Source organism: Nocardioides ureilyticus, assembly GCF_051280745.1.
In the GTDB taxonomy this organism is placed as follows: Bacteria; Actinomycetota; Actinomycetes; order Propionibacteriales; family Nocardioidaceae; genus Nocardioides.
Map to the genome: position 1 here is coordinate 222,740 of NZ_JBNCOG010000001.1, position 52,424 is coordinate 275,163.

At 72.4% G+C, this 52,424-nt stretch carries 50 protein-coding genes and 1 tRNA gene (1 of these 51 cut by a window edge); 10 read left to right on the forward strand and 41 right to left on the reverse strand.

Features of this window, described 5'->3' with window-relative positions; genetic code table 11:
* Nucleotides 1–887 carry the 5' portion of an MmpA family trehalose lipid delivery protein gene (locus ACSMHG_RS01085; protein WP_435741483.1) on the reverse strand. The gene continues 808 nt to the left of window position 1, outside the view, so only the first 887 of its 1,695 coding nucleotides appear in the window; it begins with the start codon at nt 885–887; its stop codon lies off the left edge, out of view.
* A 34-nt stretch (nt 888–921) separates the two neighbouring features.
* Here ACSMHG_RS01085 and ACSMHG_RS01090 point away from each other — a divergent pair, with 34 nt between their 5' ends.
* Nucleotides 922–2,187: a lipopolysaccharide biosynthesis protein gene (locus ACSMHG_RS01090; RefSeq protein ID WP_435741484.1), complete on the forward strand. Its 1,266-nt coding sequence runs from the start codon at nt 922–924 to the stop codon at nt 2,185–2,187.
* A 31-nt stretch (nt 2,188–2,218) separates the two neighbouring features.
* Here ACSMHG_RS01090 and polA read toward each other — a convergent pair whose 3' ends face one another.
* A complete protein-coding gene (gene polA / locus ACSMHG_RS01095; protein ID WP_435741485.1) occupies nt 2,219–4,930 on the reverse strand; it encodes a DNA polymerase I in 2,712 nt (903 codons plus the stop codon).
* 54 nt (nt 4,931–4,984) lie between these two features.
* On the opposite strand from polA, the gene ACSMHG_RS01100 reads away from it, so the two are divergent.
* Nucleotides 4,985–5,404 carry a hotdog fold thioesterase gene (locus ACSMHG_RS01100; protein ID WP_435741486.1) on the forward strand — a complete coding sequence of 140 codons (420 nt, stop codon included), beginning with the start codon at nt 4,985–4,987 and terminating at the stop codon, nt 5,402–5,404.
* Between the two features lie 47 nt (nt 5,405–5,451).
* Here the strand turns inward: ACSMHG_RS01100 and ACSMHG_RS01105 are convergent, their stop codons facing one another.
* Nucleotides 5,452–6,018: a GNAT family N-acetyltransferase gene (locus tag ACSMHG_RS01105; protein WP_435741487.1), complete on the reverse strand. Its 567-nt coding sequence runs from the start codon at nt 6,016–6,018 to the stop codon at nt 5,452–5,454.
* Between the two features lie 134 nt (nt 6,019–6,152).
* Between ACSMHG_RS01105 and ACSMHG_RS01110 the strand changes: the two genes are divergently transcribed.
* Entirely contained in the window at nt 6,153–6,902 is a 750-nt protein-coding gene (locus ACSMHG_RS01110; RefSeq protein ID WP_435741488.1) for a DUF554 domain-containing protein, read from the forward strand.
* Between the two features lie 159 nt (nt 6,903–7,061).
* Entirely contained in the window at nt 7,062–8,420 is a 1,359-nt protein-coding gene (locus ACSMHG_RS01115) for an ABC transporter substrate-binding protein (protein WP_435741489.1), read from the forward strand.
* Nucleotides 8,421–8,630: 210 nt separating this feature from the next.
* Here ACSMHG_RS01115 and ACSMHG_RS01120 read toward each other — a convergent pair whose 3' ends face one another.
* The 5 genes from ACSMHG_RS01120 to ACSMHG_RS01140 all read right to left on the reverse strand — a co-directional run bounded on the left by ACSMHG_RS01120 (nt 8,631) and on the right by ACSMHG_RS01140 (nt 13,786).
* Entirely contained in the window at nt 8,631–9,425 is a 795-nt protein-coding gene (locus ACSMHG_RS01120; RefSeq protein ID WP_435741490.1) for an ABC transporter ATP-binding protein, read from the reverse strand.
* On the reverse strand, nt 9,422–10,441 hold the full coding sequence (locus ACSMHG_RS01125; protein ID WP_435741491.1) for an ABC transporter ATP-binding protein: 1,020 nt from the start codon (nt 10,439–10,441) through the stop codon (nt 9,422–9,424). The genes ACSMHG_RS01120 and ACSMHG_RS01125 overlap by 4 nt, the downstream gene beginning before the upstream one ends.
* Nucleotides 10,434–11,645, reverse strand: coding sequence for a branched-chain amino acid ABC transporter permease (locus tag ACSMHG_RS01130; protein ID WP_435741493.1), 1,212 nt, complete (start codon nt 11,643–11,645; stop codon nt 10,434–10,436). The genes ACSMHG_RS01125 and ACSMHG_RS01130 overlap by 8 nt, the downstream gene beginning before the upstream one ends.
* 20 nt (nt 11,646–11,665) lie before the next feature.
* On the reverse strand, nt 11,666–12,988 hold the full coding sequence (locus tag ACSMHG_RS01135; RefSeq protein WP_435741494.1) for an ABC transporter permease subunit: 1,323 nt from the start codon (nt 12,986–12,988) through the stop codon (nt 11,666–11,668).
* Nucleotides 12,989–13,177: 189 nt separating this feature from the next.
* Nucleotides 13,178–13,786 carry an ANTAR domain-containing response regulator gene (locus ACSMHG_RS01140; protein WP_435741495.1) on the reverse strand — a complete coding sequence of 203 codons (609 nt, stop codon included), beginning with the start codon at nt 13,784–13,786 and terminating at the stop codon, nt 13,178–13,180.
* A 38-nt stretch (nt 13,787–13,824) separates the two neighbouring features.
* On the opposite strand from ACSMHG_RS01140, the gene ACSMHG_RS01145 reads away from it, so the two are divergent.
* A tRNA-Leu gene (locus tag ACSMHG_RS01145) sits at nt 13,825–13,897 on the forward strand.
* Between the two features lie 152 nt (nt 13,898–14,049).
* Complete coding sequence (locus tag ACSMHG_RS01150; RefSeq protein WP_435741497.1) at nt 14,050–14,298, forward strand: hypothetical protein; 249 nt, start codon at nt 14,050–14,052, stop codon at nt 14,296–14,298.
* 297 nt (nt 14,299–14,595) lie between these two features.
* Here ACSMHG_RS01150 and pyk read toward each other — a convergent pair whose 3' ends face one another.
* The 8 genes from pyk to trpC all read right to left on the reverse strand — a co-directional run bounded on the left by pyk (nt 14,596) and on the right by trpC (nt 26,666).
* Nucleotides 14,596–16,059: a pyruvate kinase gene (gene pyk / locus ACSMHG_RS01155; protein ID WP_435741498.1), complete on the reverse strand. Its 1,464-nt coding sequence runs from the start codon at nt 16,057–16,059 to the stop codon at nt 14,596–14,598.
* An 85-nt stretch (nt 16,060–16,144) separates the two neighbouring features.
* Nucleotides 16,145–17,611 (reverse strand): glutamate synthase subunit beta, encoded by a 1,467-nt coding sequence (locus ACSMHG_RS01160; protein ID WP_435741499.1) that lies wholly within the window; start codon nt 17,609–17,611, stop codon nt 16,145–16,147.
* The gene (gltB, locus tag ACSMHG_RS01165) at nt 17,604–22,157 is read right to left on the reverse strand and encodes a glutamate synthase large subunit (RefSeq protein WP_435741500.1); all 4,554 of its coding nucleotides are present in this window, start codon (nt 22,155–22,157) and stop codon (nt 17,604–17,606) included. The genes ACSMHG_RS01160 and gltB overlap by 8 nt, the downstream gene beginning before the upstream one ends.
* 134 nt (nt 22,158–22,291) lie before the next feature.
* On the reverse strand, nt 22,292–23,170 hold the full coding sequence (lgt, locus tag ACSMHG_RS01170) for a prolipoprotein diacylglyceryl transferase (RefSeq protein WP_435741501.1): 879 nt from the start codon (nt 23,168–23,170) through the stop codon (nt 22,292–22,294).
* A complete protein-coding gene (locus ACSMHG_RS01175; RefSeq protein ID WP_435741502.1) occupies nt 23,167–23,796 on the reverse strand; it encodes an SCO family protein in 630 nt (209 codons plus the stop codon). The genes lgt and ACSMHG_RS01175 overlap by 4 nt, the downstream gene beginning before the upstream one ends.
* Nucleotides 23,789–24,610 carry a tryptophan synthase subunit alpha gene (gene trpA, locus ACSMHG_RS01180; RefSeq protein ID WP_435741503.1) on the reverse strand — a complete coding sequence of 274 codons (822 nt, stop codon included), beginning with the start codon at nt 24,608–24,610 and terminating at the stop codon, nt 23,789–23,791. Before trpA ends, ACSMHG_RS01175 begins: the two co-directional genes overlap by 8 nt.
* Complete coding sequence (gene trpB / locus ACSMHG_RS01185) at nt 24,607–25,887, reverse strand: tryptophan synthase subunit beta (protein WP_435741504.1); 1,281 nt, start codon at nt 25,885–25,887, stop codon at nt 24,607–24,609. Before trpB ends, trpA begins: the two co-directional genes overlap by 4 nt.
* On the reverse strand, nt 25,884–26,666 hold the full coding sequence (trpC, locus tag ACSMHG_RS01190; protein ID WP_435741505.1) for an indole-3-glycerol phosphate synthase TrpC: 783 nt from the start codon (nt 26,664–26,666) through the stop codon (nt 25,884–25,886). The genes trpB and trpC overlap by 4 nt, the downstream gene beginning before the upstream one ends.
* A gap of 138 nt (nt 26,667–26,804) precedes the next feature.
* Between trpC and ACSMHG_RS01195 the strand changes: the two genes are divergently transcribed.
* Complete coding sequence (locus ACSMHG_RS01195; RefSeq protein ID WP_435741506.1) at nt 26,805–27,164, forward strand: DUF4190 domain-containing protein; 360 nt, start codon at nt 26,805–26,807, stop codon at nt 27,162–27,164.
* A 27-nt stretch (nt 27,165–27,191) separates the two neighbouring features.
* Here ACSMHG_RS01195 and ACSMHG_RS01200 read toward each other — a convergent pair whose 3' ends face one another.
* From ACSMHG_RS01200 to ACSMHG_RS01225, 6 genes are all read right to left on the reverse strand, one after another.
* Nucleotides 27,192–27,593, reverse strand: a complete 402-nt coding sequence (locus ACSMHG_RS01200) for a DUF2752 domain-containing protein (protein ID WP_435741507.1) — start codon at nt 27,591–27,593, stop codon at nt 27,192–27,194.
* A 7-nt stretch (nt 27,594–27,600) separates the two neighbouring features.
* Entirely contained in the window at nt 27,601–27,795 is a 195-nt protein-coding gene (locus ACSMHG_RS01205) for an HGxxPAAW family protein (RefSeq protein ID WP_435741508.1), read from the reverse strand.
* A gap of 71 nt (nt 27,796–27,866) precedes the next feature.
* Complete coding sequence (locus ACSMHG_RS01210) at nt 27,867–28,442, reverse strand: Trp biosynthesis-associated membrane protein (protein ID WP_435741509.1); 576 nt, start codon at nt 28,440–28,442, stop codon at nt 27,867–27,869.
* Nucleotides 28,435–28,791 (reverse strand): phosphoribosyl-AMP cyclohydrolase, encoded by a 357-nt coding sequence (gene hisI / locus ACSMHG_RS01215; protein WP_435741510.1) that lies wholly within the window; start codon nt 28,789–28,791, stop codon nt 28,435–28,437. The genes ACSMHG_RS01210 and hisI overlap by 8 nt, the downstream gene beginning before the upstream one ends.
* 70 nt (nt 28,792–28,861) lie before the next feature.
* A complete protein-coding gene (locus ACSMHG_RS01220; RefSeq protein WP_435741511.1) occupies nt 28,862–30,658 on the reverse strand; it encodes an ABC transporter ATP-binding protein in 1,797 nt (598 codons plus the stop codon).
* Nucleotides 30,655–32,505, reverse strand: a complete 1,851-nt coding sequence (locus ACSMHG_RS01225) for an ABC transporter ATP-binding protein (protein ID WP_435741512.1) — start codon at nt 32,503–32,505, stop codon at nt 30,655–30,657. The genes ACSMHG_RS01220 and ACSMHG_RS01225 overlap by 4 nt, the downstream gene beginning before the upstream one ends.
* A gap of 119 nt (nt 32,506–32,624) precedes the next feature.
* On the opposite strand from ACSMHG_RS01225, the gene ACSMHG_RS01230 reads away from it, so the two are divergent.
* Nucleotides 32,625–33,623, forward strand: a complete 999-nt coding sequence (locus tag ACSMHG_RS01230) for a 5'-3' exonuclease (protein WP_435741513.1) — start codon at nt 32,625–32,627, stop codon at nt 33,621–33,623.
* Nucleotides 33,624–33,762: 139 nt separating this feature from the next.
* Here the strand turns inward: ACSMHG_RS01230 and ACSMHG_RS01235 are convergent, their stop codons facing one another.
* Genes ACSMHG_RS01235 through hisD form a run of 7 tightly spaced genes read right to left on the reverse strand, consistent with a single transcriptional unit; the run spans nt 33,763 to nt 39,489 of the window.
* Nucleotides 33,763–34,236 carry an MOSC domain-containing protein gene (locus tag ACSMHG_RS01235; RefSeq protein WP_435741514.1) on the reverse strand — a complete coding sequence of 158 codons (474 nt, stop codon included), beginning with the start codon at nt 34,234–34,236 and terminating at the stop codon, nt 33,763–33,765.
* Nucleotides 34,233–34,994 (reverse strand): imidazole glycerol phosphate synthase subunit HisF, encoded by a 762-nt coding sequence (gene hisF, locus ACSMHG_RS01240; RefSeq protein ID WP_435741515.1) that lies wholly within the window; start codon nt 34,992–34,994, stop codon nt 34,233–34,235. Before hisF ends, ACSMHG_RS01235 begins: the two co-directional genes overlap by 4 nt.
* Complete coding sequence (gene priA / locus ACSMHG_RS01245; protein ID WP_435741516.1) at nt 34,991–35,734, reverse strand: bifunctional 1-(5-phosphoribosyl)-5-((5-phosphoribosylamino)methylideneamino)imidazole-4-carboxamide isomerase/phosphoribosylanthranilate isomerase PriA; 744 nt, start codon at nt 35,732–35,734, stop codon at nt 34,991–34,993. Before priA ends, hisF begins: the two co-directional genes overlap by 4 nt.
* Nucleotides 35,731–36,450, reverse strand: coding sequence for an imidazole glycerol phosphate synthase subunit HisH (gene hisH, locus ACSMHG_RS01250; RefSeq protein WP_435741542.1), 720 nt, complete (start codon nt 36,448–36,450; stop codon nt 35,731–35,733). Before hisH ends, priA begins: the two co-directional genes overlap by 4 nt.
* Nucleotides 36,447–37,055 carry an imidazoleglycerol-phosphate dehydratase HisB gene (gene hisB / locus ACSMHG_RS01255; RefSeq protein WP_435741517.1) on the reverse strand — a complete coding sequence of 203 codons (609 nt, stop codon included), beginning with the start codon at nt 37,053–37,055 and terminating at the stop codon, nt 36,447–36,449. Before hisB ends, hisH begins: the two co-directional genes overlap by 4 nt.
* Nucleotides 37,052–38,191, reverse strand: coding sequence for a histidinol-phosphate transaminase (locus ACSMHG_RS01260; RefSeq protein ID WP_435741518.1), 1,140 nt, complete (start codon nt 38,189–38,191; stop codon nt 37,052–37,054). Before ACSMHG_RS01260 ends, hisB begins: the two co-directional genes overlap by 4 nt.
* Entirely contained in the window at nt 38,188–39,489 is a 1,302-nt protein-coding gene (gene hisD, locus ACSMHG_RS01265; RefSeq protein WP_435741519.1) for a histidinol dehydrogenase, read from the reverse strand. The genes ACSMHG_RS01260 and hisD overlap by 4 nt, the downstream gene beginning before the upstream one ends.
* A 91-nt stretch (nt 39,490–39,580) precedes the next feature.
* On the opposite strand from hisD, the gene ACSMHG_RS01270 reads away from it, so the two are divergent.
* A complete protein-coding gene (locus ACSMHG_RS01270) occupies nt 39,581–40,246 on the forward strand; it encodes an LON peptidase substrate-binding domain-containing protein (protein WP_435741520.1) in 666 nt (221 codons plus the stop codon).
* Nucleotides 40,247–40,256: 10 nt separating this feature from the next.
* Nucleotides 40,257–40,787, forward strand: coding sequence for a Cys-tRNA(Pro) deacylase (ybaK, locus tag ACSMHG_RS01275; RefSeq protein WP_435741521.1), 531 nt, complete (start codon nt 40,257–40,259; stop codon nt 40,785–40,787).
* Nucleotides 40,788–40,800: 13 nt separating this feature from the next.
* On the opposite strand, the gene ACSMHG_RS01280 is transcribed toward ybaK, so the two are convergent.
* The 12 genes from ACSMHG_RS01280 to ftsZ all read right to left on the reverse strand — a co-directional run bounded on the left by ACSMHG_RS01280 (nt 40,801) and on the right by ftsZ (nt 52,326).
* On the reverse strand, nt 40,801–41,349 hold the full coding sequence (locus ACSMHG_RS01280; protein WP_435741522.1) for a hypothetical protein: 549 nt from the start codon (nt 41,347–41,349) through the stop codon (nt 40,801–40,803).
* Nucleotides 41,334–44,894: a DNA polymerase III subunit alpha gene (dnaE, locus tag ACSMHG_RS01285; protein ID WP_435741523.1), complete on the reverse strand. Its 3,561-nt coding sequence runs from the start codon at nt 44,892–44,894 to the stop codon at nt 41,334–41,336. The genes ACSMHG_RS01280 and dnaE overlap by 16 nt, the downstream gene beginning before the upstream one ends.
* 201 nt (nt 44,895–45,095) lie before the next feature.
* Nucleotides 45,096–45,803, reverse strand: a complete 708-nt coding sequence (locus ACSMHG_RS01290) for a GNAT family N-acetyltransferase (RefSeq protein WP_435741524.1) — start codon at nt 45,801–45,803, stop codon at nt 45,096–45,098.
* Nucleotides 45,790–46,725, reverse strand: a complete 936-nt coding sequence (locus tag ACSMHG_RS01295) for an RluA family pseudouridine synthase (protein WP_435741525.1) — start codon at nt 46,723–46,725, stop codon at nt 45,790–45,792. Before ACSMHG_RS01295 ends, ACSMHG_RS01290 begins: the two co-directional genes overlap by 14 nt.
* Nucleotides 46,722–47,225 (reverse strand): signal peptidase II, encoded by a 504-nt coding sequence (gene lspA, locus ACSMHG_RS01300; protein ID WP_435741527.1) that lies wholly within the window; start codon nt 47,223–47,225, stop codon nt 46,722–46,724. The genes ACSMHG_RS01295 and lspA overlap by 4 nt, the downstream gene beginning before the upstream one ends.
* Before the next feature lie 44 nt (nt 47,226–47,269).
* Nucleotides 47,270–47,704, reverse strand: a complete 435-nt coding sequence (locus ACSMHG_RS01305) for a TraR/DksA family transcriptional regulator (protein ID WP_435741528.1) — start codon at nt 47,702–47,704, stop codon at nt 47,270–47,272.
* A gap of 191 nt (nt 47,705–47,895) precedes the next feature.
* A complete protein-coding gene (locus ACSMHG_RS01310; protein ID WP_435741529.1) occupies nt 47,896–48,645 on the reverse strand; it encodes a DivIVA domain-containing protein in 750 nt (249 codons plus the stop codon).
* Nucleotides 48,646–48,763: 118 nt separating this feature from the next.
* Entirely contained in the window at nt 48,764–49,057 is a 294-nt protein-coding gene (locus ACSMHG_RS01315) for a YggT family protein (protein WP_435741530.1), read from the reverse strand.
* Nucleotides 49,058–49,064: 7 nt separating this feature from the next.
* On the reverse strand, nt 49,065–49,592 hold the full coding sequence (locus ACSMHG_RS01320) for a cell division protein SepF (protein WP_435741531.1): 528 nt from the start codon (nt 49,590–49,592) through the stop codon (nt 49,065–49,067).
* A gap of 58 nt (nt 49,593–49,650) precedes the next feature.
* Complete coding sequence (locus ACSMHG_RS01325; protein WP_435741532.1) at nt 49,651–50,361, reverse strand: YggS family pyridoxal phosphate-dependent enzyme; 711 nt, start codon at nt 50,359–50,361, stop codon at nt 49,651–49,653.
* A complete protein-coding gene (locus tag ACSMHG_RS01330) occupies nt 50,358–51,089 on the reverse strand; it encodes a purine nucleoside phosphorylase YfiH/LACC1 family protein (RefSeq protein WP_435741533.1) in 732 nt (243 codons plus the stop codon). The genes ACSMHG_RS01325 and ACSMHG_RS01330 overlap by 4 nt, the downstream gene beginning before the upstream one ends.
* A gap of 4 nt (nt 51,090–51,093) precedes the next feature.
* On the reverse strand, nt 51,094–52,326 hold the full coding sequence (ftsZ, locus tag ACSMHG_RS01335; protein ID WP_435741534.1) for a cell division protein FtsZ: 1,233 nt from the start codon (nt 52,324–52,326) through the stop codon (nt 51,094–51,096).
* Nucleotides 52,327–52,424: the final 98 nt, after the last annotated feature.

Here is a 52,424-nt window from a genome sequence, read left to right on the forward strand (position 1 = left end):
CAGCAGAGCAGGAGGGGGACGGCATCACGCCGAGCGACGGACCGCCACCAGGCACGGTGCCCCACCGCGGCGAGCACCACCAGGAGCGCGAGACCGAGCCAGGCGAGGACGCCCTCACGCGACGGGAGGACGACCTCGACGTTCCACACCCCGCCGAGCGCGAGCGCCGCGAGCGGGGGCGGGAGCGCACCGTCGGGCCCCAGGGCGAACGCCCCGGCCCCGGCCCCGGCCGCGTCCCCGCGCGCGTCGGCCGCGTGGAGCAGGCCCGTGACCAACCACGGCGCGTTCCCCGCCACGGCCAGGCCGACCGCCCGCGCGGTGCGCGCCGGTCCGGCTGCGCCGGCGAGCAAGGCCACCGCGGTCGCCACGCCAGCGCTCGCGCTCAGGCAGCCCAGCGGGACGAGCACGAGCAGCGCGGGCGGGAGGCGCCCCTCCGACCGCCACCGGCGAGCCAGGAGGAGGATCCACGGCAGGACGCCGTACCCGACCAGCACCGGCCAGTGGCCGAGCAGCAGGCGCTCGGTGACGAACGGGTTCCACTGGTAGACCGACACCGCGACGAGGCGGCCCAGCAGGGCGCTCCTGGAGCGCCCGGCCGGACCGAGCCGGGCCGCACCCGCACCGCCACCGACGAGCGCACCCAGCAGCACCACGTCCTGCAGCACGGACCCGGGCACCAGCTCGTCCAGCACGGCGACGACCGCGTCCGAGGGCACCGCCCGCGGCAGCGCGGTCCCCACGCCCCACACGTCGGGACGGACGGCGAGGTCCGGCACCCACACCATGTCGTAGGTCAGCACCAGCCCGGGACCGAGGGCAGGCCCGAGCAGGAGGACCGCCAGGGCGAGCGCCCAGACGGTGGGAAGCCAGCTTCGCCAGTCCGACACCCGGTGATCCAACCATCGACGTAGGCTCCTCGCCGTGTCTGAGACGGTGTCGCGGAGCGTCGGGGGCTTCCGCTCCCTCCTGCGAGGTGGGTCGAGCATCGCCGCCGCCATGGGGGTGATGAACCTGGCGACCTACGGCTACACCATCCTCGTCGCCCACCTGGTGGGCCCACGCGACTTCGGCGCGTTCTCGGCGATCATGGGCGTCCTGCTGGTCGTCAACGTCCTCTCGCTGGGGCTGCAGGCCACGGGGGCGCGACGGATCTCGGCACACCCCGGCTCCGCCGTGCCGGTCGAGGCGGCCGTCCTCCGTGTCGCCTACCGCAGCTCGGCCGTGCTCGCCGTCGCACTGCTCGCGCTGGCTCCCCTGCTCGACCTGCTGCTCCGTCTCGACCGCCTCGGCACCGCGGTGCTCGTGGCCGTCGCTGCTGCGCCCATGACCATCATGGGTGGCCAGGCGGGGGTGCTGCAGGGCGAGCGCCGGTGGGGGCCCCTGGCCCTCATCTACCTGGCCCAGGGGCTCGGCCGCGTCGTGCTCGGCACCGGCTTCCTGCTCCTGTGGCGCACCGAGCTCGCCGCGGTGCTCGGTGTCGCGCTCGGGGCCTGGGTGCCGGTCGTCATCGGGTACGTCGCCCTGCGCCGCCCCCGGGTGCCGACACCCGCACCCGCACCGGAGGTCTCGGCCGTGGACGTGCTCCGGGAGGTCGTCGGGAGCAGCCAGGCACTCCTGGCGTTCTTCGCCCTCTCGAACGCCGACATCCTGCTGGCGCGGGCGGTGCTGGACGACCGGACCGCCGGCCTCTACGCCGGGGGGCTCATCCTCGTCAAGGCGATCCTCTTCCTGCCGCAGTTCGTCGCCGTCATCGCCTTCCCGTCCATGGCCACCGAGGGCGCAGACAGCAGCACGCTCGTCAAGAGCCTCGTGGTCGCACTGACGCTCGGGCTGTCCGGCATGGTGGCCACCCTGGTCCTGACCGACCTCGCCCTGCTGTTCGTCGGCGGCGAGGACTTCGCCGGAGTCAAGGACGAGCTGTGGCTCTTCGCGCTGGTCGGCACGCTGCTCTCGATGATCCAGCTGCTGCTCTACTCCGCGTTGGCGAGGCAGCAGTGGGGGGCGATCCTCGCGATCTGGGCCACCCTGGTGGTGCTGCTCTGCATGGTCCCCTTCGTGCACTCCGTGGAGTCGCTCGTGACCCTGGTGCTGGCCCTCGATGCCACCCTGTTCGTCGTGCTGGCGAGCGTCGCCGCCGTCGCGGGTCGCCGATCGGCACCGGACCGCGAGCGAACCCTGGCGGCGTAGGAACCGCCGACCGCGACCGGCGCGGAAGGGCTCAGTGCGCCGCTTCGTGCCAGCTGTGGCCGGTGCCGACGGAGACGTCGAGCGGCACGGCGAGGTCCGCCGCAGCGGCCATCTCCCGGCGCACGAGCTCCTCGAGGGCGTCGCGCTCGCCGTCGGCCACCTCGAGGACCAGCTCGTCGTGGACCTGGAGCAGCATCCGCGACCGGAGCCCCGCCTCGCTGATCGCCCGGTCGACCCGGAGCATCGCGATCTTGATCAGGTCGGCGGCCGAGCCCTGGATCGGCGCGTTGAGCGCCATCCGCTCGGCCATCTCGCGACGCTGGCGGTTGTCGCTGGTGAGATCGGGCAGGTAGCGCCGTCGGCCGTAGATCGTCTCGGTGTACCCGGTACGACGGGCCTCGTCGACCACGCCCGCGAGGTAGTCGCGGATCCCGCCGAAGGTCTCGAAGTACTCGTCCATCAGCACCCGGGCCTCGGACGGCTCGATGGTCAGCTGCTGGCCGAGACCGTAGGCCGAGAGCCCGTAGGCGAGCCCGTAGTTCATCGCCTTGATCTTCGCCCGCATCTCGCCGTCGACCTCCTCGGCGGGCACGTCGAAGACCCGGGCGGCGGTCACCGAGTGGAAGTCCCGCCCCGACCGGAAGGCGTCGATCAGGAGTGCGTCCTCGGACAGGTGCGCCATGATCCGCATCTCGATCTGGCTGTAGTCGGCCGTCATCAGGCACGCGTAGCCGCCGTCGTCGCCCGCACCCTGCCCGACGACGAACGCCTCGCGGATGCGTCGGCCCTCCTCGGTCCGGATCGGGATGTTCTGCAGGTTGGGGTCGGTGCTCGAGAGCCGGCCGGTGGCCGCGATGGTCTGGTTGAACGTCGTGTGGATCCGCCCGTCGGGCGCCACGGTCTTGAGCAGCCCCTCGATCGTCTGGCGCAGCCGGGAGACGTCGCGGTGGCGCAGCAGGTGCAGGAGGAAGGGGTGCTCGGTCTTGACGTAGAGCGACTGCAGCGCGTCGGCGTCGGTCGTGTAGCCGGTCTTGGTCCGCTTCGTCTTGGGCATGTCGAGCTCGTCGAAGAGGACCACCTGCAGCTGCTTCGGGGAGCCGAGGTTGATCTCCTTGCCGATCACCGCGAACGCGTCCTCGGCCGCCAGCTTCACCTCCCCGGCGAAGTGGCGCTCGAGCGACTCGAGGTGCTCGGTGTCGACGGCGATCCCGGTGCGCTCCATCGTCGCGAGGAGGTCGACCAGGGGCAGCTCGATGTCCTCGAGCAGCCGGGTGCCGCCGCGGTCGGCGAGCTCCTCGTCGAGCGCCGCGGCCAGGTCGAGGACCGCACGGGCGTGGAGCATCTCCACCTCGCCGGCGGACTCGGACGACAGGCCGTCGAGGCTGAGCTGGCCGTCGTCTGCTCCCCCGGTGCGCAGCTCGCGCTTGAGGTAGCGCACGGTGAGGTCCGCCAGGTCGTAGGAGCGCTGGTCCGGCCGGGCGAGGTAGGCCGACAGCGCCGTGTCGCGGGACAGCCCGGCCAGCGGCATGCCCCAGGCCTCGAGGGCCAGCATCGGGCCCTTGGCGTCGTGCAGCACCTTCGGCCGCGCCGGGTCGGCGAGCCATGCCGCCAAGGCGTCCTGGTCGTCAGGGTCGAGCCGGTCGCTCGCCACCCAGGCCGCGGTCCCCTCCGTCGTCGCCAGGGCCAGCGAGTCGACGTCGCCGCTGCCCGCTCCCCACCGGCCGGCGACGTGGAGACCGACCCGCTCGTCCGACGCCGCGTGCTCCGCCAGCCAGGCGCGCAGTCCGCCCGGCTCGAGGACGCTCATCGCGACGTCGAAGCCGGAGTCGTCGATCTCCTCCTCCGAGCTCAGCGTCTCGAAGAGCCGGTCGCGCAGGACGCGGAACTCCAAGCCGTCGAAGAGGGTGTGCACCTCCTGCCGGTCCCAGGGCCGCATCGCCAGGTCCTCGGGGGCGAGCTCCAGCTCGAGGTCGCACACCAGGGCGTTGAGGCGCCGGTTGCGGATGACGTCGCCCAGGTGGGCCCGGAGCGCCTCGCCCTTCTTGCCGGTGATCTTGTCGGCGTGGGTGATGACGTTGTCGAGCCCGTCGTAGGTGTTGATCCACTTCGCGGCGAAGCCGACACCGACGCCCGGCACACCGGGGAGGTTGTCGGACGTCTCCCCCACGATCGCCGCGATCTCGGGGTAGCGGTGCGGCGGCACGCCGTACTTCGCCTCGACCGCCTCGGGGGTCATCCGGGCCAGGTCGGAGACGCCCCGCATCGGGTAGAGCACCGTCGACCGCTCGGTGACCAGCTGGAGGGAGTCACGGTCGCCGGTGAGGATGAGGACCTCCATCCCCTGCTCGAGGGCGCGGGTGGTGAGGGTGGCGATGATGTCGTCGGCCTCGTAGCCCTCCTTCTTCAGGAACGGGATCCGCAGCGCCTCGAGCACCTCCTCGATCAGCGGCAGCTGGCTGCTGAACTCCCCCGGCGTCTTGGCGCGCTTGGCCTTGTACTCGGCGTACTCCTCCATCCGGAAGGTCTGCCGGGAGACGTCGAAGGCCACCGCGAGGTGCGTCGGCTGCTCGTCGCGGAGGACGTTGATGAGCATCGACGTGAAGCCGTACACCGCGTTGGTGTGCTGCCCGGTGGTGGTGGAGAAGTTCTCGACCGGCAGGGCGAAGAACGCACGGTAGGCCAGCGAGTGGCCGTCGAGCAGCAGCAGGCGCGGGGTGGGGGCCGTGGTGGGAGCATCGGGCACCCGTCGACTCTATCCGCCGCCACCGACAGCCGACCGGTCGGCAAGAATGCCGGTATGGACGTGGAGGACTACATCGCGGCCATGCCGCAGGGCATGGGCACGCTCAACGAGAAGATGGGGATCGAGCTCGTCGAGGCGTCGGCCGAGAAGGTCGTGGCGACGATGCCCGTGGAGGGCAACCAGCAGCCCTACGGCCTGCTGCACGGCGGCGCGTCCGTCGTCCTGGCCGAGACGCTCGGCTCGATCGGCGCCGCCCTCCACGCACACCCCGACCGGGCGGCCGTGGGCGTCGACATCAACGCCACCCACCACCGCGCCGCCACCTCCGGGACCGTGACGGGCACCGCGACGCCGATCCACCTCGGACGGACGTCGGCGTCCTTCGAGATCGCCATCACCGACGAGCGTGGGAAGCGGGTGTGCACCTCGCGGCTCACCTGCGCGCTGGTGCCGAAGGAGCAGCTCGGTCTCTAGCGCCCGCCGGCGGCGGCTCCGGACCGCGCCCGACCGGCTCCTCCCGACTAGGACGCCGAGTGGGCCCTGCGCTGGGAACGCCGTGCCGCCAGCACCTGGGTCAGCTGACGACCGCCGCGCTCGTGCGCCGGTCGCTGGGCGGCGAGCTTGGCCCGCACCGTGTGCGTGTTCGCCACCCGCAGGACGGCCTGCGGCCCCAGCGAGAGCCGGGCCATGAACCGGTTGGCGTCGCGCGACCCGGAGGTGGCGGCGGTGGCGAGGTGGTTGACCCCGAGCTCCTCGGCGAAGCCCACCGCGGCCTCCATCAGGGTGCGCCCGACCCCGTGGCGCCGGTGCTCGGGAAGGACGTGGAGCGACAGCGCCTGCACCGTCGGCTCGAGGTTGAGCGGGCTCAACGTCGTCACCCGCAGGAAGACGGCCCCAGCGACCCGGCCGTCGAGCTCGGCGACCACGATCCGCTGCTCGGGCGAGTCGGTGGCCGCCTTCACGATCAGCTCGAGCTCGGCGACCTGCTCGTGACGGTCCACCCGCCGCAGCGAGTCGGACCACATCTCGGCGAGCAGGGGTACGTCGGTGAGCTCGGCGCACCTCACGGTCACCAACGAGCGGTGCATGTGCCCTGCCTTCCACCCGGCCCCAGGCCGGTGACGAGACGACTCGGTGACGACCGGTCCCCGAGGACGTCACCTGCTCCGGTCGAGACTACGCTCCTCCCGCGGTCCTGTCAGACCTGTGGGTGAGGAGTGCTGTGGTTCCCGGAGTGGGCACGCTGGTCAACGTCCTCGCGGTCCTCGCAGGTGGCCTGCTCGGGCTGCTGCTCGGGAACCGGCTGCCGGTGCGGACCCGCGAGGTCGTGACGGACGGTCTGGGGCTCGTCACCCTGCTCATCGCCGGGACCTCCGCGGTGGCGGTGCTCGACGTCGACCTCGCCGCCGCCGTCGGCTCGAGCGCGCCCATGCTGATCGTCCTGGGTGCCCTGCTCCTCGGTGGCATCACCGGGTCGCTGCTCGCCCTCGAGCACCGCGTCGAGTCGCTCGGCGGATGGCTGCAGCGGGTGCTCTCCGGCGGCAGCCACGGGTCGGCGGACCGGCAGCGCTTCATCGAGGGCTTCGTCGTCTCCTCCCTCGTCTTCTGCACCGGCCCCCTGACGATCCTGGGCTCCCTCAACGACGGACTGGGCAACGGCGCGGACCAGCTCTTCCTCAAGTCGGCGCTCGACGGCTTCGCGGCCATCGCCTTCGCGGCCTCGTTCGGATGGGGCGTCCTGGCCTCGGCCGTCACCGTGGTCGTCGTCCAGGGAACGCTCACCGTCGCCGGCGCAGCCCTCGGCGACGTCCTGCCCGAGGCGCACCTCGCTGCCGTCACCGCCACCGGCGGCCTGCTCCTCGTCGGCGTAGCCCTGCGTCTGCTGCGAGTCCGTGACATCCCGGTGGCCGACCTCCTCCCCGCCCTCCTGGTGGCCCCGGTCCTCGTCCAGGTCGTCATCGCCGTCCGCTGAGGCCACCGGTCGGCGTCGTTGACGTAACGGTTTGGTGACGACAGGGTGCCGTACACCACACCGCCCTCCAGCCGGACCTACGGTGACGAGGCCATGGCTGGCCTCCGCGGGGCGGCTCCTGCGGTGAAGCGCACCACTCGCTACAGAAAGGTTCACCACGTGAATCGATCCACAACCGCCTCCTGGGTGAGGCTGATGGCCGGCACTGCCGCGCTGACGCTCACACTGGCCGCCTGCGGCTCCGAGGACGAGTCGCCCGAGGCGGGCGACGACCCGACCTCGACCACGTCGGAGTCGGAGACGACCGGCGCCGACGAGACGTTCACCGACGACAAGTGCACGTCCAAGTCCACCAGCGCCGACACCTACAAGGTCGGCGGCATCCTGCCCCTCACCGGCAACCTGGCCTACCTCGGCCCGCCGGAGATCGCGGGCGTCGGCCTGGCCGTCTCCGACATCAACGCCGCGGGTGGCGTGGCCGGCGCCGACGCCTGCCACCTGATCCTCGACTCGGGTGACACCACCGACCTGTCGGTCAGCACGGCGACGGCCGACCGCCTCATCAACGCCGAGCCGTCGATCGTGGTCGGCGCCGCCTCCTCCAGCGTCTCGCTGAACGTGGTGGACTCCTTCACCGACGCCAAGATCGTCCAGGTCTCGCCCGCCAACACGGCCGTCGACCTGTCCGGCTACTCGCCGTACTACTTCCGCACCGCCCCGCCGGACGGCATCCAGGGCTCGGCCCTCGGCACGCTGATCTCCAGCGACGGCTACTCGCGGGTCGCCTTCCTCACCTTCAGCGACACCTACGGCACCGGCCTGCGCAACGCCGTGCAGGAGACCCTCGAGTCCTCCGGCGGCGAGTGCGTCTACGGCTGCAAGGGCGACGGTGACGAGTTCCCGGCCGGCCAGACCACCTTCTCCTCCGACGTGAGCGCCGCGCTGGCCACGAACCCGGACGCGATCGTGATCCTGGCCTTCGACGAGACCAAGGCGATCGTCCCCGAGCTGGTCAACCAGGGCTGGGACATGTCGAAGACCTACCTCTCCGACGGCAACACCGCGGACTACTCCGAGGACTTCCCGGCCGGCACCCTCGAGGGCGCGCAGGGCACCATCCCCGGCGCGGACGCCTCCGAGGACTTCAAGCAGCGCCTCCAGGGCTGGAACCAGCAGGTCAACGGCGAGGAGCTGTCCGACTACGCCTACGCGGCGGAGTCCTACGACGCCGCCATCCTCGGCGCGCTCGCGGCGGCGAAGGGCGGCTCGACCGACCCCGACACCATCCGGGAGAACTACGCGGCGGTCTCCGGCGCCAACGGCGGCGAGGAGTGCACCACCTACGCCGACTGCCTCGCCCTGATCGAGGACGGTTCGGACATCCAGTACGCCGGTCCCTCCGGCATCGGCCCGATCGACGAGGAGAACGACCCGTCCTCGGCGTTCGTCGGCATCTACACCTACGACGGCCAGAACAAGAACCAGTTCAGCACCACCGTCGAGGGCAACAAGCAGTGACCAGCTGATCAGCTGCTGATCACCCGCTGACAGCGCCCCGGGCCGCCAGGCCCGGGGCGCTGTCGCGTCTGCGGCTCCCCCGCACCCGCGCACGCACCCGCGCCCGCACCCAGCACAGCGGCCCCCCACACAGCGCAGCGCCCCGGACCTCGTCGTGAGGTCCGGGGCGCTGGTGTCGTGAGCTGGTGCCCTCGGCCGCGCGGGCAGAGGTCAGGCCGGGCCGGCGTCCCGCTGCTCGTCGACGTCCTTGGCGAGGGTGCCGAGGTAGAGCTCGATCACCTTGGGGTCGTTGGCCAGCTCGCGGCCCGTGCCGGTGTAGGCGTCACGGCCCTGGTCGAGGACGTAGCCCCGGTCGCAGATCTGCAGGCAGCGGCGGGCGTTCTGCTCCACCATGACGACGCAGACACCGGTCTTGTTGATCCGGCGGGTGCGGATGAACGTCTCGTCCTGCCGCACCGGGGACAGGCCCGCGGACGGCTCGTCGAGCAGCAGGACCTTCGGCTCCATCATCAGCGCGCGCGCCATCGCGAGCGACTGCCGCTCGCCGCCGGAGAGAGCTCCCGCGCTGCGGTCCTTGCGCTCGTGCAGGTTCGGGAAGAGGTCCCACATCGCGCCGAGACGCTCCTGCAGCTTCTTGGGTCGCAGGTAGAGCCCCATCCGGAGGTTCTCCTCGATGGAGAGCGACGGGAACACGTTGTTGGTCTGCGGCACGAAGCCGACGCCCATCTGGACCAGCTTGTTGGCGCGGGCGTTGGTGATGTCCTCGCCGTGCAGCTCCACGCTGCCCGAGTGGACCTTGACCAGGCCGAACATCGCCTTGAGCAGCGTCGACTTGCCGGCGCCGTTGGGGCCGATGATGCCGATCATCTCCCCTGGGTACGCCACCAGGCTGCACCCGTTGAGAATGTTGACGCCCGGCAGGTAGCCGGCCACCAGGTCGGTCGCCTCGATGACGGCCTGCTGGCGGCCGCCCTCGGGGGCGGCGGAGTGCTGTACCTGGGTCACGGCTTCTCTCCCTCGGGCTTGTGCGCCTGGTGCCGACCGGGCTGGTGCGCGGCCTCGTCGGCCCGGACCTCGTCCTCCAGGGCGTGGACCGCGTCGTCGCTGAGCAGCTCGTCGTCGCCGAGGTCGGTGTCGTGGTGGGCGCCGAGGTAGGCGTCGATGACGGCCTCGTTGGACATGACGGTGTCGGCCGGGCCCTCCGCGACGATGCGACCCTCCGCCATCACCACGACCCAGTCCGAGATGTGGCGCACGACGTGCATGTCGTGCTCGACGAAGAGGACGGTCATCCCCTCGTCGCGCAGCGACTGGATGTGTCCGAGCAGCGACTGGGTCAGCGCGGGGTTCACGCCTGCCATCGGCTCGTCCAGCATGATCATCTTCGGGTCGCTCATGAGCGCCCGCGCCATCTCGAGCAGCTTGCGCTGGCCACCCGAGAGACTGCCGGCGTAGTCGTTCTTCTTCTCGAGCAGCTTGAAGCGCGCCAGCAGCTCCTCGGCCTTCTCGGCGACCGCCTTCTCCTGACCGCGCCAGAAGGGCTTGAACGCCGACTTCAGCAGGTTCTCCCCGGCCTGGTTCTGCGCGCCGAGCATCATGTTGTCCATCACCGTCATCCGGTTGAGGGACTTCGTGAGCTGGAACGTGCGGACCATCCCGGCGCGCGCGACCGACGAGGACGACGTCTTGTTCAACGCCCTGCCGTCGAACTCCCAGTGCGCCCCCCTGCCGGCGGACGTCGGCTTGTCGAAGCCGGTGATCAGGTTGAAGAACGTCGTCTTGCCCGCACCGTTGGGGCCGATCAGGGCGGTGATGATGCCGCGCTGGACCTCGAGGTGGTCGACGTCGACGGCCGTGATGCCGCCGAACTGGCGCTCGATCTTGTCGACCTTGAGGATCGGGTCGGGCTTGACCGCGCCGGGCTCCGGACGGACGCCCGCCATCAGCTCGCGGCGGGCGGCAGGATCGGCGAGCGCCGCCGCGCGGGTGCCGGGGGTTCCCGGCGTGGTGGTCTCAGACATTGAACCGGAGCTCCCTCTTGTCGCCGAGGATTCCTTGTGGTCGGAAGATGACGAGCAGGACGAGTGCGATGCCCACGGCGACGAAGGAGAACTGCTCGGTCTGCTGGGCGCCCATGATGCTGTCCGGGACGTAGGCGCGGGCCAGCTCACGGACGAGGATACGGGCCGAGAAGAAGATGATCGTGCCGAGCACCGGCCCGAAGATCGTCGCGGCGCCACCGAGCAGCAGCGCCGTGTAGGCGAAGAACGTGATCTGCCGGCCGAGTGCGTCCGGCTGGACCGTCGACGCGAGCACGTAGACCATCCCGCCGAGCGCGCCGAAGAGGCCGCCGATGACCAGCGACTGCATCTTCACCATGAAGACGTTGCGGCCGAGGCTGCGCATGGCGTCCTCGTCCTCGCGGATGCCGCGGAGCAGCCGGCCCCAGGGGCTGCGGACGAGCAGGTAGATGATCAGCGTGCTGATCGCCACGAGCGTCCAGGCCACGGCCCGGACCCACCAGCCGTTGACGCCCGTGCGGCCGTAGGTGACCGGCATGGCGAAGAAGAGCGCCAGGAAGCCGAGCACCACCAGGGCGGTCACGAGGGCCTTGCCAGCCCGGCCGGTCAGGGCCGACGGCTGCACGGCGCTCTCGGGGTCGCGGGCCTTCTTGAGCCGGCGACCCAGGACGACGACCGCCACGACACAGGCGAGGAAGACCAGCCCGCCGAGCGCACGTGCCCACCCGGCTCCGCCGGCCACGTCGGTGTAGTTGAAGGGGATCAGCGTGAAGCGGCCGTCCCCGAAGAAGGAGAGCGCGACGAAGTCGGACTGGTAGGTCCGGCCCTGGATGCCCTGGGCGCCACCGGTGAGGTCCTTGAGCATCGACAACCGGCCGACGAACCGGATGATCTCCGCCGCCGAGATGGTCACGATCGCGAGGTAGTCACCTCGCAGCTGCAGCGTCGGGATGCCGAGCACCAGGGCGAAGAGGAACGCGACCCCGAGGCCGATGAGCACCGCGACGATGATCGGCAGGTCGTGGACCAGGGAGATCGCGAAGCCGTACGCGCCGAGCAGCATGAAGCCCGACTGGCCGAAGTTGAGCAGGCCGGTGTACCCGAAGTGCAGGTTCAGGCCGATGACGGCGATGGCGACCGCGGCCGTGCCGGGGCTGATCATCTCGCGGATGACCGCGCCGAGGATGTTGAGGATGATGTCCATGTCTTGTCCCTCTTCCCTTCTCAGCCGACCCGCTCGGCGCGGCCGAGGAGGCCCTGGGGCCTCACCAGCAGCAGGATGATGAGGATGGCGAGGGCTACGGCGTACTTCAGGTCACCCGGGGCACCGAGCGGTCCGGCCAGCTCCACGACGAGCCCGATGATGATCGAGCCGACGAAGGCGCCGAACGCCGTGCCCAGACCGCCGAGGGTGACGGCGGCGAAGAGCAGCAGCAGGATCTGCATGCCGGTGTCCCAGCGGATGCCGTTGCTGATGACCAGCGCGTAGAGGACGCCGGCGAGACCGGCGAGGCCGGCGGCCGCCGTCCAGACCAGTCGGATGATGCGGTCCACGTCGATGCCCGACGCGGCCGCGAGGGCGGGGTTGTCGGAGACGGCCCGTGTCGCCTGGCCGATCCGGGTGCGGACGAGGACGAACCCGACGATGGCGATCATGACGAGGGCCACGGCCATGGCGAGGAACGAGAGCGTCGTGATCGTGACCGGTCCGATGGTCGTGGTGTCGGACTCGCGGATCGCCACCTTGAGCAGCGAGGCGCCGACGAAGAACTGGTAGGCGTACTGCGCGGCGAGGGAGAGACCGATCGTGATGATCATCAGCTGGGTGAGGCCGAGCCCTCGGCGACGCAGGGGTTGCCAGATGACGACGTCCTGCGCGAAGCCGACGGCCGCGCAGATGAGCGTCGTGCCGATGATGCCGATCCAGAGGTTGAGGCCCACGACGTTGACCAGCCCGTAGGCGACCATGCCGCCGAGCGTCACGAGCTCGGCGTGGGCGAAGTTGGACAGCCCGGTCGTGCCGTAGATCAGGGAGAGCCCGAGGGAGGCGAGCGCGAGGAGCAGTCCGAGGCGCAGGCCGTTGACGATCGACTGCGCGATCTGCTCGCCGAAGCTGTCCCCACCTGCCTCGTAGTCCGCGCTGCGGACCTCGACGATGGGCGCGACGGTCCGGCCGAGCTGCACCTCGACTTCGACCGAGCCCTCGGGGCCGGCGATCGCAGCCCGCGGGGGCTGCTGCTCCAGGCCCTCGGGAAGCGTGTCCTCGACGAGCTCGACGTAGTAGGTCCCCGCCTCGGAGACGGCGAAGCTGAACTTGCCGTCGTCCTCGGTGGTGACGGTCTCGACCTCGGTGCCCTCGGCGTCGAGGAGCGTCACGTCCACGCCGGCGACCGGGTTGGCGCGGGACCCGACGGTGCCGCTGACGCAGCCGGTCTGGTCCGGCTGCGGGAGGCAGAGGGTGGCCGCACTGGCGCTCGATCCGCTGAGCAGCACGAGGGCGGGGACCAGCAGCCCGGCGAGGAGCAACCCCACCAGTGTCCGGCTCACCCCTCCCCGAGGGTGTGTGCGGACGTGGTGACGTGACTTCAAACCGGTCCTCCCATCCAGGCACCCGGCGGGTACCGCCCGCGCAGTCTAGGGGGCCACAACGTGGTCTGGGGCACATCCGGGGGCAGACCCGCCCGCGGCGGCCCGGGCTTTACCGGTCCGTGACCGGTACGTGACCTTGCGACGTCCTCAGCGGTCGGCGATGCCGGGGCCGTGCTCGACGACGCCGTCGGCGACCTGGCGCATCGAGAGCCGCAGGTCCATCGCCGTCTTCTGGACCCACCGGAACGCCTCGGGCTCGGACAGCCCGAGCTGCTGCTGCAGGACGCCCTTCGCACGGTCGACCGACTTCCGGGTCTCCAGCCGCTCGGTGAGGTCGGCGACGTCCGACTCCAGCAGCGAGAGCTCCGCGAAGCGGCTGACCGCCATCTCGATGGCGGGCACGAGGTCGGACTTGGTGAACGGCTTGACGAGGTAGGCCATCGCACCGGCGTCGCGGGCGCGCTCGACCAGGTCCCGCTGGGAGAAGGCGGTGAGCACGATCACCGGCGCGATCCGCTGCCCGGCGATCGCCTCCGCGGCCGCGATCCCGTCGAGGACCGGCATCTTCACGTCGAGGATGACCAGGTCGGGCCGGTGCTCCTCGGCGAGCTCGATCGCCCGCGCCCCGTCGCCGGCCTGACCGACGACGCGGTACCCCTCCTCCTCCAGCATCTCGGCGAGGTCCATCCGGATGAGCACCTCGTCCTCCGCGATGACGACGGTGCGGGCGCTCGGGTCGGTCGGGGCCTGCGTCACGGCCGACAGGTTACCGACGCTAGGCTCGACAGCCGCACGCCCCGGTAGTCCAACGGCAGAGACACGGTGCTCAAACCACCGCCAGTGTCGGTTCGAATCCGACCCGGGGCACGCACACGCCGCCGCGCCCGGCGCGATGTCGGTGGTCACCGGCAGCCTGGATCCAGGTACGACGCTCGTGTGCGCCGCGAGCGCAGTGTCTTCTGGCGAGCGGCGAAACCGTGTCCGGAGTCGCTCGGCGGCTCTGCGTCAGCCGGCCAAGCGTGAGAGCGTGGCGCGACGCCGTCGACCTCCCACAGCCCAGCTGCCCGGTCTGCGACGACAACGCTGCCGACGCGGATGGCTATGCCGCGCTGCTGGGCTACTACCTCGGCGATGGATGCACCAGCGAGGCCGCGCGCTACTTCGTGCTGCGAGTGTCGTGCGACCTCATCTATCCCGGGATCATCGACGACGTCGAGCGCTGCATGCGGGCAGCCTGTCTCGAAACCACGAGCGGCCGATCGTGCTGAAGCCGTCGCAGCGAGATCTCGTGGCCGCTCACCCGGCCCCTTTCCTGCGCGGCCTTCTCCACTCCGATGGCTGCCGGGTGGCGAACTGGGCGACCCGCGTGGTGGCGGGTGAGCGCAAGCGGTACGACTACCCGAGGTGGCAGTTTCCGAGCCCTTAGTCCGAGCCCTCAGTCCGGTCCTGCGAGGGCTGAGACGGGCGAGGAGATCGAGGAGGGTCGGCACACATCGGAGCGCAGCGACGGGGTGTGCGACCCGTCTCGAAATCCGTTGCCGCGCACCGGCCCTGGGTCGGGTCGCTCAGCCCTGCCGGCGGTACGCCGGCGCCACGCCCTTGATGGCGTCGCCCATCCGGTGGATGCGCAGGGCGTTCGTGGAGCCGGGGATGCCGGGAGGGGCGCCGGCGATGATGACGACGAGGTCGCCCTCCTGGACCCGGCCGATCCGCAGGAGCTGCTCGTCGACCTGGGCGACCATCTCGTCGGTGTGCTCGACCGTGGCGGTCTTGAACGTCTCGACGCCCCAGGTCAGCGAGAGCTGCGAGCGCACCGACGCCTCGGGGGTGAAGGCGAGGATCGGGATCGCGCCCCGCAGCCGGGACATCCGCCGGGCCGAGTCGCCGGTCTGCGTGAAGGCCACGACGTACCTGGCCTCGACCCGCTCGGCCACCTCGAGGGCCGCCTTCGCGATCACGCCGCCCTTGGTGTGGGGATCCCACTGGATCACGTTCACCCGGTCCACGGCCTCGGCCGCCAGCGCGTGCCGCTCGGTCGAGGCGATGATCCGCGCCATGGTCTCGACCGTGACGACGGGGTACTCCCCCACGCTGGTCTCGCCCGACAGCATCACCGCGTCGGCGCCGTCGAGGACGGCGTTCGCCACGTCCGAGGCCTCCGCCCGGGTGGGAGCCGGGCTGGAGATCATCGACTCGAGCATCTGGGTGGCCACGATGACCGGCTTGGCGTTCAGCCGGGCCTTCTCGACGATCCGCTTCTGCAGGAACGGCACGTCCTCGAGCGGGCACTCCACGCCCAGGTCACCGCGGGCGACCATGAAGCCGTCGAAGGCGGCGATGACCTCGTCGAGGTTCTCGATCGCCTGCGGCTTCTCGATCTTGGCGATGACCGGCACCATCACGCCGACCTCGCGCATGATCCGCCGCACGTCCTCCGCGTCGTCCGCGCTGCGCACGAAGCTGAGCGCCACGAAGTCGACCGTGAGGCCGAGCGCGAACCGGAGGTCCCGCTCGTCCTTGTCCGAGAGCGCCGGCACCGACACCGCGACGCCGGGCAGGTTGATGCCCTTGTTGTCCGAGACCCGGCCGCCGACGACCACCTCGGTGTGGACGTCGGTGTCCTCCACCGCGGTGACCCGCAGCCGGACCCGCCCGTCGTCGATGAGGATCGGGTCCCCCGCGGAGACGTCGCCGGGCAGCCCCTTGTACGTCGTCCCGGCGATCTCGGCGTCGCCCGGGACGTCGCGCGTGGTGATCGTCCACGCCTGTCCGCGCTGGAGGACGACCGGACCACCGGCGAACCGCTCGAGCCGGATCTTCGGGCCCTGCAGGTCCGCGAAGATGCCGACCCCGTGACCGGTCTCGTCGGCGGCCTGACGCACCTGGCGGTAGGACTCCGCGTGGTCGGCGTGGGAGCCGTGGCTCATGTTGAGCCGCGCGACGTCCATCCCCGCCTCGACGAGCTCGCGGATCCGACCCGGCGAGGACGTCGCGGGGCCGAGGGTGCAGACGATCTTGGCTCTACGCACGCTTTCAGCGTAGCGGCCGTTGGAACGATCCAACACGTCGACCCGCTCGGTTCTCCCGAGCGGGCCGACGGAGGGAGGCACCGGTTCAGACCGTGAGCGGCCGGTCCGTCGGCCGGACCGGCGCCGGGAGCGCCGTCGACCCGGTCAGGAACTCGTCGACGGCCGCGGCCGCCGCACGGCCCTCCGCGATCGCCCAGACGATCAGCGACTGCCCGCGACCGGCGTCGCCGGCGACGAAGACGCCCGGCACCGAGGACTGGTACGCCGCGTCGCGCACGATGTTGCCGCGCTCGTCGAGGTCGACACCGAGCTGCTCGACCAGGCCGGCCCGCTCCGGGCCGGTGAAGCCCATCGCGAAGAGCACCAGGTCGGCCGGGATCTCCCGCTCCGTGCCCTCGAGCTCGACCAGCCTGCCGTCCTCGAACCGCACGTCGACGAGGCGCAGGGCACGGACGTTGCCCTCGCCGTCCCCGACGAACTCCTTCGTCGAGACCGCGTAGACCCGCTCCCCGCCCTCCTCGTGTGCCGAGGAGACGCGGAACGTCATCGGGTACGTCGGCCACGGCTGGCCGGCCGGGCGCGACTCCGAGGGCTGCGGCATGATCTCGAGCTGGGTGATGGAGGCGGCACCCTGCCGGGTGGACGTGCCGAGGCAGTCCGCGCCGGTGTCGCCACCACCGATGATCACGACGTGCTTGCCCTCGGCCGTGATCTGGCCCTCGACCGTCTCGCCGAGCGCCACGCGGTTCGCCTGCGGCAGGAACTCCATCGCCTGGTGGATGCCCCGCAGCTCGCGGCCCGGCGCCTGCAGGTCGCGCGCGACGGTGCTGCCCGTGGCGAGGACCACGGCGTCGTACCGGTCCCGCAGCTTCTGCCCGGTCAGCTCGCCACCGACGTCGATGCCGACCCGGAAGACGGTGCCCTCCCGGCGCATCTGCTCCAGCCGCCGGTCGAGGACCTTCTTCTCCATCTTGAACTCGGGGATCCCGTACCGCAGCAGACCACCGACCTTGTCGGCGCGCTCGTAGACGGCCACGGTGTGCCCGGCCCGGGTCAGCTGCTGGGCGGCCGCCAGCCCGGCGGGCCCGGAGCCGATGACCGCGACCGTGCGGCCGGAGAGCCACTCGGGCGGCTGCGGCCGGACGTACCCGGACTCGAAGGCCTTGTCCGCGATGGTCACCTCGACGTTCTTGATGGTGACCGGGTCCTGGTTGATGCCCAGCACGCAGGCGGTCTCGCAGGGGGCCGGGCAGAGCCGCCCGGTGAACTCCGGGAAGTTGTTGGTCGCGTGGAGGCGCTCGATGGCCTCCTCCCAGTCGTCGCGCCAGACCAGGTCGTTCCACTCCGGGATGAGGTTGCCCAGCGGGCAGCCCTGGTGGCAGAACGGGATGCCGCAGTCCATGCATCGCCCGGCCTGCGGGGTGATGATCGGCAGCAGCGCGCGGCCGGGGCCGCCCGGGTAGACCTCGGCCCAGTCCTTCACCCGCTCCTCGACGGGACGGCGGGCGGCGACCTCGCGGCCCTCCTTCAAGAATCCCTTGGGGTCAGCCATGGAGAGCTCCCATCATCGCGTTGGCGGTCTCGGTCTCGTCCAGCCCCTCGGCCTCGGCCTTCGCCTTCGCCTCGAGGACCTTGCGGTAGTCGGTCGGCATGACCTCGGTGAAGCGGGCGAGCGCCGCGGGCCAGTCGGCCAGCAGCTCCTGGGCGACCTGCGAGCCGGTCTCCTCGAGGTGCTCGCGGACCAGCTGCTCGAGCTCGTCGGCGGCGTTCCCCTCGACGGGGCGCAGCTCGACCAGCTCGGTGTTGACCCGCTGCTCGACGAGGTCGAGCACCCAGGCGACGCCGCCGGACATGCCGGCCGCGAAGTTGCGGCCGGTCCTGCCCAGCACGACCACCCGGCCGCCGGTCATGTACTCGCAGGCGTGGTCGCCCACGCCCTCGGTGACGGCCCAGGCGCCCGAGTTGCGGACGCAGAACCGCTCACCGACACCGCCGCGCAGGAAGATCCGCCCCGACGTGGCGCCGTAGCCGATCGTGTTGCCGGCGATGACCTGGTCCTCGGAGCGGAACGGCGCCGCACGGTCCGGCCGCACCACGATGCGTCCGCCCGAGAGTCCCTTGCCGACGTAGTCGTTGGCGTCGCCCTCGAGGCGCAGGGTGATCCCGCGCGGGACGAACGCGCCGAAGGACTGGCCGGCGGAGCCGGTGAAGGTCAGGTCGATCGTGCCCTCGGGAAGACCGGCACCGCCGTACCGCTTGGTCACCTCGTGGCCGAGGATGGTGCCGACCGTGCGGTTGACGTTGCGGATCTCGACCTGCCCGCGGACGGGCTCGCCGCGCTCCAGCGCAGCCTCGGCCAGCGGCACCAGGGTGGTCACGTCCAGCGACTTCTCCAGGCCGTGGTCCTGCCCGGTCGTGTTGCGGAGCGCGGCTCCCTCGGGCAGCTCGGGCACGTGCAGGACCGGCGCCAGGTCGAGCCCGGACGCCTTCCAGTGGTCGACGGCCTCGGCGACGTCCAGGGCGTCGACGCGGCCGACGGCCTCGTCGATGCTCCGGAAGCCCAGCTCGGCGAGGTACTCGCGCACCTCCTGGGCGATGTACTCGAAGAAGTTGACGACGTACTCGGCCTTGCCGGTGTAGCGGTCACGGAGCACGGGGTTCTGCGTCGCGACGCCCACGGGGCAGGTGTCGAGGTGGCAGACCCGCATCATGATGCAGCCGGAGACCACCAACGGGGCCGTGGCGAAGCCGAACTCCTCGGCGCCCAGGAGCGCCGCGACGATGACGTCCCGGCCGGTCTTCAGCTGGCCGTCCGCCTGCACGACGATCCGGTCGCGCAGGTTGTTGAGCAGCAGCGTCTGCTGGGTCTCGGCCAGGCCGAGCTCCCAGGGGCCACCGGCGTGCTTCAGCGACGTCAGCGGCGAGGCGCCGGTGCCGCCGTCGTTGCCCGAGATGAGCACGACGTCCGCGTGCGCCTTGGAGACGCCGGTCGCGACCGTGCCGACCCCCACCTCGGAGACCAGCTTGACGTGGACCCGCGCCTGCGGGTTCGCGTTCTTCAGGTCGTGGATCAGCTGGGCGAGGTCCTCGATCGAGTAGATGTCGTGGTGCGGCGGCGGGCTGATCAGGCCGACGCCCGGCGTCGAGTGCCGGGTCTTGGCCACCCAGGGGTAGACCTTGTGGCCCGGCAGCTGGCCACCCTCGCCCGGCTTCGCGCCCTGGGCCATCTTGATCTGGATGTCGTCGGAGTTCGTGAGGTACTCCGCCGTGACGCCGAACCGACCGGACGCGACCTGCTTGATCGCGCTGCGCCGCTCGGGGTCGTAGAGCCGCTCGGGGTCCTCGCCGCCCTCGCCGGTGTTCGACTTGCCGCCGAGCCGGTTCATCGCGATGGCCAGCGTCTCGTGGGCCTCCTGGCTGATCGAGCCGTAGGACATCGCGCCGGTGGAGAACCGCTTGACGATCTCCGAGACCGGCTCGACCTCCTCGATCGGCACCGGCTGGCGGCCGGTCGCCCCGGCATCGCGGAACCGGAACAGGCCGCGCAGCGTCATCAGGCGAGCCGACTGCTCGTCGACTCGCTGGGTGTACTGCTTGAAGACGTCGTAGCGGCCCGAACGGGTCGAGTGCTGGAGCCGGAAGACGGTCTCGGGGTCGAAGAGGTGCGGCTCGCCGTCGCGACGCCACTGGTACTCGCCGCCCGTGGCGAGCGCACGGTGCGCCGGCGAGATGCCGCCGCGCGGGTACGCCGTGGCGTGGCGCCGCGCGACCTCCTCGGCGATGGTGTCGAGCTCGATGCCGCCGAGCTTGGAGGTCGTCCCCGTGAAGTACTTGTCCACCACCGACTGGGAGAGGCCGACGGCCTCGAAGATCTGCGCGCCGGTGTAGGACGCCACCGTGGAGACGCCCATCTTCGACATCACCTTCAGCACGCCCTTGCCGAGCGCCTTGACCAGGTTGGCGACCGCCACCTCCGGCTCGGTGCCGACGTAGTAGCCGTCGCGCGCCAGGTCCTCGACGGACTCCATGGCGAGGTAGGGGTTGACCGCGGCCGCGCCGTAGCCGACGAGCAGCGCGACGTGGTGCACCTCGCGCACGTCGCCGGCCTCGACCAGGAGGCCTACCTGGGTGCGGGTCTTCTCCCGGACCAGGTGGTGGTGGACCGCGCCGGTGAGCAGCAGCGACGGGATCGGCGCCAGCTCGGCGGTCGAGTGCCGGTCGGAGAGCACGATGATCCGTGCCCCGTCGGCGATCGCCGCGCTGACCTCGGCGCAGATCTCGTCCAGCCGGCGGGCGAGCGCCTCGCCGCCGCCCTCGACGTCGTACAGGCCCCGGGCGACGTGGGTGATGAAGCCCGGCATGTCGCCGTCGCGGTTGATGTGCCGGATCTTGGCGAGGTCGTCGTTGGAGATGACGGGGAAGGGCAGCACGACCTGGCGGCAGGAGGCGGGCGTCGGCTCGAGGAGGTTCGACTCCGGGCCGATGGTGCCGTTGAGGGAGGTGACGAGCTCCTCCCGGATGGCGTCCAGCGGCGGGTTCGTCACCTGGGCGAAGAGCTGGTTGAAGTAGTCGAACAGCAGTCGCGGCTTGTCGCTGAGCGCCGCGATGGGCGTGTCGGTGCCCATGGAGCCGATCGGCTCCGCGCCGGCGTTGGCCATCGGCGACAGCAGGACCCGCAGCTCCTCCTGGGTGTAGCCGAACACCTGCTGGCGCCGGGTCACCGAGGCGTGGGTGTGGACGACGTGCTCGCGCTCGGGGATGTCGTCCAGGTGGATGAGCCCGGCGTGCAGCCACTCCTCGTAGGGGCACTCGGCAGCGAGCTCGGCCTTGATCTCCTCGTCCTCGATGATCCGGTGCTCCTCGGTGTCGACGAGGAACATCCGGCCGGGCTGCAGGCGGCCCTTGCGCACGACCTTGGCCGGGTCGATGTCGAGGACGCCGACCTCGGAGGCCAGGACCACGAGCCCGTCGTCGGTCACCCAGTAGCGCGAGGGACGCAGGCCGTTGCGGTCGAGCACCGCGCCGATCTGCGAGCCGTCGGTGAACACGACGCAGGCGGGGCCGTCCCACGGCTCCATCATCGCGGAGTGGAACTCGTAGAACGCGCGGCGCTGCGGGTCCATCTCGGCGTGGTTCTCCCACGCCTCGGGGATCATCATCAGCACCGAGTGGGGCAGGGAGCGCCCACCCATGTGGAGCAGCTCCAGGACCTCGTCGAAGGAGGCGGAGTCGGAGGCACCGGGGGTGCAGATCGGGTAGAGCCGCTCCAGGTCGCCCGGGATCAGGTCGGAGGCCAGCAGCGCCTCCCGCGCCCGCATCCAGTTGCGGTTGCCCATGACGGTGTTGATCTCGCCGTTGTGGGCGATGTAGCGGAACGGGTGGGACAGCGGCCAGCTCGGGAACGTGTTGGTCGAGAAGCGGGAGTGGACCACGGCGATCGCCGAGGTCATCCGCTCGTCGCGCAGGTCCGGGAAGACCTCGTCGAGCTGGGCCGGCGTCAGCATGCCCTTGTAGACCAGGGTCCGCGACGACAGCGACGGGAAGTAGGCGTCGGTCTCGTGCTCGGCGCGCTTGCGCAGGCAGAACGCCATCCGCTCCAGGCCGAGCCCGGTGAGGCGCGCGCCCTTGCCGGCGACGAAGAGCTGCGCGAACGTCGGCATGACACCCAGGGCCGTCTGCCCCAGCGAGGACGGGTCGACCGGCACCTCGCGCCAGCCGAGCACGTCGAGCCCCTCCTCGTCGGCGAGCGCCTCGATGCGCTGGCGGCTCTTGGCCACCGCCTCCTCGTCGCCGGGCAGGAACGCCGTGCCCACGGCGTACGCGCCGCGGGCGGGCAGCTCGAAGCCCAGCTCCGCAGTGACCTCGCGCAGGAAGGCGTCCGGCACCTGCAGCAGGATGCCGGCCCCGTCCCCGGAGTTGGTCTCGGCGCCCGCGGCGCCGCGGTGGTCGAGGTTGAGGAGCGCGGTCACGCCCTGGCGGACGATGTCGTGGCTCGCCTCACCGGTGAGGGTCGCGACGAAGGCGACGCCGCAGGCGTCGTGCTCGTTGGCCGGGTCGTAGAGCCCTTGGGGCGTCGGGAACGCGTGCGGGTAGGGCACTGGGTTCTCCCGTCGTCGTCTGAGCCGGGACCGTGGCGAGTGCCGGGTCCTGGCTGGAGGATGAGGTGCGCAGGGACGACGTTGGCCCGCGGCGGCGTCAGGTTACCACCGTGTTGCGGCGGTGTGCCGTGCGTCTACGGGTGGGAAGCCTCACGGACCCGGCCGTCGGTGTGCACGGTCTCCTCCCGCCCGGGGTGGCGCCACGAGGACCAGGCGAAGTACGCCGCGGCCAGCACGAACAGCACGATCGAGGTCCACACGTTGAACCGCAGCCCGCCGACGTCGGAGAGCTGGACGTCGTCGATGCGCAGCATCTCGATCCAGCCGCGGCCGGCGGTGTAGGCCATGACGTAGAGCGCCACCACCCGGCCGTGGCCCAGCCGCAGCCGGCGGTCCAGCCACACGACGAGCGCGAAGGCAGCGAGGTTCCAGAGGAACTCGTAGAGGAAGGTCGGGTGGAACGTCGTCTGGTCGAGGTAGCCGACCGGCCGGTGGGCGGGGTCGATCTCCAGCGCCCAGGGCAGGTCGGTCGGCTTGCCGAAGAGCTCCTGGTTGAACCAGTTCCCCCAGCGCCCGATGGCCTGGGCCACCAGCACGGTCGGGGCGATCGCGTCGAGCACGGGCAGCAGCCTGATCCCCTTGAGCCGCGCGCCGATCATCACCCCGAGCGCCCCGAAGGCGATCGCTCCCCACACGCCGAGGCCGCCACGCCAGACGTAGAGCGCCGTCACGGGGTTCTCCCCCTCGCCGAAGTAACGGGCGTAGTCGGTGGCGACGTGGTAGAGCCGGCCACCGACGAGGCCGAACGGCACGGCCCAGATCGCGAGGTCCTGGATGTCGCCGGCCGTGCCGCCGCGGGCGACCCAGCGCCGCTCGGAGAGCCAGACCGCGACGACGATGCCGAGGATGATGGCGAGGGCGTAGCCGCGGAGCGGCACCGGGCCGAGGTACCACGTGCCCTGGTCGGGGCTGGGGATGGTCAGAGGCACGATCGTGGCCAGGGCGGGGATCACGCGTCCTCCAGCAGCACCGAGACGTCGTGGGCGAACTGGGCTGCGGAGGTGTCCTGCCGCCAGAACATCGGTGCCTTGTCGTCCCCGTTGATCGCGACGACGTAGCTGCCGTGGGAGCCGAGGTCGTAGCCGCCCGAGGCCAGCTGCTCGGCGTCGGCGACGAAGATGCCGACGCTCTTGGCGAGCTCGACCGTGGCGTCCAGGTCGCCCCGCACGCCGACGTACCCGGGGTCGAAGCGGTCGAGGTAGTCGCGGAGCACCTCGGGGGTGTCCGTGGCCGGGTCGGTGCTGACGAAGACCACCTGGACCTGCTCGCGCTCCTCCTCCGAGAGCTTGGTGAGCCCGGAGGTCAGGGTCTGCATCACGAGCGGGCAGACGTCGGGGCACTGGGTGTAGCCGAAGAAGACCAGGGTCAGCGGCTCCTCGGTGTCCTCGGTGAGCGAGAAGGGCTCGCCGCCGGTGTCGGTGAGCGAGGTGGCGGCGACGTCGAAGGGCGGCTCCACCACGGAGCCCGCCGTCTCCGGCTGGTCCTCGCCGCAAGCGGTCAGCAGGAGGGCGGCGGCGAGGGCCCCGGCGAGGGCGACGCGGCTGCGTACGACGCGGCTGCGTAGGACGCGGCTAACCACGACGGACCCCTGCGGCCAGCTCCTCGGCCAGGCCGCTGAGTGCCCGCAGGCCGGCGGCCCGGTCGTCGGGGTGGTCGAGCAGGCGCCGGACGAACGCCGAGCCGACGATGACGCCGTCGGCGCCTATCCCGTTCTTGGCGACGACCTCGGCGGCCTGGTCGCCGGTGCTGACGCCGAGGCCCACGCCGATGGGCAGGTCGGCGCCCGGAGGGCTGAGCTCCCGGGTGCGCGTGACGAGCGGCCCGGCGAGGTCGCTGGTCGTCGCCCGGGCTCCGGTGACCCCCATGACCGCGGTCGCGTAGACGAACCCGCGACAGGCCGCGGTCGTCATCGCGATCCGGTCGTCGGTGGACGACGGCGCAACGAGGAAGACCTTGTCGAGGTCGTGCTCGTCGGCCGCGGCGATCCACTCCGGGGCGCTGTCGGGCGTGAGGTCGGGCGTGATCAGCCCCGCTCCCCCGGCGCTGGCGAGGTCGGCGGCGAACCGCGGGACGCCGTACCGCTCGACGGGGTTCCAGTAGGTCATGACGACCGTCGGCGTGCCGGTGGCGGCGACGGCCTCGACGGTCCGCAGCACGTCGACGGTCCGCACGCCTCGGTCCAGCGCCTGCTGGGCGGCCGCCTGGATGGTCGGCCCGTCCATCACCGGGTCGCTGTAGGGCAGGCCCACCTCGATCACGTCGCAGCCCCCGTCGACCAGCGCCCGCAGGGCGTCGATCCCGCCGTCCACGTCGGGGAAGCCGGCAGGGAGGTACCCCACCAGGGCGGCGCGGCCGTCGGCCCGGGCCTTCTCGAAGGCGGTGCGGGTCGTCATGCGGGGTCCTCGGTCACGTCGTCGGAGACCTCGGCGTCGGTCCGGCCGAGGCCGAAGTACTCCAGCGCGGTCCCCATGTCCTTGTCGCCGCGGCCGGAGAGGTTGACCAGGACGGTCGCCTCCGGCCCCTTCTCGGCGGCCAGCTCGCGGGCGACCCGGAGGGCACCGGCCACCGCGTGCGCCGACTCGATCGCCGGGATGATGCCCTCGGTGCGGCTCAGCAGGGCCATCGCGTCCATCGCCTCGGCGTCGGTGACCGGCGTGTACGTCGCCCGCCCGGTGGCGGCCAGGTGCGCGTGCTGCGGACCCACGCCCGGGTAGTCGAGCCCCGCGGAGATCGAGTGCGACTCGATCGTCTGGCCGTCGGCGTCCTGCAGGACGTAGGTGCGCGCCCCGTGCAGCACCCCCTTCTCCCCGGCGTGGATCGTCGCCGCGTGGCGGGGGGTGTCGACGCCCTCGCCGCCGGGCTCGAAGCCGTGGACCGCAACGGCCTCGTCGTCGAGGAAGGCCGTGAAGAGGCCGATCGCGTTGGACCCGCCCCCGACGCACGCCGCGATCGCGTCCGGCAGCACGCCGTACCGCTCCAGGCACTGGGCGCGCGCCTCGTCACCGATGCCCCGGGTGAAGTCGCGGACCATGCTGGGGAACGGGTGCGGCCCCGCCGCGGTCCCGAAGAGGTACGCCGTGTGGTCGACGCTGGCGACCCAGTCGCGCAGCGCTTCGTTGATGGCGTCCTTGAGCGTGGCGCTCCCCGACTCGACCGGGACGACCTTGGCGCCGAGCAGGTGCATGCGGGCGACGTTGAGCGCCTGCCGGCGGGTGTCGACCGCGCCCATGTAGACGGTGCAGTCCAGGCCGAAGTAGGCCGCGGCCGTCGCGCTCGCGACGCCGTGCTGGCCGGCACCGGTCTCCGCGATCACCCGGGTCTTGCCCATCCGCCGGGTCAGCAGCGCCTGGCCGAGGACGTTGCGGATCTTGTGGGCGCCGGTGTGGTTGAGGTCCTCGCGCTTGAGCAGGATCCGGGCGCCGACCTGCTCGCTGAGCCGCTCGGCGTGGTAGAGCGGGCTCGGCATGCCGGCGTAGTCACGCAGGATCGCGTCGAAGTCGGCGACGAACGACGGGTCGGCCATCGCGGCCTGCCAGGCCTCGGTCAGCTCGTCGAGGGCCGCGACGAGCGCCTCGGGCATGAAGCGCCCGCCCCAGCCGGCCTCCGGGCCGCCGAACCAGCCGCGCTCGTCGGCGTCGTAGCCGGTCGTCCGCTGCACCTCGGTCGTCATGCCCCCACCCCTGTCATCCGGCGGACCGCGCCCTGCGGGTCGCCGTCCTTCACCAGCGCCTCGCCCACGAGCACCGCCCTCGCCCCCTCGCCGACGAACCGCTCCACGTCGGCGCGCGAGGAGATGCCCGACTCCGCGACCAGGACGCGGTCGTCGGGGACCATCGGGGCCAGCCGTCCGAAGGTGTCGGCGTGGATCTCGAGGGTCTTCAGGTTGCGCGCGTTGACGCCCACCAGAGCCGCGCCGAGGTCGACGGCGCGCTCGGTCTCGGCCTCGTCGTGCACCTCGACCAGCACCGTGAGGCCGAGCTCGCGGGCCTCGTCGTGCAGGCGCCGCAGCTCGTCGCCCGGGAGCGCGGCGACGATCAGCAGGGCCAGGTCCGCCCCCGCGGCCCGCGCCTCCACGAGCTGGTAGGTCGAGACGATGAAGTCCTTGCGCAGCAGCGGCACGTCGACGGCGGCCCGCACGGCCCGCAGGTCGTCCAGGCTGCCGCCGAAGCGGCGCTGCTCGGTGAGCACGCTGATCGCCGCGGCTCCTCCGGCGGCGTACTCCTTCGCCAGGACGGCCGGGTCCGGGATGTCGGCCAGCGCGCCCTTGCTCGGGCTCCGGCGCTTGACCTCCGCGATGACGCTGGAGCCCGGCGACCGGAAGTGCGGCATCGGGTCCCGCGGCGGGTCGGCGTCGGCCAGCGCGGCCCGGAGGTCGGCGAGCGGGACGGCCGCCTGCCGCTCGGAGAGGTCCTCCCGGACGCCGGCGACGATGTCGTCGAGCACGGACACGGGCTGCTCCTGAGGGGTGGTACCGGACGGCGGTCTGCCTCCCCCAAGTCTGTCACGAGCGGCGATAGGGTCCGGCCACCGGCCGGGCGACGAGACCCGGCCACCTCACCACGTCCCCGCGACAGGAGCCTGCCTGCCATGAGCTACCCCGACCCGCCGCCCCCGCCGCCCGGTTCCTACGGCGGCGGTGGCACGCCGTACGGCAACGGCCCGAGCCAGGGCGGGATGCGCGAGCACCCCCGCGGCACCACGATCCTCATCCTGGGCATCCTCAGCATCGTCTGCTGCGGCCTCTTCACCGGCATCCCGGCCATCGCCATGGGCCGGTCGGCCACCGCGGAGATCGACGCCCGGCCGCACGAGTACTCCAACGCCGGGACCGTGAAGGCCGGCTACATCTGCGGCATCATCGGCACCGCCCTGTCGGTGCTCGGCCTGCTGCTGTGGATCGTCGTCGCCGTGCTGGGTGTGGCCAGCAGCTCCGCGGCCGGCTTCTGAGCCATGCGCCCTGGCCCCGCGCCGGGGTCAGGGCGCCAACCAAGCGCCGGCGGGCAGGTTGCGCACGAGGGTGAACCCGACCACCAGCGCGAGCGCCGCGTAGCCGGCGGGGCCGACGAGCAGCGCCGAGGTGTCGCGGCGGGTGCCCCGCCACCGGTCGACCGTCCAGACCACGAGGGCGAGCGCCGCGAAGGGGAGGGCGAGCACGAGCAGCAGGTTGCTCGAGGCCGCCTCGGCCAGCTGCCCGTGGGTGAGGTCGTTGACCGCGCGGAGCGCCCCGCACCCCGGGCAGGCCAGGCCCAGCGCGGCCGTGGGGCAGAGCCCCCAGGCGCCGGGCTCGTGCGGGTCGCGCAGGCGCAGCGCCACCGTGGCGAGGACGCCGCCGGCCAGGACCGCCGCCGGCGCGAGCAGCCGCTGACGGCGGGCCATGGAAGCCTCAGCCGTGCAGGCCGAGCTTGTCCATGACGACGAAGAGGACCAGCGACCCGATGGCGAGGCCGACGCCCACCCAGAAGAGGATCCAGTTGACCGGGCTGAACATGAGCCCGATGCCCCCCACCACGAAGCCGATGAGGGCCACCACGACGGCGCTCCAGGCCGCGGGAGTGTTGCCGTGGTTGTCAGCGGACATGCAGTGCTCCTCGGGTGGTGCTGGTGCCGGTCGTTCGTGCTGGTGCCGATCCTAGGGCGTCAGCCGGTCGGTCACGCGGTCGGGTCGTGCCCGTCGTCCATGGCTCGCCACAGCTCGAGGTTGCTCGCCTCGCCGGGCTCGACCGGCGCCCGGCCCGCCGCGGGGCCGTCGTAGCGGCTGCCCATCTCGGGCCACTGCGGCACCAGCAGCACGGCGGAGACGCCCGCCACGAGCGCGAGGACCGCACCGGCGGCCGAGGCCCAGAACCAGCCGGTGTGGCCGACCCCGGCCGCGCCGGCCAGGGCCAGGTCGGATCCCCGCACGGCCTCGGCGGTGGTGGACCACCCGATCACCACCGCCGCTACCACGCCGGCCGCGGCGACGGCGCCGAGCACGGCGACCGCCCGGCGTACCCGGCCGCGGCTGACGAGCACGACGCCCCAGCAGGCGAGCACCACCAGCGCCGCGGCGGTGGCGGACGGCATCTCCCCGGCGTCGGTCAGGGCGTAGCTGGCCGCCACAGCGTGGTCGCCGCCCTGCGCGACCGCCCACGGCCGGGTGCCGCCGACAGCGGCGAGGGTGCCGCCCGCCAGGCCGGCGAGCACCACCGGTCCGAAGGCGCGACGGCCGCGGGACTGGTCAGGCACGAGGGGCCTGGGCCAGGAGGAGGTCGGCGTCGAAGCAGGTCCGGTCGCCGGTGTGGCAGGCGACGCCCTCCTGGTCGACCTTCAGCAGGAGCGTGTCGCCGTCGCAGTCCAGGCGGACCTCCTTGACCCACTGGACGTGGCCGGACGTCTCGCCCTTCACCCAGTACTCCTGGCGGGACCGGCTCCAGTACGTCGCGCGCCCCGAGGTGAGCGTGCGCTGCAGGGCCTCGTCGTCCATCCAGCCGAGCATCAGCACCTCGCCGGTGTCGTGCTGCTGCACCACCGCGGGCACCAGCCCGTCGGCGGTGCGCTTGAGGCGGGCGGCGATGGCGGGATCGAGGGAGCTCACCGGTCCAGTATCCCGCCTGCCGACCGTGCCGGACTCCCACCTCGACCGTGCAGGTGTGCCACCTCGACGGTCACCGGGCTTGCTGGGCGATCCAGGAGGCGTGGAGACCGGCGTAGACGCTCCCGGCCTGGCCGACCAGCTCGGCGTGCGGACCGCGCTGGACCACCCGCCCGCGGTCGACCACGATGACCTCGTCGGCGTTCTCGGCGGTGGAGAGCCGGTGCGCGATGGTCACGGACGTGCGACCGCGCATCAGGCGCTCCAGGGCGCGGCCGATGCGCATCTCCAGGGCCGGGTCGACGGCGCTCGTCGCCTCGTCCAGGACCAGCAGGTCGGGGTCGGCGAGGTGCGCGCGGAGCAGCGCGACCAGCTGCCGCTCCCCCGCCGACAGCGACTCGCCGCGCTGGCCGACCGGCGTCTCGAGGCCGCGCGGGAGGCCCGCCAGCCAGTCGCCGAGCCCGAGCTCCTCGGCACTCGCGCGGATCTCCTCGTCGGTGGCCTCCAGGCGGCCGTACCGCACGTTCGCGGCCAGCGTGTCGTCGAAGAGGAAGCCCTCCTGGGGCACCAGGACCACGCTGCGCCGCAGGGAGGAGGCCGCGATCTCGCGGACGTCGACCCCGTCGAGCAGCACCCGGCCCTCGGCGGGGTCCATCAGCCGGGTCAGCAGCTTGGCGATGGTCGACTTGCCCGAGCCGGTCTCGCCGACCACGGCCACGCGGGTGCCGGCGGCGATCGCGAGGTCGATGTCCTGCAGGACGGGAGGGCCGCTCGGGTAGGCGAACCCGACGTGCTCGAAGCGCACGTCGATGGGGCCGCGCGGCAGGGTCGCGCCCTGCTCGCCGGGGTCGACGAAGTCGGCAGGCGTCTCGAGGATGCCGATCACCCGGCGCCAGCCGGCGATGGCGTTCTGGGCGTCGGTGAGAATCTGGGTGCCCATCTGCACCGGGCCGACGAAGAGGGTGACCAGGAAGGCGAACGCGAGGACCTGCCCGGCGGTGATGTCCCCGGACCACAGCCGGCCCTGACCCAGCCAGATGCCGACGATGAGCACGCCGGCGTTGGCGAGGCCGGCGGAGACGCCACCGAGCGAGAAGGAGACGGCGGTGAAGCCCTGCGCGCGGGTGCTGGCGACGCGGTGGGCGTCGATCGCCTCGTCGATCCGCTGCTGGGTGCGGTGCTCCACGGCATAGGAGCGGACCACCGCCGCACCGACGACGGGCTCGGAGACGGCCGAGAGCATGGCGCCCACCTGCCGGCGGACCGTCCCGTAGGCGTCGGAGAGCTTGCGCTGGAAGTAGCGCAGGGAGAGGAAGAGGGGCGCGAAGCAGAGCCACACCACCAGGGCCAGCTGCCAGCTGTAGACCACCATCACCACGGTGGCGACCAGGACCTGGCCGACGGAGACGACGAAGAGCAGGCCGCCGAAGACGAGGAACTGGCTGACCTGGTCCACGTCGCTCGTCACCCGGCTCACCAGGGCGCCGCGCCGCTCGGTGTTCTGGGTGAGCAGGGGCAGGTCGTGGACGTGGCGGAACGCCTTGATCCGCAAGGTGGCCAGCCCCCGCTCGGCGGTGGCGAAGAGGCGCCCGGTCATGGCGTACGACGCCCAGCTGGTGACCACGACGGCGACCGCCGCGGCCACGCCGGTCCACACGGTGAACGAGACGTCGGGCCCGCCGGGGGCGTTGACGCCCCGGTCGAGGGTCTGCTGGACCGCGATGGGCACCACCACCTGCCCGAGCGAAGCGAGGACGGCGAGGAGCAGGGTGCCCCAGATGCCCTCCTTGAGCTCCGGGGAGAAGTGCACGCCCCGGCGCAGCGTGCGGAGGGCGCCGATCTGCTCGCCGGTGTCGAGGACCGTGCTCACGTGCGCACCTCGCTGTCCTCGCCGCTCGTCTCGGCGCTGGTGTCGCCGACCGTCGGGTCCCCGTCGTGCTCCTGCTCGTAGGCGTTGACGAGCCGGGCGTAGGCGGGGCTCCGGGCGAGCAGCTCCTGGTGCGTGCCCCGGTCGGCCACCCGGCCACCGGACAGGTGGACCACCTCGTCGGCGAGCGCGATCGTGGCCTTGCGGTAGGCGACCACCACGAGCGTCGGTCCGTCGCCGCTCTCGTCGCGGAGGGCGGCGAGGATCCGCGCCTCCACCTCGGGGTCGACCGCCGACGTGGCGTCGTCGAGCACCAGCAGCCGGGGCCGGCGCACCAGGGCCCGGGCCAACGAGATCCGCTGCCGCTGGCCGCCGGAGAGCGAGGTCCCCCGCTCCCCGAGCCGGCTGTCGAGCCCGTGGTCGAGGGCTGCGACGAAGCCGTCGGCCTGTGCCGCCCGGAGCGCTGCCCACACCACCTCGTCGGCGACGTCGGCGCCCAGGGTGACGTTGCCGCGGACGGTGTCGTCGAAGAGGAACGGCGTCTGGGCGACCACGGCGACCGCCTCGGCCAGCTGGCCGCGGGCGAGGTCGCGCAGGTCGGTGCCGTCGAGGAGGATCCGCCCCTCGTCCGGGTCGACCAGGCGGCTCAGCAGCGCGGTGAGCGTGCTCTTGCCGGAGGCGGTGGCGCCGACGAGGGCGACCGTGCGGCCGGGCGCCACGTCGAAGGTCACGTCACGCAACAGCCGCTGGCCGGGTGCGTAGGAGTACGCGACCCGCTCGACCGAGAGCGCCGCGCCGCGGGGCGCCCCACCCGCCGCGCCGACCGTCCGGTCGCCGTACGGCATCTCGCCGGTGGCGTCGAGGACCCGGCGCACCCGGCGGTAGCCGACCACGCTGCGGGGGAACTCGCCGAGCAACCAGCCGATGGAGCGGATCGGGAACGAGACGATGGTCAGGAGGTAGGCCACCGTCACCACGTCGCCGGCATCGGTGGCGCCGCTGAGGACGCGCGAGACGCCCACGGCGAGCACCACGAGCACGCCGAGGTTCGGCAGTGCCGCCAGCGCCGGGTCGAACGCTGCGCGGATCCGGCCGGCGCGGATGGCCACGTCGCGCAGCTCGTGGGCCCGGGCCGCGAACCGCTCGGTCTCCTCCGACTCGCGACCGAGCGTCTTGACCACCATCGCCCCGTCGAACGACTCGTGGGCGATCTCGCTGACCTCGGCGCGCAGCTGCTGGGCGCGGGTCATCCAGCCCTGGGCGAGGCGCTGGTAGGCGATGTTGACGACGATGACGGCCGGGAAGATCAGCAGCCCGACCATCGCCAGGACGAGGTCGGCCAGGAGCATCTGGATGACGGCGATGACCATCATCGCCACCGTCCCCACCGCCATCGGAAGCGGCGCGATCGGGCCCCAGGCGGCCTCGACGTCGGCGTTGGCGTTGGAGAGCAGCTGGCCGGTCGGGTGCCGCTGGTGCCACTCCATCGGGAGGGTGAGGTACTGCCGGGTCACCGCCCGGCGCGTGTGCGCCTGCATGCGGTACTGCATGACCCCGGCACCGAGGCGACGCGCCACGATGCCCACCGCGCGCAGCAGCGCGACGCCGAGGAAGAGCGCGAGCACCGCCAGCAGCATGTCGCCGCCGACCTCGCCCTCCTCGAAGGCCGGCAGCACGACGTTGTCGGTCGCCCAGCCGAGGACCCACGCGTCGGCCACGGTGAGCGCGCCGAACAGCACGCTGCCCAGCGTCGAGAGGGTGAAGACCACCGGCTCCCGCTTGATCGCCACCCACAGCACGCCGAAACCGGCGGTCGTCGACCCGCGGCCCTGATCCTGCTCGTCCGTCACCCGCTCCTGCTTCCCTCGCTCCGGGGCTCAAACCCCGCCGCCGCGCCACGATATTCCCGTGCCGTCCAGGTGGCTTCCCCGCCACCCGCGCCGGCCGGGCCGGTGCCTAGGCTCGGGGCATGTCGTCCACGGCGAGCGAGAGACGCCTGCTCCTGGCGGTCGACGCGCCGTCGCTGCTCCACCGCAACCACCACGCCCGGCTCGGCACGGAGCTCCGCGACCGGGGCGGGCGGCCCGCGTGGGCGCTGCACGGGATGCTCCGGCAGATCCTCGAGGTGGTCGACCGGTTCGCCCCGGACGCGGTGGTCTTCGGGCTCGACGACCGGCGCCGGTCGGTCCGCGAGGAGCGCTACCCGGCGTACAAGGCCGGCCGTGCCCCGAAGGACGCCGCGCTGGTGGAGCAGCTGGAGCGGGCCGGCGCCCTGATCGACGCGCTCGGCCTGCACAGCCTCACCCCGCCGGGCCTCGAGGCCGACGACGTCAACGCCTCGGCGGCGGCCTGGGCGGTCCGCTCGGACTGGGACTGCGTGCTGGTGACCTCCGACCGGGACTCCTTCGCCCACATCAGCGACCACACCCGCGTGCTGCGCCTCATCGACGGCGGCGTCGAGGCCTCGCCGCTCCTCGACCCCCGGCGGCTGCGCACCATGTACGGCGTCGCCGCGGAGAACTACCTGGCCTTCGCCGCGCTGCGCGGCGACCCGAGCGACAACCTGCCGGGCGTGCCCGGCATCGGTGAGCGCACGGCGCCGCTGCTGCTGGAGCACCTGGGCTCCATGGCCGCGGTCTGGGCCGACATCGACCACTGTGGCGGGGCGAACCTCGTGGCCGCCCTGGACTCCTGGTGCGAGGAGGCGGGCGTCGCCCGGATCGGGCGGCGGGTCCTGTCCCGGCTGGCGGCGCCCGAGGCCCGGGAACGCTACGAGTTCAACGTCTCGATGATGGCCGGCCGGACCGACCTCGACCTCGGCCTCTCCCCCGACGTGCCCGGCTCGCCCGGCCTGCTCCCGCTCGACGCGGACCGCGTGGCCCGCGTGGTCGGCCACCTCGGCGTGCCGGCCACCACCGACCTGGCCCTGCGGGTGCTCACCGAGCCTCCGGCCTCCGCCGGACGGTGACCCGCCCCGGCGACCACGACGACCCCCGAAATCACTCAGGGCCGCCGGCACTGCCGGCGGCCCTGTGTGTTGCCCCTCCCCAGGAGCAAGTCCGACGCCCATTCTGCCCGACGCGGCTCAAGACCGGCCGCGACTCTCCTCAAGACCGCCGCAGGTCCGGACCCGGGTCGACCGGGTCGACCGGGTCGACCGGGTCGACGGGGTCGCCCAGCCGCACGGGGCCCGAGGAGAGCGCACGCAGGATGGAGCCGCCCCGCCGCCGGAGCGCGGCGGCGCCGCCCGGGCCCATCGAGGTCTCCATGACCCGGCAGGGCGCCGCGACCCGCACCACCTCGAGCAGCACGTCGCCGACCCGCAACCGGACGCCGGGCGCGGTCGGCACCGCCCCCTCGTCCACCGTGACGGTACGGCGCGTGGCCTCGGGCGGCACGGCGCGCCCGAGCTCCGCGGCCGCTGCGGCGAGGTCCTCGTCGGACTGCAGGGAGACGTGCCGATGGCGGGTGCCGAACCAGCGGTCACCGACGACCCCGCGGCCGGCCTCGACGTCGATCCGGTCGACCGCGACCATCGGGGCGTGCCGGACCGGCGCCACGTGGAGCGCCGTGACGATCACCGGACCGGGTGGCCGGCCCCGGCGAGCGCCTGCTTGACCTCGCCCACCCGGAGGGTGCCGAAGTGGAAGACCGTGGCGGCGAGGACCGCGTCGGCTCCGGCGTCGACCGCGGGCGGGAAGTGCTCGACCCGCCCCGCACCACCGGAGGCGATCACGGGCACCGCGACCTCCCGGCGTACCGCGCGGATCAGCTCGAGGTCGAAGCCGTCCTGGGTGCCGTCGGCGTCCATGGCGTTGAGCAGGATCTCCCCTGCCCCGAGCTCCGCGGCCTGCGCCGCCCACTCGACGGCGTCGAGGCCGGCCGAGGTCCGGCCACCGTGCGTGGTCACCTCGAAGCCGGACGGGGTGCCGGCGGCACGGCGGGCGTCGACGGAGAGCACCAGCACCTGGTTGCCGAAGCGGTGGGCCACCTCGGCGAGCAGCTGCGGGCGGCGGATGGCGGCGGTGTTGACGGCCACCTTGTCGGCCCCCGCGCGCAGCAGCCGGTCGACGTCCTCGACCGAGCCCACGCCGCCCCCGACGGTCAACGGGATGAAGACCTGCTCGGCGGTGGAGGAGACGATCTCCATCGTGGTCGACCGCCCCTCGTGGGAGGCGGAGATGTCGAGGAAGGTGAGCTCGTCGGCGCCCTCGGCGTCGTAGAGCTTGGCGAGCTCGACGGGGTCACCGGCGTCGCGGAGGTTCTCGAAGTTGACGCCCTTGACCACCCGGCCGGCGTCGACGTCGAGGCACGGGATGACCCGGACGGCCAGCGTCACGCTGGGCCCCTGGCCGCGCCCTTGGTCAGGGCCAGGGCGTCCTCGAGGGTGAACCGGCCCTCGTAGAGCGCGGTCCCCGCGATCGCGCCCTCGACGCCCTCGGGCACCAGGTCCATCAGGGCCCGGATGTCGTCGAGGGTGGTCACCCCGCCCGAGGCCACGACCGGCCGGTCGGTGGCCGCGCACACGTCGCGCAGCAGCTGCAGGTTCGGCCCCTGCAGCATGCCGTCCTTGTTGACGTCGGTGACGACGTACCGCGCGCACCCCTCGACGTCCAGGCGCGCGAGGGTCTCGTAGAGGTCGCCGCCCTCCTGCGTCCAGCCGCGAGCCGCGAGCGTGCGCCCGCGGACGTCGAGGCCGATCGCGACGCGGTCGCCGTGCTCGGCGATCACCCGCGCGCACCACTCCGGCTGCTCGAGCGCGGCGGTGCCGATGTTGACCCGCCGGCAGCCGGTCGCCAGCGCCGCCTCGAGCGACTCGTCGTCGCGGATGCCACCGCTCATCTCGACGTCGATGTCGAGGGCGCCGACGATCTCCGCCTGGAGCTCGCGGTTGGAGCCGCGGCCGAACGCCGCGTCGAGGTCGACGAGGTGGAGCCACTCCGCACCCGCGTCTTGCCACCGGCGGGCCGCGGCGACCGGGTCGCCGTAGGCCCGCTCGGAGCCGGCGACGCCCTGGGTGAGCTGGACGGCGCGGCCCTCGGTGATGTCGACGGCGGGCAGCAGCTGGAGGTGGGTCATCGGGCTTCCTTCGGGGACGTCGGGCGGGGGGCACGGCGCAGCGAGTCGACCCAGTTGCGCAGCAGCGCCGCTCCCGCGTCACCGGACTTCTCGGGATGGAACTGGGTGGCGGTCAGCGGGCCGTTCTCGACGGCGGCCACGAACCGGTCGCCACCCTCCTCGGCCGCGCCGGTCCGTGCCCAGGTGACCAGGGGCGCGCGGGTCCGGTCGTTGGTGACCAGCCGCCAGTCGCGCACGCCGTAGGAGTGGACGAAGTAGAACCGCTCGTCCTCGATGCCGGCGAAGAGGGTCGAGCCCTCGGGCACCTCGACGGTGTTCCAGCCCATGTGCGGCACCACGGGCGCCTGGAGCTTCTCCACGACCCCCGGCCACTCGTCGCACCCGTCGGCCTCCACGCCGTGCTCGACGCCGCGGCCGAAGAGGACCTGCATGCCGACGCAGATGCCGAGCACCGGACGGCCACCGGCCAGCCGGCGGCCGATGAGCCGGTCGCCCTTGACCGCCCGCAGCCCCGCCATGCAGGCCGCGAACGCGCCCACCCCGGGGACGAGGAGCCCGTCGGCGGCCAGGCAGGTGGCGAAGTCGGAGGTCAGCTCGACGTCCGCACCGGCCCGCTCGACGGCGCGCACCACGGAGCGGAGGTTCCCCGACCCGTAGTCGAGGACGGCGACGGTCGGGCCCTCGCCGGACGACCGGGGCGTCGGCTCGCTGGTCAGAGCGCCCCCTTGGTCGACGGGATGCCGGTCTCGCGCGGGTCGAGCGCGACGGCGTCGCGGAACGCGCGCGCGAAGGCCTTGAACTGCGTCTCGACGATGTGGTGCGGCTCGCGGCCGGCGAGCACCCGCACGTGCAGCGCGAAGTGGCCGTGGAAGGCGATCGACTCGAAGACGTGCTGGGTGAGCGACCCCAGGTAGGCAGGCGTGCTGCCGCCGAGCTGGACGTACTGCTGGCCCTCGGGCTCGCCGGTGTGGACGCAGTAGGGCCGCCCGGAGACGTCGACGACCGCGTGGACCAGCGCCTCGTCGAGGGGCACGGTGGCGTCGCCGAACCGGCGGATGCCGACCTTGTCGCCCAGTGCCTGGCGCAGCGCCTGGCCGAGCGCGATCGCGGTGTCCTCGGTCGTGTGGTGGGCGTCGATCCAGTGGTCACCCTCGGACTGCACGGTCAGGTCGACCAGGCTGTGCCGCGCGAAGGCGGTGAGCATGTGGTCGTAGAAGCCGATGCCGGTGGACACCTCGTGGCGGCCGCTGCCGTCGAGGTCGACCTCGACCAGCACCTTCGACTCGCTGGTCTGCCGCTCGATCCGTGCTGTCCTGCTCATGCCTCGACCTCTTCCCGTTCGACCCGTTCCCCGGCCCGTCCCATGACACCGACGAGCGCCTGCTTGAACGCCGCCATGTCCTCGGCTGTTCCGATCGAGACCCGCAACCATCCCGGCGGGCCCACCTCCCGGACGAGCACGCCGGCGTCCACCAGACCCTGCCAGACGCCGTGGCGGTCGGCGAAGGTGCCGAACAGCACGAAGTTCGCGTCGCTGTCGGCCACCCGCAGCCCCCGGTCGCGCAGCCAGTCGACCGTGCGGTCCCGCTCGGCGCGCAGGTCGTCGACCCGGCCGAGCAGCTCGGGCGCGTGCCGCAGGGCCGCCAGGGCAGCCGCCTGGGTCAGGGAGGAGAGGTGGTACGGCAGCCGGACCACGCGGATCGCGTCGCAGACGGCTGGGTCGGCCGCGAGGTAGCCCAGCCGCAGGCCGGCGCCCGCGAAGGCCTTGCTCATCGTGCGGGTGACCACGAGGTTCCGGTGCGCCGGCAGGAGCTCCAGCGCGCTGGGCACCCCGGCACGCCGGAACTCGCCGTACGCCTCGTCGACCACCACGAGCCCCTGCGGCTCGTACGACGCGGCCGCCTCGCACAGCACGGTGACCGCCTCCGGCGGCAGCGCCGTGCCGGTCGGGTTGTTCGGCGAGGGCAGCAGCACGACGCTGGGCCGGTGCTCGCGCACCAGCGCCGTCGCGGCGTCGAGGTCGAGGGAGAAGTCGTCCTCGCGGCGGCCCTGGACCCACGCGGTCGAGGTGTCGCGGGCGTACTCGGGGTACATCGAGTACGTCGGCGCGAAGCTCAGCGCGCTGCGTCCGGGCCCGCCGAAGGCCTGCAGCAGCTGGAGCATGACCTCGTTGGAGCCGTTGGCCGCCCAGACCTGGTCCACACCGACGCCGTGCGGGGTGTCGCGGGAGAGGTACTCCGCCAGGGCTGTGCGCAGCGCGACGTGCTCGCGGTCGGGGTAGCGGTGCAGCTCGCGCGCGGCCCCGGCCACCGAGGCGGCGATGTCGGCGACGCACGCCTCGGAGGGGCCGTACGGGTTCTCGTTGGTGTTGAGCCGGACCGGTACGTCGAGCTGGGGCGCGCCGTACGGCTCGAGGCCACGCAACTCCTCCCGGATCGGCGGGAAGCCGCCGCTCATCGGTCGGCGAACCGCACGCGCACCGCCGCGCCGTGACCGGGCAGGTCCTCGGCCTCGGCGAGCGTGACGACGTGGTCGGCGACCTCGGCGAGCGCCTCGCGCGAGTAGTCGACGACGTGCACCGACTTGGTGAAGGCGCGGACCGAGAGCCCGGAGGAGTGGCAGGCGCACCCGCCGGTCGGCAGCACGTGGTTGGACCCCGCGCAGTAGTCACCGAGGCTCACGGGGGCGTGGGGGCCGACGAAGATCGCGCCGGCGTTGCGCACCCGTGCGGCCCAGGCGGCGGCGTCCTCGGTGTGGATCTCGAGGTGCTCGGCGGCGTAGGCGTCCACGACGGCCAGGCCCTGCTCCAGGTCGTCGACCAGCACGATCCCCGACTGGCGGCCGTCGAGGGCGGTGCGGATCCGGTCGGTGTGCTTGGTGGCGGAGACCTGCTTGTCCAGCTCGGCCTCCACGTCGGCGGCCAGCCGCTCCGAGGGGGTGACCAGCACCGACCCGGCCAGCGGGTCGTGCTCGGCCTGGCTGATGAGGTCGGCGGCGACGTAGGCCGCGTCCGCCGTGTCGTCGGCCAGGATCGCGATCTCCGTGGGCCCGGCCTCGGAGTCGATGCCGACCTTGCCCTTGAGCAGCCGCTTGGCCGTGACGGTGTAGATGTTGCCCGGGCCGGTGACCAGGTCCACCCGCTCGCACGGACCGGTGCCGTGGGCGAACATCGCGATCGCCTGCGCACCGCCGACGGCGTAGACCTCCTCGACGCCGAGCAGCGCGCACGCCGCCAGGATCGTCGGGTGCACCGCGCCCCCGAACTCGCGCTGCGGCGGCGAGGCGAGCGCGATCGACTCCACCCCGGCCACCTGGGCGGGCACGACGTTCATCAGCACGCTGGAGACCAGCGGTGCCAGGCCTCCGGGGACGTAGAGGCCGACGCGGCGGATGGGAACCTTCCGGTGCACGACCCGCGCGCCCGGGCCGAGGTCGGTGGTCGCGTCCTGCTCGAGCTCGTTCTCGCAGGTCGCGCGGAGCCGGCGCACGGACTCCTCGAGCGCCGCGCGGATCGAGGGGTCGAGCTCCCCGAGCGCCCGCGTCGTGGCTCCCGGGGGGACGCGGAGGTCGTCGAGCTCCACGCCGTCGAACTCGCGGGCGTACTCCTTGATCGCCTCGACGCCCCGCGTGCGGACCGCCTCGCAGATCGCATGCACCGCCGGCACCGCCGCCTCGACGTCGAAGTCGGCCCGGGGCACGACGTCGCGGTAGTCGACGGGACCGGTGGCCCCGCGCAGGTCGATGCGGCGGATCATGCCCCCGATCCTACGGTTCCGGCCGGGGCGTCCTCGAACCGCCGACGCTGCGTGGACCACACGGCGTACCGGGGTGCCCTACTGTCGTGACGTGACCGACACGCTGCCGATGTTCCCGCTCAACGCGGTGCTCGTCCCCGGCCTCAGCGTGCCGCTGCACGTCTTCGAGGACCGGTACCGCGCCCTGGTCCACCACCTCCTGCGGGTCGAGGACCCGACCGAGCGGGTCTTCGGGTCGGTCGGCATCCGCGAGGGCTACGAGGTCGGCGACCACGGCGCGCAGTCGCTCTACCGGGTCGGGGTCAAGGCCCAGCTGACCGAGGTCGAGGCGCACCCCGACGGGACCTTCGACATCGTGGCCGTCGGCCTGGACCGGATCGCCCTCGAGCGCCTCGACTCCTCCGGGCCGTTCCCCGTCGGCCACGTGCACGAGCGGCCCGAGGTGCTCGGCGAGGCGCCCGAGGTCGTGCTCGAGCAGGCCCGCGCGACCTTCTCGGCGTACCGGGCGGCGCTCGCCGAGGTCCGCGCCGACCCCTACGAGGGGTCGCTGCCCCGCGACGCGGCGTACCTGTCCTGGACGCTGGCGGCCTGCGCACCGCTCCCCATGCCCGACCGCCAGTCGCTGCTGGAGGTCGACGACCCGGCCGAGCGGCTGATCCTGGTCACCGACCTGCTCCGCAGCGAGCTGCGTGCCATGAACGTCATCCCGTCGCTGCCGGCGACCGACGTGGCGCGCACCCGCTGGTCGCCGAACTGAGCGTCGCCTGATGGGGAAGAAGGGGAGGTCCCGGGCGGGCGGCACACCGGCGACGGTCGCCCTGACCGCGGCCGGCGTGGAATTCACGACCCACGAGTACGTCCACGACCCGCGGGCCGCGTCGTACGGCCTCGAGGCCGCCGAGGCGCTCGGTCAGTCACTGGGTCTGGACCCGGCGTGCGTCCTGAAGACCCTGATGGTGAGGGCCGACCCGTCGGCGGGGCCCGGTGGCGGTGGGTGGCTCGCGGTCGGCATCGTCCCGGTCGACCGGCAGCTCGACCTCAAGGCGGTGGCGCGCGCCGTGGGCGCCGGCAAGGCGGTGATGGCCGACGTGGCCGCGGCCGAGCGCGCCACCGGGTACGTCGCCGGCGGCATCTCGCCGGTCGGGCAGAGACGCGCCCACCCGACCGTGGTGGACGAGTCGGTGCTCGCGCACCCGAAGGTCTACGTCTCCGGCGGGCGGCGCGGCCTGGACCTCGGCCTCTCCCCCGGCGACCTGGTCGCCGCGACGTCCGCGGTCGTGGCGGCGATCAGCCGCTGACGGTCGGCCCGCCTCAGCGGGACGGTGGCCGCTTCGTGGTCGTCAGGAAGACCACGGCCATGCCGACCAGCGCGCCTCCCGGGAACGCCGCCCAGGCGTGCCGGACCTCGACGCTCAGCCGACCGGGCAGCACCGCTCCGTCCTCGGCCGTGCGCGCCCGCACCTCCGGGTCGGCCGGGCTCCACTCGAGACCGAGCCGCAGCATGACCAGGCCCGCCAGCGAGGCGCCGACCAGCACCGCGGCGAGCGTGACGAGCTCCGACCGGTCGAAGAGGAAGGCCGTCAGCGCCCCCACCAGGAAGCCGGCGAGCACGGCGACGAGGAGGTAGAGGCCGGTGCCGGAGAACGCTCCGCGCAGCCCGTTCTCGTCGGTGAACCACTGGCCGTCGGAGACCACGCCCTCCGGCGGCGACCACAGCTGGAACCACACGACGCCGGCCAGCGCACCCGCGGCGAGGAAGATCGCGACGACGACCAGCGCCTCCACGACCGTGCCGCCGATCTCGGGCCGGGCCCCGCGCGTGGAGGTGCCGTCGACCGGCCCGGTCAGCTGGTCAGGCACCCGGGCCCCAGCAGCTGCTTGAGGTCCGCGAAGAGCGCCGGGCTCGGGGTCACCCGCAGCCGGTCGTCGAGCCGCATGACCTTGGTGGCCTCGCGGGTGAGCAGCCGGAGCCGGACCTCGGTCATCCCGGGGTGTGTCCCGAGGACGTCCTTGAGCTGTTCCACCACGGGACCAGTACACCGGGTGGACGGTAGCGAGATGACCACCGGCCCCGACGGCCCGTCGGAGATGTCGGGGACGGTCACCTCCTGGCCGTGCAGCTCGGGGGTGTCCTTGCTGCGGGAGAGCCGGCCCTTGACGGTGAGGATCGCGTCCTCGGTGAGGTAGGTGCTCGCGAGCTGGTAGGCGCTCGGGAACAGCAGCACGTCGATGGCGCCGTCGAGGTCCTCGAGGGTGATCATCGCCCACGCGTCGCCGCGCTTGGTGATCTTGCGCTGCACCGAGGTGACCAGGCCGCTGACGGTGATGACGGCACCGTCGGGGCGGTCCTCGTCGAGCACCAGCTGGCCGATCGTGCAGTCGGTGCCGTTGGCCAGCACGTGCTCCAGTCCCAGCAGCGGGTGGTCGGAGACGTAGAGGCCGAGCATGTCGCGCTCGTGGCTGAGCAGGGTCATCTTGTCCCACTCCTCCAGGTCCGGCACGGCCACCGAGATCCCGAAGCCGCCGCCGGCGCCCTCGTCGAGGCCACCGAAGAGCGAGTCCTGGCCGATCGCCTCGTTCCGCTTGATGTCGACGTACTGGTCGACGGCCGTCTCGTGGATCGCCACCAGCGCGCGCCGGCGGTGCTTCATGTCGTCGAAGGCCCCGGCCTTGACGAGCGACTCGATCACCCGCTTGTTGCAGACGTGCGCGGGCACCTTCTCCATGAAGTCGTTGAAGTCGGCGTAGCGACCCTTCTCCTCCCGCGCCGAGACGATGCCGTCGACGACGTTGGCGCCGACGTTGCGGACCGCGGTCAGGCCGAAGCGGATGTCGTGGCCGACCGGGGTGAAGTTGGAGGCGGACTCGTTGACGTCGGGCGGGAGCACCTGGATCTTCATCCGGCGGCACTCGTTGAGGTAGATCGCCGACTTGTCCTTGTCGTCCTTGACCGAGGTGAGCAGGGCGGCCATGTACTCGGCCGGGTAGTTGGCCTTGAGGTACGCCGTCCAGTACGAGACCAGGCCGTAGGCCGCCGAGTGCGCCTTGTTGAAGGCGTAGTCGGAGAAGGGCAGCAGGATGTCCCACAGCGTCTTGACCGCGGCCATCGAGTAGCCGCGCTCCTGCATGCCCGCCGAGAAGCCGGCGAACTGCTTGTCCAGCTCCTCCTTCTTCTTCTTGCCCATCGCGCGGCGCAGGATGTCGGCCTGTCCCAACGAGTAACCGGCGAGCTTCTGCGCGATCGCCATGACCTGCTCCTGGTAGACGATCAGGCCGTAGGTCTCGCCCAGGATGTCCGCGAGCGGCTCGGCCAGCTCGGGGTGGATCGCCTCGACCGGCTCACGCCCGGTCTTGCGCCGCGCGTACTTGTTGTGCGAGTCCGCGCCCATCGGGCCGGGTCGGTAGAGCGCGCCGACGGCCGAGATGTCCGCGAAGGTGTCGGGCCGCATGGAGCGCAGCAGCGCCCGCATCGGCCCGCCGTCGAGCTGGAAGACGCCCAGGGTGTCGCCCCGCTGGAGCAGGCGGTAGGTCACCTCGTCGGTCAGCGGCAGGTCCTCGAGCACCACCGTCTCGCCCCGGTTGGCCTCGATGTTCTTGATGGCGTCGTCGAGCACGGTGAGGTTCCGCAGCCCGAGGAAGTCCATCTTGATCAGGCCGAGGCCCTCGCAGGTGGGGTAGTCGAACTGCGTGATCATCGCGCCGTCCGCGGGGCGCTTGAGCATGGGGATGATGTCGAGCAGCGGCTCGCTGGACATGATCACGCCCGCGGCGTGGACGCCCCACTGCCGCTTGAGCCCCTCGATGCCGATGGCGGTGTCGACGACCTTCTTGACGTCGCCGTCCCCGTCGTAGAGCGACCGGAACTCGCCGCCCTCGCCGTACCGCTTGTGCTCGGGGTTGAAGATCTCCTGAAGCGGCACGTCCTTGCCCATCACCGCCGCCGGCATCGCCTTGGTGATCCGGTCACCCATGGCGAACGGGTAGCCCAGGATCCGGCTGGAGTCCTTGACGGCCTGCTTCGCCTTGATCGTGCCGTAGGTGATGATGTAGCTCACCCGGTCGTCGCCGTACTTCTCGGTGACGTACTTGATGACCTCGCCGCGCCGGCGCTCGTCGAAGTCGATGTCGAAGTCGGGCATCGAGACGCGGTCGGGGTTGAGGAACCGCTCGAAGATCAGCCCGTGCTCGAGCGGGTCGAGGTCGGTGATGCGCAGGGCGTAGGCGACCATCGATCCGGCACCCGAGCCGCGGCCCGGGCCGACCCGGATCCCGTGGTCCTTGGCCCAGCCGATGAAGTCGGCGACGACCAGGAAGTAGCCGGGGAAGCCCATCTGGGTGATGACGCCGAGCTCGAACTCAGCCTGCTCACGGACCCGGTCCGGCACGCCGTTGGGGTAGCGCCGCGACAGGCCGGTCTCGACCTCCTTGACCAGCCACGAGTCCTCGTTCTCCCCCGGTGGGCAGGGGAACTTCGGCATGAACTTGCCGGGCGCCTCGGAGAACTGCACGTCGCACCGCTCGGCGATCAGCAGCGTGTTGTCGCACGCCTCGCGCAGCTGGTACTTGTCGACCCACAGCGCCCGCATCTCCTCGGCGGACTTCAGGTAGTAGCCGTCACCGGAGAACGCGAACCGCTGGCCCGGCCCGTCGCCGGCCGGGATGTCCATCGTGGAGCCGGAGTTGATGCAGAGCAGGTGCTCCTGGGACTTGGCGTCCTCCCGCATGACGTAGTGGGAGTCGTTGGTGGCCAGGAGCGGGATCTGCAGGTCCTTGGCCAGGCGCAGCAGCCCGTCGCGCACCCGGTTCTCGATGTCGAGACCGTGGTCCATCAGCTCGAGGAAGTAGTTCTCCCGCCCGAGGATGTCCTGGAACTCACCGGCGACCTTGCGGGCGGCGTCGTACTGCCCGTAGCGCAGGTGGACCTGCACCTCGCCCGAGGGGCAGCCGGTGGTGCCGATGATCCCCTTGCTGTGCTGGGCGAGCAGCTCGCGGTCCATGCGTGGCTGCTTGAAGAACCCGTCGCGCCAGGCGCCGGTGGAGAGCCGGAACAGGTTGTGCATGCCCTCGGTCGACTCCGAGAGGAGCGTCATGTGGGTGTACGCACCACGCGCCGAGACGTCGTCCGGGCCGCCGTCGTAGAAGTTGACGCCCTTGCGCTCGAAGCGGCTGATGTTGGGGGCGAAGTAGGCCTCGATGCCGATGATCGGCTTCACCCCGGCTGCCTTGGCCTTGGTGTAGAACTCATAGGCGCCGAACACGTTGCCGTGGTCGGTCATCGCCACCGCCGGCATGCCGAGCTCCGCCGCGCGTCCGGTCAGGGCGCCGAGGCGGGCGGCTCCGTCGAGCATGGAGTACTCGGTGTGGACGTGCAGGTGGACGAACGAGTCCTGGGAGCCGGTCGACATCGGCGGCGGGAGCTCCTTCGAGATCGTGGCGGATGGGCAGCATCAGCCACCGGGTGGTGAGCCCGGCGTCGATCCTGGGGGAAGGACGTCAGGCTACTCGACGGCCGAGCCCGATGCTGGCACTCGGCGCCGACAGTCGGGGCCCGTGCCGACGCCGCCGCCGGGTCCCGCGGGCGCGTGCCGGCCGGCCTGTGGGCAGGGTCACCGAGCCGCGTCGAGCGAGGCGGTGACGATGGCGTCGACGACCGGCACCAGCCGGTCGACGCCCAGGGCGGGCGCGCGCCGCGCGAGCCGCTCGGCGACCTCGCGCTCGCGCCCCGGGTCGCGCGCCGGGTCGGCCTTGTGGGGCTGGATCGCGCGGGTGAGCGCCGCGCGTCGGGCCAGCAGCTCGCCGAGCTCGTCGTCGACCTCGTCGACCTGCCTGCGCAGGAAGCCGAGCGCGTCCCGCCCCGGCCAGGCCATCCGGATGTCGGGCGCGCGCTCCTCGTTGGCCGATCCGTCGGTCCGCTCGAGCTCGACCAGTCCCCGGCGGGCGTAGAAGGTCCGGGCCGGGCGGTTGGACTCGAAGACCCACAGCGAGAACCCGTCGGGGCGCAGCGCCTGGACGGCGCCGAGGAGCGCGGACCCGAGCCCGGAGCGCTGGGCGCCGGGTGCGACGTACAGGTCGTCGAGCCAGTCGCCCTTGACCTCGGCGAACCCCGTCACCCGGCCCTCGACCTCCGCGACCCACAGCTCGCGGCTGCCGTCGGCGAGGTCCAGCCCGCGCCAGTGGTCCCGCACCTCCTGCGGGGTCCGGGCGATCGGCGGCATCGCCGGCACGGCCGCTGCCCGCGCAGCGAGGTAGACCTCTCCGACCGCGACCAGGTCGGCGGGGGTGGCCGGCCGCAGCAGCGCCTCAGGCGGCGCCACGGATGACCTCGAGCGCGTCCGCGAGGTCCTGCGGGTACGTCGACCCGTAGCTGACCTGCTCGCCCGTCTCGGGGTGCTCGAAGCCCAGGCGCACCGCGTGCAGCCACTGCCGCTCCAGCCCCACCCGTCGAGCGAGCGTCGGGTCGGCGCCGTAGGTGAGGTCGCCGACGCAGGGGTGCTTGAGCGCAGCCATGTGCACCCGGATCTGGTGCGTGCGGCCGGTCTCCAGGTGGATCTCGAGGAGGCTGGCGAACCGGTGCGCCTCGAGCGTCCGGTAGTGCGTGACGCTCGCGCGCCCGTCGGCCATGACGGCGAACTTGTAGTCCGCCTTCGGGTGCCGACCGATCGGAGCGTCGACGGTGCCCTCGAGCGGATCGGGGTGGCCCTGCACGAGGGCGTGGTAGGTCTTGTCGACGGTGCGCTCGCGGAAGGCGTTCTTCAGCACCGAGTAGGCGTGCTCGGACTTGGCGATCACCATGACGCCGGAGGTGCCGACGTCGAGCCGCTGCACGATGCCCTGCCGCTCCGAGGCGCCACTGGTGGCGATCCGGAAGCCCGCGCCGGCGAGGTGGCCCACCACGGTGGGCCCCGACCAGCCGGGCGAGGGGTGCACCGCGACGCCGACCGGCTTGTCGATCACCACGATCGCGTCGTCGTCGTGGATGATCTTGATCCCCTCGACGACCTCCGGGACGACCTCGAGCGGGTCGGCCATGCTGGGGATGGCGACGTCGAGGGTGGCGCCCGGGAGCACGCGGTCGGACTTGCCGACGTCCGCGCCGTCCATCTGGACGTGCCCCGAGGCGATGAGCTCGGCGGCGCGGGTCCGCGAGACACCGAACATCCGCGCCATGGCGGCGTCGACCCGCTCCCCCGCGAGACCGTCGGGCACCGTGAGCGTCCGGTGGTCGATCTCGGTCACGAGGAGCCCTCCGCGTCCTCGGAGCCCTCGCGACCGCCGTCCACGCGCACCCCGCGGAAGGCCTGGACCAGGATCAGCCCCGCCGCGACGTTGATGCAGATGTCGGCGACGTTGAAGACCGGCCAGTTCGGCAGCATGAGGAAGTCGATGACATGGCCCCGCAGCGGTCCCGGCTCGCGCAGGAGCCGGTCGGTGAGGTTGCCCGCGACCCCCGCCAGGAGCAGGCCCAGCGCGACCGCCCACACACGGCTGCCGACGCGGCGCAGCAGCCACAGCACGACGACCACGGCCGCGATGGCGATGCAGGAGAGGACGACGGTGTACTCGGTGCCCGTGCTGAACGCCGCGCCCGGGTTGCGCACGAGGTGCAGGACGAGCAGGTCACCGACGACCTCGACGTCCGGCCGGTCGGCGAGGTGCTCGACGGCCAGCACCTTGGTGACCACGTCGGTCGCGTAGAGCACCGCGAAGACCACCGCGGCCAGGATACGCAGGTGCACCCTGCGGGGTCGCGGCCCGTCGTGCGGGCGACCGTCGGCGTCGCTCAGCGACGTTCCTCGCGCTGCTTGCATGTCATGCAGAGTGTCGCACGGGGGAAAGCCATCAGCCGCATCTTCCCGATCGGCTCACCGCACGACTCGCAGCGACCGTAGGTGCCGTCGGCGATCCGGCCGAGTGCGCGGTCGATCTGCGCCAGCTTGTCCCGCTCGAGCCCCAGCACGGTGAGCTCGTGGTCCCGTTCGAAGGACGAGGAGCCGACGTCGGCCTGGTCCTGGCCCGCGCCGTCGCCGGAGTCGCGCATGAGGCCCGAGACCTCGGTGTCGAGGCTCTCGACGATCCGGGCGCTGTGCTCGCGCTGGTCGTGCAGCTCGGCGACCACCTCGTCGACCTCCGCGGCGGTCCAGTCCTCCTCGCCCTCCTTGACGGCCAGGCTGGACGGCTTCGCCGGCTCCGCGGCCTTCTTCGTGCTCCGTGCCATCGGGGCCTCCTCGGGCCGATCGAGAGCGGTGACGGAGGGCCACCGCGCTGGCCGGAGGGTAGCCGAGCCCGCCGACGAGACCAACTGGGTGAGCCCCGGCGCGAGACAGCGGCACCGCCGGAGATGCCGGACGGCCGGTCCCCGCGTGATCGCGGGGACCGGCCGTCCGGTACGTCGTCAGGGCGAGCGGGTCAGCCCTCGTCCTCGCCGAGGATCGAGCGGAGGCGCTTGGGCGCCGGCTGCTCCTCGGCCGGTGCCGCGGTCTCGGCGTTGCCGAGCGCCTCCAGCTGCTGGGTGAAGTAGGTCTTCAGGCGCGAGCGGTACTCGCGCTCGAAGGAGCGGAGCGTCTCGACCTCGGTGTTGAGGCGGTCGCGCTCCCGCTCGAGCTCGCCGAACATCTGCTGGCGGCGCTCGGCGGTCTCGGAGTCGAGCATCTGCGCACGCTGGCGGGCGTCGGACTCGAGCCGGTCGGCCTTGGTCTTCGACTCCGACTCGAGCCGCTCCGCCTTGGTCCGCGCCTCGCCGACGATCTTGTCGGCCTCGTTCTTGGCCTCCTCGACGAGCTCGTCCGCGTTGCGGGTGGCGATCTCGAGCAGGCGGGCCGCCGCGTTCGACGCCTGGGGCACCGTCTCGACGCGGATCGTCTCCACCGGTCCACCGACGCTGGCCGCGACCGGCTGCGGGGCCGGCTCGGGAACGAGCGTGGGCTCGGGCGCCTGCTCGACCACCGGCGCCGGGGCGGGCTCCGGGGTCGCGATCGACTGGGTGCCCGACTGCGCCGAGGAGAGCTTCGCCCGGAGGTCGTCGTTCTCCTTCGTGAGCCGCGCGAGCTCGGCCTCCACCTCGTCGAGGAACTGGTCGACCTCACCCATGTCGTAGCCCTCGCGGAGCCGGACAGGAGTAAAGCGCTTGTTGCTCACGTCCTCAGGCGTCAGCGGCATGACCTCACCCAATTCGTTGTCGTGTCGGTTGTGGCAGGTGCGTGTGACTCGTGCTCCGCCGAACAATAGCGCTTGCCGTGGGACTGGTGTGACTCGGCGGAGCCGCTACCTGACCTGGTCAGGCGAAGAAGATCGCGCGGTTGACCTGCAGCAGCACGTAGGCGGAGATCATCACGATGATGAAGCTCAGGTCCAGCGCGATGCTCCCGAGGCGCAGCGGCGGGATGACCCGGCGCAGCGCCTTGATCGGCGGGTCCGTGGCCGAGTAGACCAGCTCCAGCGCCACCAGCAGGGGCCCCGTGGGGCTCCACGAGCGGGCGAAGACCTGCACCCAGTCGACGACGAAGCGCACCCACAACAGAGCGATGAACACCCAGAGGACGATCTCGATGATCGACCCGACTACCTCCACTGGCCCCTCAGCTCTGGTTGAAGAATCCGCCCTCGGCGATCCGCTGCTTGTCCTCCGCGGCGACGGAGACGTTCGGCGGCGAGAGCAGGAACACCTTGTTGGTGACCCGCTCGATCGTGCCACGAGTGGCAAAGACCAGGCCGGCAGCGAAGTCGACGAGACGCTTGGCGTCGGCGTCGTCCATCTCGGACAGGTTCATGATGACGGGGGTGCCCTCGCGGAAGTTCTCGCCCACGGTGCGCGCCTCGTTGTAGGTGCTCGGGTGCAGCGTCGTGATCCGGCTCAGCTCGGCCACGACGCCCACCGGCCCGGCCACGCCGGCCGCGCCCCCCGCGCCCCCCGCTACGGGACGGCGGCGCTCGGCGAGGTCGGCGACCGGCGCAGGACGCGCCTCGCGCATCCGGGTGGCGCCGCCGCGGGCAGCCACCGGGGCGGTCTCCTGCGTGTGGTAGTCGTCGCCGTCGTAGTCGTCGTACCGGCCGGTGTCCTCGAGCAGGCCGAGGTACTCGCCGATCCTGCGCATCGCGCCGCTCATGGGTGTGACCTTTCGGAACTCAGCGCCCGCTGGGGACGCTCATGGGTTGATGTGGACACTACTTCTTCACGGGCCTCGAACCGAGGACCGCGGACCCGACGCGCACGTGTGTCGCACCGGCCCGGACGGCGTGCTCCAGGTCGCCGGACATGCCGGCCGAGAGCCATCCGGCAGCGGGGTGCTCGGCGACGAGGCCGGCCCGGATCCGGTCGAGCCGCCCGAAGGCCTCGGCCGGGTCCGCCCCCAGCGGCGCGACCGCCATCAAGCCGCGCAACCGCAGGGAGGCCTCCCCCGCCACCCGGTCGGCCAAGGCGGGGAGCTCCGCCGGGTCGACCCCGGCCCGTCCCTCCGTGCCCGGCGGGTCGAGGCTGACCTGGAGGAGCACGTCGAGCGGCTCCGGCCGGTTCCCGGCGCCGCGAGCCAGCGGGCCGACGAGCTTGGGGCGGTCGACCGACTGCACCACCGAGGAGTACGCCGCGACCGCCGCCGCCTTGTTCGACTGGAGGCCACCGATGAAGTGCCACCTCAGCCCGAGGTCGTTGCACTCGGCCGCCTTCGCCTCCGCCTCCTGGTGCCGGTTCTCCCCGACGTCGGTGACCCCGAGGTCGGCGAGCAGCCGCACGTCGGACGCGGGGAAGAACTTCGTGACGACGACCAACGTCACCTCGTCGGGCTGCCGGCCCGCCTCGTCGCAGGCCGCGGCGATCCGTCCCCGGACCGCGGCGAGCCCGGCCGCCAGCTCCTGGCGTCGGTCGGCCACGGCGCTCATCCGGCTCTCCGCACGAGACCGGCCTGGCGCCCGGCGCCCCGGCCGTCGCGACGGTGCGAGTAGAGGTCCGGCGACTCGAGGGTGCAGCGCGCGACGTCGACCACCTCCACACCGGCACGGTCGAGCTGGGCACGGACACCGGCGCCGAGGTCCAGGGACGGTGTCCCCCAGGAGGTCGTGGCCTGCGTGGCCGGCTCCCGCTCCGCGACCTCCGCCTGCATGGCGGGAGGCACCTCGTAGCAGCGGCCGCAGACGTGCGGCCCGACCCAGGCGACGACCTCCGCGGCGCCCAGCTCCCGCATCCGCTCGACCACCGCCGGGACGACGCCCGCCGCGACGCCGGCCCGGCCGGCGTGCGCCGCGCCGACGACGGTGCCGCCGGCGAGCAGGACCGGCACGCAGTCCGCCGCCCGGACCATGAGGACGAGGTCGGTGCGCGTGGTCACGATGCCGTCCCCCGGCGCCCGGTCCACCGGCCCGTCGGCGACGACCACGTCGGCGCCGTGGACCTGGCGGAGGTCGGCCAGCGACCTGCGGTGCGCGAGGTCGGGCGCGAAGTCCGCCAGCACCCGCCGGTGGTTCTCGGCACGCGACTCCTCGGCGTCGTCGCCCTCGATCGCCAGGTTGAGCTCGTCGAAGGGCGCGGCACTGACCCCGCCGTACCGGTCGGTGAAGGCGAGCTCGACCGATTGGCCGGCGGGGCCGTGCGTGCTGCGGAAGGCGTACAAGGGCTTACTTCAGGAAGTCCGGGACGTCGAGGTCGTCGTCGTCGAACTGGACCTGCCGGGGCGCGGGCCGCTGGGCCGGCTGGGCGGGCTGGGCCGCCGGCCCGCCGTGCTGGCCGCCCTGCGGAGCGGGGCGCGCCGCTGCCCCGACCGGCTCCCGGCGCGGCTCCTCGCGGGGCGCGTCCTCGCCCCTGGCCGAGGCCAACGCCTGCGCGGCGTTGCGGGTCTCCTCCTGGCTCTGCTGCGGCCGGGGCTCGCGGCGCAGCACGGTCCCCTCGTCGCGGCGCTTCGGCGTACCGCCGTCGAAGCCCGCGGCGATGACGGTCACCCGCACCTCGTCACCGAGGGCGTCGTCGATGGTGGCGCCGAAGATGATGTTGGCCTCCGGGTGCACCGCCTGGGCGACCAGGGCGGCGGCCTCGTTGATCTCGAAGAGGCCGAGGTCGGAGCCGCCGGCGATCGAGAGCAGGACGCCGTGCGCGCCGTCGATGGAGGCCTCGAGCAGCGGGCTGGACACGGCCATCTCCGCCGCCGCGACCGAGCGGTCCTCACCGCGCGCGGAGCCGATGCCCATCAGCGCCGAGCCGGCGTTGGCCATCACCGACTTCACGTCCGCGAAGTCGAGGTTGATCAGCCCGGGGGTCGTGATCAGGTCGGTGATGCCGGAGACGCCCTGGAGCAGCACCTGGTCGGCCTGCTTGAAGGCGTCGAGCACCGAGACGTTCCGGTCGCTGATCGAGAGCAGCCGGTCGTTGGGGATGACGATGAGGGTGTCGACCTCCTCGCGGAGCGCCGCGATCCCCTCCTCGGCGGAGTTCGCCCGGCGGCGGCCCTCGAAGGCGAACGGCCGGGTGACGACGCCGATGGTCAGGGCACCGAGGGAGCGGGCGATGCGCGCGACGACCGGCGCGCCGCCGGTGCCCGTGCCACCACCCTCGCCGGCGGTCACGAAGACCATGTCGGCGCCCTTGATGACCTCTTCGATCTCGTCGGCGTGGTCCTCGGCAGCCCTCCCCCCGACGTCGGGGTTCGCGCCCGCACCGAGGCCGCGGGTGAGCTCGCGCCCGATGTCGAGCTTGACGTCGGCGTCGCTCATGAGGAGGGCCTGGGCGTCGGTGTTGATCGCGATGAACTCGACGCCCTTGAGGCCGACCTCGATCATCCGGTTGACGGCGTTGACGCCGCCACCGCCGATGCCCACGACCTTGATGATGGCCAGGTAGTTCTGTGCAGCTGCCACGGCGGCTTCGCCTTTCGATGGTCGGTCGGTGTGCTGTGCGGGGTGGTCCGGTGTGCCCGGCATGTCCGTGACGACGCGGCTTCGGCGTGTCCCACAAC

What these genes read in the sequence shown, in the direction of transcription:
- ACSMHG_RS01100 (WP_435741486.1), top strand. Translation starts at nt 4,985, where the DNA reads ATGGACGTGGAGGACTACATCGCGGCCATGCCGCAGGGCATGGGCACG.
- ACSMHG_RS01105 (WP_435741487.1), bottom strand. Translation starts at nt 6,018, where the DNA reads ATGCACCGCTCGTTGGTGACCGTGAGGTGCGCCGAGCTCACCGACGTA.
- ACSMHG_RS01125 (WP_435741491.1), bottom strand. Translation starts at nt 10,441, where the DNA reads ATGTCTGAGACCACCACGCCGGGAACCCCCGGCACCCGCGCGGCGGCG.
- ACSMHG_RS01130 (WP_435741493.1), bottom strand. Translation starts at nt 11,645, where the DNA reads ATGGACATCATCCTCAACATCCTCGGCGCGGTCATCCGCGAGATGATC.
- ACSMHG_RS01160 (WP_435741499.1), bottom strand. Translation starts at nt 17,611, where the DNA reads ATGGCTGACCCCAAGGGATTCTTGAAGGAGGGCCGCGAGGTCGCCGCC.
- trpA (WP_435741503.1), bottom strand. Translation starts at nt 24,610, where the DNA reads ATGACGACCCGCACCGCCTTCGAGAAGGCCCGGGCCGACGGCCGCGCC.
- trpB (WP_435741504.1), bottom strand. Translation starts at nt 25,887, where the DNA reads ATGACGACCGAGGTGCAGCGGACGACCGGCTACGACGCCGACGAGCGC.
- ACSMHG_RS01195 (WP_435741506.1), top strand. Translation starts at nt 26,805, where the DNA reads ATGAGCTACCCCGACCCGCCGCCCCCGCCGCCCGGTTCCTACGGCGGC.
- ACSMHG_RS01200 (WP_435741507.1), bottom strand. Translation starts at nt 27,593, where the DNA reads ATGGCCCGCCGTCAGCGGCTGCTCGCGCCGGCGGCGGTCCTGGCCGGC.
- ACSMHG_RS01205 (WP_435741508.1), bottom strand. Translation starts at nt 27,795, where the DNA reads ATGTCCGCTGACAACCACGGCAACACTCCCGCGGCCTGGAGCGCCGTC.
- ACSMHG_RS01230 (WP_435741513.1), top strand. Translation starts at nt 32,625, where the DNA reads ATGTCGTCCACGGCGAGCGAGAGACGCCTGCTCCTGGCGGTCGACGCG.
- priA (WP_435741516.1), bottom strand. Translation starts at nt 35,734, where the DNA reads ATGACCCACCTCCAGCTGCTGCCCGCCGTCGACATCACCGAGGGCCGC.
- hisB (WP_435741517.1), bottom strand. Translation starts at nt 37,055, where the DNA reads ATGAGCAGGACAGCACGGATCGAGCGGCAGACCAGCGAGTCGAAGGTG.
- ACSMHG_RS01260 (WP_435741518.1), bottom strand. Translation starts at nt 38,191, where the DNA reads ATGAGCGGCGGCTTCCCGCCGATCCGGGAGGAGTTGCGTGGCCTCGAG.
- hisD (WP_435741519.1), bottom strand. Translation starts at nt 39,489, where the DNA reads ATGATCCGCCGCATCGACCTGCGCGGGGCCACCGGTCCCGTCGACTAC.
- ybaK (WP_435741521.1), top strand. Translation starts at nt 40,257, where the DNA reads ATGGGGAAGAAGGGGAGGTCCCGGGCGGGCGGCACACCGGCGACGGTC.
- dnaE (WP_435741523.1), bottom strand. Translation starts at nt 44,894, where the DNA reads ATGTCGACCGGCTCCCAGGACTCGTTCGTCCACCTGCACGTCCACACC.
- ACSMHG_RS01305 (WP_435741528.1), bottom strand. Translation starts at nt 47,704, where the DNA reads ATGGCACGGAGCACGAAGAAGGCCGCGGAGCCGGCGAAGCCGTCCAGC.
- ACSMHG_RS01310 (WP_435741529.1), bottom strand. Translation starts at nt 48,645, where the DNA reads ATGCCGCTGACGCCTGAGGACGTGAGCAACAAGCGCTTTACTCCTGTC.
- ACSMHG_RS01320 (WP_435741531.1), bottom strand. Translation starts at nt 49,592, where the DNA reads ATGAGCGGCGCGATGCGCAGGATCGGCGAGTACCTCGGCCTGCTCGAG.
- ACSMHG_RS01325 (WP_435741532.1), bottom strand. Translation starts at nt 50,361, where the DNA reads ATGAGCGCCGTGGCCGACCGACGCCAGGAGCTGGCGGCCGGGCTCGCC.